A 57671-nucleotide genomic window follows, 5' to 3' on the forward strand; every position below is an offset into this window, starting at 1 on the left:
GGCCGATCGCGCTCGTCGCGGACGACATTGCCGAAGGACGGCTGGTGCAACCGTTTAGCGAACCGGCACTGCCGCCGTGGCGTTATTTCACCTACGTGGCGGCTGCGCGCGCGGATGACGAAGCGGTGCGGGCATTCAAGGACTGGCTGAAAACGACGGGGAACGCGGCGGCGAACGCGCGGCACTGACTATGCCGGCTGCGGGTGGTCAAGCCGCTGCGGCGGCCCGGATATGAACATGCTGGAAGTCGCGCTCGGATATCGACTCGCTCAACCAAGATGCAGAGGATACCGAATCAATTGATACGGATATGCTACCCGCTTGGTAGCCACGACGCGCCGCGTATTTGCGCGGCACAAACAAGAAACCCCGGCTCGAGCCGGGGTCTTTTCCGCGAAGCGCGCTTATTGGCTGGCGGCAGCGGCTTCGCCTGCCTTCTTCTCGGCCTTCTGCAGGTTCTGCGGATAGTTCGGATCGTTGGCCGCCGGCTTGTAACCGGCGTCTTCGAGTTTCTTCAGTTCTGCGGTGTTCTTCGCGCGCGCAGCCTTGTGTTCGGCTTTGCGTTGTGCCCGTGCTGCCTTGCGCGCCTCACGCTTCGCGGCCTTCGCATCCGAGGCCGAGGCGGCCGGTGCGCTGCTGGCGTCGGTCTGCGCGAACACCGGAGCGGCGGAGCCGAAGAGGAAGGCTGCTGCCGTAGCAGCCAGCGTGAATTTTCTGATCTGGATTCGCATCGCTGAGCTCTCTATTCTGATTGATCACGGAGTGAAAATGCATCGAGATACCGCCCCTGCCCCCGGTCGGTTTTCATGCTGCGACCAGGGCCTTTGCATCATAACCGCGTTGCAAAAAATGTGGCGCCATCGTGTGCACAATGTTGGGGATACACGTATGGGAGAGATTGTGTCGCTGGGACCGCAGCGCTGCATCGGGCGCGAGGATCACGCGACGACCATGACCGCGGCAACCATGTGACGAACCGGATTATTCCGTCGATACGATGCAGGTAGCCGATGCGGACGGGATCCGTTTCCGCATGTCGTGCACTCGTATGAGGCTGACTGTTTCACCTGCGGAATTTGCCGATCGCGCAACGTGAGCGTCGCTTCATGAACGGGATCACCTATCGACTTGCAAGTCTGTGTGTGGCTGTGATTCGCGGGCGCGCGAACGGCGGTTCATCCCATAAACGGGCACGCTTCGTTCGGTGCTGAGTTCGATGTGATCCCCGGCATGTCCACACGATGCCAAGCGAGCGATCGGGTAACCGCCTGTTGCATGCATGGCTACCTGTTCGGGGCGTTTCGTTACCAGTTGTGGGAGTGACGTTGGCGAACTAGAGACGTCGTCGCCGCATAGGGTGAATGCTTGGATTGACCTTCGTTCACGGTTGCGCGAAGAGCTTGCATCGTGCGTTTGCATGTGCGAATGCGAAGGCTTCGTCACGGCCCGGCGTCGCAACGAGTCTGGAGTCTGTGGGACGAGGATGCCGGCACGTGCTGCGCTGCGCGTCTGCGTCACAGCGTTTCCATTGGGCGGGCGCATCTGGCGCGGTGGCGTCGCGCACCCGATTTGCCCATCCGAGGAACACCTTGTCGGTGAGCTTTTACAGGACGTGGCATTTTCCGACGGTGAGGATATTCGGGATTCGAGCGCGGATCCGATGGAGGTGAACTTGGTTGATGCCGGCCGCCTCACGTTCGGACATCCAGCTGCCTGCGGTTGCTGTCTCCCCGATCACGAAGCCGTACCGGTTCCGGTTCCGTCCAAAGGTAGAAAACTATGAGGCCGGGTGCCCGCGGAGACGCCGACCCATTTCGTCAGTACACAGGCCAGCGATTGGAAAAGTGCCGATTGGCCAGGCTGGCGATAGCCGAAGACTTATCCACGGAAGCCCCAGCCCAGACGACAAAAAATTCACTTGCGCGTCGATTTCGGCGATTTCTCACTGCCGGGAGAGAAACCGAGGGCGCTCCCCTGTGGAGCGCAGGCTTCAGTTACTGCGGGTAATCCCGGATGCGAGATAGAGCGGGACGGCCATTCTTGGGTCCCATACGCGGGTACCTATGTCCCGCAAACGGCGATTTCCTCCCATAAGTTTCTACGTTTGAGTGCTTGTGAGTGGGTACTCACCTCCTTGGAAAGCCTTGTTGGGCCTGGGAGCCTTGCAGAGTGAGGCCAGATATCGAGGGTTGCACAGGCCGAAGAGCCGGTTTCCTGTGCGTGCGGAGCGCTGCAGACTGGCTTTGGTAGCGGTTTATGGGGGTTGTGTTTCTGCAGAGGTACACGTGTGTTTACATCTTTTGTAAACAACGTTTACTTCTTTAACTACTTTTAGGCGGCTCAGAGCCTTGTCTGGCAAGGGTTTGACAGGTGTTCGGTACCCATTTATGGGGGCACAGGCGGAAGAGTATGGGGCTTCAGGTCTGTGGATTTGGGGAATGGGGTACCGAGTTGTGGGAAATGGGGGTTGTGGATATGGGGTAAGCGTAGCCTGTTATGGGATTTCGGCCCGGAAATGCTTCAGGTAGCCCTCTATGGGGGAATCCGTTGGTAGCCATTTATGGTGCCTTTTTCCCGATCCGTCGGCGGCCTGCGGCACAGCATTTTATGTGAGGTTGCCGGTTATGGGATGGACTTTAGGTAGCCGGTTATGGGCGCCTGCACGGACCGAGTGATCTCGTTTTGCTCGGCCCTCGGGATGTAGAGTCCCATAGACAGGATCAGGGAAACGGAAAGGTTACCTTCTATGGGGAATTCGAAAGGTAGTCATCCATGGGAGTTATTTTCGTCCGCTGGACACGATTGAAGGCAAAACGGCCAACCGGTGGTTCTCGTCAGGTACCCATTCATGGGAAGCATTAAAGGTAGTCTGTTATGGGAGCGCGCGGAGCGTGTTGCAGGGCACCACGAATCCGGTTTGCAAATCCCGTTCCGGTGAATTGTTTCCCATGAATGGGTACCTTCCATTGGGCAAGTCTCGTGCCGGGTCCTGATGGCGAACTGCACAGGTAGCAGGATTTGGGAGCTATTTTTGGCGGAAAGGTATATGGATATGGGGCTTCGCGCAGATCTAAAAACGGCAAATTTCCCTTTAATGACAATAAGTTAGGAAGGGTATTGAAAGTGATACTGGAGAAAGAGACGTTGCTCGCCGGCTGGAAAAGGTATAAAGTCCGCCATCAACACGGTCACCTTCTCCGGACATCACGATGCCGCGTAAGCCCGCAATCAAAGGCTCCGACAAGCAGGTTTCGCTATTTCAGACGCCCGAGCCTCCCGATCTGCTGCGCAAGGCGGTCCAGGCCATTCATATCGCTCCGAAGTCCGGAAAGATTGGTCTCCAGCAGCGCAAGATGTTCAGCTCGCTGATCAAGAACGCCCTTCGTCAGGAAGCGTTCGAGCCCGGCCGGACGAGCTTCTCGATCTCGATCGCTGCGCTCTCGCACGAGAGCGGGTTGAACAGCAACAACACGAAGTACGTGAAGGACACGGTCAACTCGCTGATCAGTACCGTCGTCAACTGGGACTACCTTGCCGCGGACCGCTCGACGGTGTGGAAGGCGTCGGGCCTGCTCGCCGGCGCCGAGCTCGAGCAATCGGTGCTGAAGTACAGCTTCTCCGACCAGATTCGCAGCGAGTTGCTCAATCCGGAGATCTACGCGCTCATCGATATGCGGATCGCGCGCGAGTTTCGGCGCTCGCACTCGCTCGCGCTGTGGGAGAACACGGTGCGCTACGAAGGGATCGGCATCACGGCGAAGATTCCGCTGCCGAAATTCCGCGATCTCATTCTCGGTCAGGACAAGGCATCGCAGTCCTACAAGGAGTACAAGCTCTTCAAGAGCAAGGTCCTGGTGCCGTGCATTCAGGAGGTGAACGAAGTTTCCGACCATACGCTCGAGCTGATCGAACACAAGTCAGGTCGCAGCGTGGAGGCCGTGCAGTTCAAGGTGACGCGCAAGCAGAGCGCGGATACGGTCGAGGAAGGCGATGTCAAGAACGAGGCGCTCGTCGACGAGGTCGCCAAGTTCGGCATCCCGCGTTCGGAAGCGCGCCGGTTGGTCACGCAGTACGGCGTGCAGCGCATCAAGGCGGCAATCGCCTATACGCTCAATCGGACTACGAAGAAGAACGCGGCGCCCATCGACAACGTGGCCGCGTATTTCCGCAAGGCGCTGACGCACGGCTATACGCTGGCTGACGGGCAGGGGACCGAAACGGCCGCGCCGGCGAAGGAATCCGCGCAGAGCAAGCAGGAACAGATTCGCGACAAATACCTGGCCGCGAAGGTCGACGAAGCCGGTGCGTATTTCCGCGAGCTGGAGATCGACGACCAGACCAAGCTGATAGAGCGCTACAACGAGACGGTGGCCGGTTCGAAGGATCTCACGCTATCGCCGAAGAAGAAGGCGAGCAAGCTCGCGCAAACCAGTTTCTTCCGGTGGCTGGCGCTCGATACCTGGGGCGAACCGACCTCGGACGACTTGCTGGAATTCCTGCTGAAAAGCAGCCTCGCGACCAACTGATCGTTCGACGCCTCGCGCCTGGCATGCATCGCGCGCCGGACTGCGTCCGGCTACGCGGAGCCGTGCAGGTGCGAGGCCCTTGCCTGCGGCGCTTACTTTTGCGCCGCTACCGCCAGTTCGGCGACATATGCGTCGATCACGGTCTTGAGCCGGTCGGCGAGCGATTCCTGGTGGGACGCATCGACGCCCTTCAGTTGCAGATCCAGGCGTCCGTCCGGATAAGTCTTCAGTTGACCGATCGCGCGCGATTCGAGCGCGAAATCGTGGCGAACGCTGTAGCGCGTGCGCCCCGTCTTCTTGTTGCCGTCGCTCTGCGCGCGCAGGAAATTCTCGAGGTCGCGTACCGACTTTTTCCGGTCGATCACCGCCGTGAGCAGACGGTCGGCAGCCGGTTCGCCCAGGCGCTCGAAGATCAGCTTGAGGAAGTACGCCGCCTGCAGGCCGACCACGTCGTTCGCGCTGGCCATCCGTTCGAGCAGCGTGTTCGGTAGCGCGTTCAGCGACAGCGTCTTGCTGATCGATGCCTTGTCCTTGCCGATCTTCTCCGCGAGCGTGTTCTGGTCGGGGAAGACCTTTTCGTCGAGAAGCCGCTTCCACGCGACCGCGTCGTCGAAGATCGTCTGGCGTTCGTGGTCGTGGTTGGCGCGATACGCGATCGTATAGAGCTGCTCGGGCGTATGGTCCGTACGGAACGTCGCGTTGATCGTCTCGTCGCCGTTGATGCTCGTCGCACGCAAACGGCGTTGCCCGTCGATCACGACGAGCTTGCCGGGAAATTCCGGGAGCCGCGTGACCTTGATCGGCTCGATCTGCCCTTCCCGCTTCAGCGTCAGCGCGAGCTCGTGCAGGCTCGACTCCGAATAGAACACACGCGGGTTAAACGGGTTCGGGATGCAGTCCTTGACCGCGACTCTCTGCGGCGCGCCGAGATCGTGCGCGTCGGCGGGCGTGGCCGCAGTCGGGGCCGCGGGAGTTGCGGCTTCCGCGGCGGGATTGGATGCCGGCGGCGGCTCGGGCAGGCGCGTTTCCAGCGCCGCGTTTTCCTGCGCGAGCCCGCGCAGCAGGCCGGCAGCGAGATGCAGGTTGCCGGTCGGCTTCTTGTCTTTCGATGTTTCCTTAGCCATGTGCGGTTCCCGTAGCGCGCGTCGACGCGATGTATTGGGCCATTTCGGTGACCAGTCTCTCGATTTCCGCGCGGGCTTCCTTCAGCCCCTTCAGGTATCGGTTGTGATGATGGATCGTGGTGCCGAGGGCGAACGTCTGACGGTAAACCTCGCGCTGCGCGATCTGGCTGTCCAACAGATGCTCCCCTATTTCTTCTGCCCTTAGAATTTTTAAAATTTCTTCACGCATTTTAGTTTTTCCATTGACGCTATTCAGCATCAGCGCGGAAGACAAATTTGGGTTCCGAACCGCACGCATCGACTCGATCATGCGAATCATCGCGACAGTGCTGTACAGGTCGGCTGGCGACGGCGACAGCGGCACGAGGCAGAAATCCGCCACTTCGAGCACGGATGCGATGCGCGGATCTTCGAGGTTGCCCGGGCAATCGACGACGATTACATCGAAATTCGCATCCTGCTTCTTGATCTCGCCGCCGATGCCGCGCCCGGCGGGGGCGAGCGACAGCACCGTCATCGGGAGCGTATTTTCACCGCTCGTCACCCATCTGACCGATGTGCCTTGAGGGTCGGCATCTATCAAGGCGACTTTGTTGCCGCCGGCCTCGAAGGCTGCCGCGATATTGACGGAGATGGTCGTCTTTCCAGTGCCACCTTTCTGATTGCTCACGGCGATCTTGAAAGCCATTAAATTCCTCCAAGGAGTTTTGCGTAATATATGCAGTTATTGAGGAAAAGTCCAGAAAAGTGGTAGATAAAAAGATGGGTTTTGCGGAGTGATGTGGTTGTTACGTGACAAGCCGGCCAAGTGGCTAGGAAATTCTTCGAGGAGTTGCGGACGAATCAAAAATAAAAACTGATGAAAAATTTCGTTCGAGATGGGACAGCACTAAGAGGCGCTAACGAAAATACTTGGGCTTCAGCGTCGAGGGGCGAGAAATCGGAATGGCTCGTAGGCGCCCGGTTTCATTCTTGTGCGGCAAGTGCTGATGCTGTTTTGCTAACGACTTGCGAGCCTAAACTGCGCTGGAATCCGCAGTTGTCACGTGACAAGTCGATTCAGCGGACCGGGTATTCAAATATGGACCACCGGGCGGCATGCGGATTCGACGTGCCGGAATGATTCCGGGAAATCCACTTTTCTCATTGATGCTATCTCTGCTCGCACGTGGCTGTTGGTGCTGGTGCTGGTGCTGGTGCTGGTGCTGGTGCTCGTGCTCGTGCTCGTGCTCGTGCTCGTGCTCGTGCTCGTGCTCGTGCTCGTGCTCGTGCTCGTGCGACCGCGACCGCGACCGCGACCGCGACCGCGACCGCGACCGCGACCGCGACCGCGACCGCGACGACGGGTGGGTTGTTACGTGACAACCTCGCCCTGACGATTGAGGACGGACGTCTTCTGCCCGAGCGCGCCCACGGTAGAGATCGCTACCGTGAAGGGATCTGGGAGAGACACGAAGCGATGTTGGCCAGTTGTGCCCAGTCGCGGGTCGGCGTTCGATGTAGGCGAGCAGTTGTCACGTGACAACCGGTGCGGTTCGATCCGGGAATGACCGGCGTGATAGCGGTGTGGCGCGCATGCGGTCTTGGAGGAAGCGCACTATGTGAGCCGGAGCGTACACGTCGTATTTGTTCCACTAGCCGGGTGGCTGGCGCCTTCTGGTGGCATCCTTCACCGGCGTGGGCTCTTGCGAGTGCATGCCGGCCTAGATTCTAGTGTTGATATGGCCCCAATAAATTCGCCAGTTCAGCGTCCACGAAGCAAACAACCCCGGGGCAGGGGAGGGGCAGATATTCCCGAGCTTGTTGTATCAGCGAGTGATCTGATGGAGGCCCGACATCGGCATCCTGTCACGTAGCCTCGCGTGACGATTCCTCTTTTGAAGGTAAATTCATATGTCCGGTGACACGAGGCGACGTGGATCCGCAGGGTCGTGAAACATTTCTGAAAAACAGGGTGTCTTCGTAAACCCTTGTCTGGCAATGGGTTGCGCCACTTTCTTCATGTTGTTTCACGCAAAATGCGCATCATCTGCCGGCAAAATGGGGGCGCATGAATTCCGCACGAGAGATTGGCTGCGAGCAAGGATCGTCGGTGCGAAATCGTATCGTACGATACGTGTTTCGTAGTGAAAAACACGCATCGCGGACAAATGCAAGCCGATCGACATACCGGCGACCCGATGCAGCGCGCCGAACAGTCCGGGAAGAATTCAGTCGATGTAGTTTCCTATCGATCGCCAGTTGTCACGTGACAACGAGGGTGCAGGATCGCGAACTGACGGGATGTCGGGAGAAGCCGAAGCTCGGGGCTGGCTATGTTGACTCTACAGTGCGCCCCAAGGAGGGTCGAGCGATATGTGATTCTGTAGACAACCTGAGATGATCGGCGTGTCTATCGTGGCGCGGTGGGCGAATCCGGAATCTAGAGAGTCTGCATCAGGGAGGCGAAGCGCGTCGGCATCGTCGGCCGACCGAATAGCTCTCGGCCGACGCCGAACGTCTGCTTTTCCGGCCGACCATCGTCACCGACACGCAATTGAAGAGTCCGCCGCCACGGCTCACGCCGTAACAAAAAACCCCAACGCAGCGCAACACTCCTAGCGAGAAGCGCCCCGGCCATCAAACCTACTTCGTCGTCTCCGATGCGCACAGCTGCCACCGGCGCGGCTTGGCTGCTTGCGCCTTTTCTGCGTCATCGACGGTTCGCCACCACCGTTCACCGCGATGCGGCTCGTTCAGATCGAGCCGCTCGCCCATCCTGGGCGTCGACAGTTCGACGCCACGCACCATTGCCAACGCCGTGACGCGCTCGAACGGCTCCTGCCAACGATGCATCGCCAGATCGAACGTGCCGTTGTGAATCGGTATCAGCGTGCGTCCGCGCAGGTCGATGTGCGCCTGCACGGTTTCTTCCGGCTGCATGTGCACATAGGGCCATTGCGGGTCGTATGCTCCGGTCTCGATCAGCGTCACATCAAAGGGCCCAAGACGTTCGCCGATTGTCCGGAAACCGTCGAAGTAGCCGGTGTCGCCGCTGAAGAACACGCGCAGATCGTCGGCGACGATGACCCAGGACGCCCACAGCGTGCTGTTGCCGTCAAACAGGCTGCGCCCGGAAAAGTGCTGCGCCGGTGTTGCGGTCAGCGTCACGCCGTCGATGTCGATGCTTTGCCACCAATCGAGCTGGCGCACCTTCTTCGCGTCGATACCCCACTCGATCAGGCGGTCGCCGACACCCAGCGTCGTGACGAACACGCCAGTCGTGGCCGCAAGCGCGAGCACCGTGTCACGGTCGAGGTGATCGTAGTGATCGTGCGACAGGATCACGCCGCGCAACGGCGGGAGATCCTCGAGCGCAATCGGCGGCGCATGGAAGCGCTTGGGGCCGACGCGCCGAAACGGCGATGCACGTTCGGCAAATACCGGATCGGTCAGCCAGAACTCACCGCGCAGCTTCAACAGCAGCGTCGAATGCCCGAGCCGATACAGGCTGCGGTCAGGGGCCGCGTCGAGTTGCTCGCGAGTCAGCGAATCGATCGGCAGGGCACCGGTCGGAACCGTGTTGCGTGGCTTGTTGACCAGCATGTTCCATGCAATGCCGAGCGTTTTGCCGAAGCCTTCGACCGGTCGCGGCGCGACGTTGCTGAAGCGTTCGCCATTGTGCTGCGGCGACTCGCCGGACAGCGTGCGACCACGCCTGGCGGCGGCGAAACCCAGTACGCGATGAAGAAAAACGAGGGGCGAAGCCATGTCGATCCGTCCGGAAATAAAAGTACACTGAGCAGTGTAGTTTATCCCTGGGAAAAGTAAACTCAGCGGTGTAAAATTTTTGCATGGATACGAGCACTTCCCCCCAGCGCATGACCGACCGAAAGCGCGCGGCGATTCTCGCGGCGGCGATCGAGGAATTTCGCGCGGCGGGCTACGACGCGACCAGTATGGATCGCATCGCCGCGCGCGCGGACGTGTCGAAGCGCACCGTCTACAACCACTTCCCCGGCAAGGAAGCATTGTTCGCAGCGATCCTGCACCAGCTGTGGGACGCGACGCTGACTGCCGGCGCGCCGGCCTATTGCGCCGACGTGCCGCTGCGTGATCAATTGCTCGCACTGCTGGAGCGCAAATTGCGGTTATTGAACGACGAAGCGTTTCTCGCGCTCGCTCGCGTCGCGATCGGCGCGGCCATCCATTCGCCGGAACGCGCGCGCGACATGGTCGAACGCATGGGCGAGCGCGAAGAGGACGTGACGGTATGGATTCGTGCGGCCGCGGCGGCTGGCCGGCTGGCGGCGACCGATCCCGTATTCGCCGCACATCAGCTGCACGGGATCGTGAAAGCGTTCGCATTCTGGCCGCAGGTGACGATGGGCCAGCCGCCGCTGGGCGCGCAGGAACAGCAGAAGGTCGCGGAAACGGCCGCCGACATGTTTCTTGCGTACTACGCGCGTCCGGATCACGGCGGTGAGTTAGGTGCAGGGCAGGGCTGAGGGTGCACCATGCGACGCGCGAAGCGCACCGGGCGCGTCGTTTTACTCGATGCGCGGTCCATCCGCCGCCTGGAAGAAATCGCCACGCAACGACGGGCGAGTGCAGGATCGGGCATACCCGTGGAGATTGCCCGCTTGAGCCGATTAAGCCTTTTGCGCCGTATGAGCCGCACCGACGCGTATGGCCGACGCATATGAACCCCAACCCGAGCGAACACCGATGAAGACGCTGTTGATCGTCTATCACACGATGACCGGCGGCACGCAGCAGATGGCCGAAGCGGCCGCGGGTGCAGCGCGCGAGCAGCCCGGTGTCGACGTGAGGTTGCAGCGTGCGGATGCGACGAGCGCGGACGACGTGCTCGCCGCCGACGCCTATCTGTTCGCGACGCCGGAAAATCTCGCCGCGATGTCCGGGCTGATGAAGGATTTCTTCGATCGCTGCTACTACGCGGCGCTCGATCGCGTGAACGGCCGCCCGTATGCGGCGATGATCTGCGCGGGCAGCGACGGCCAGAACGCGCTGCGCCAGATCGACCGGATCGCGACCGGGTGGCGGCTCAGGAATGTCGCGCCGGGCCTGATCGTTTGCACCCATGCGCAGACGCCGGAGCGGATCCTCGCGCCGAAGACGATCGGCGCCGAGGATCTCGCGCGCTGCGCGGAGATCGGCGCGGGTCTTGCTGCGGGGCTCGCGCTCGGCGTGTTCTGATCATCGGCGATCAACCGGGTCGAAGCGGTGCCGCAGCTGCACGTAAGGACCGCGGCGCGACGCCTGCCGTTATATCTCCAATCGCATCGAGTTCAAGCGAAGTGCACTGTTCGCGCGACGTGGCGGCTGCGACTCGCATCGCCGTTCGCCGCAGCGGCCCTGTCGAGTATCGATGCCCTAGTCACCCTGGGGCGACACGGTCGGCTGATGGTATTCGGGCCACAGGCGCTTCACGAGATCGCGCGAAGCGCCATACGCATAGCAGCTGTCGATCTTGAGCGGCTTTCCGTTGTCGTCCCGGTAATTCAGCGACGACGGCCGCACGCCGACCATCGTCTGATAGGCCGCAGTCGCAACCGGTCCGAGAATTTCCTTCAGATGCGTGCACGTGTCGCATGACGGCAGGCGTTTGCGGACCTCGCTGTTCCAGCCCGCGCCGATGCGCAATCCGACGAGCGCCTGCAACGTATCGCCGCCGCCCGGACACTGCGCATAAGGATGCGATCGGATGAACGTGGATACCGCGCGCACGATCATGTCGACGTCGAAGACCAGCGTCACGCCGAGGTCGTGAATCGGGGTCAGCGCCGCGACCGTGCGCGTGCCGCCGGGCGGGGTGAAATCGCGCGGCTTGCGGTCCGCGAGACAGGCCGTGACTTCGAACAGGCCGTCGCTGCGGCGATAGCCGCGCATGTCGATCTGCCTATGGTGAATCTCTTCGCGCGTAATGCCGTCGTGCGGGAGGTCGTGTCGGGGATTCATGTAACCGCTCCGTTTCGTACAACCGGTCTCTTTGCATTCGACAACGATGTCGTTGGCCGATCGGTGCGTAGCGAAACCACCACAGGCCGCAGATGATGTCGATCCGGTCATACTACGCATTTTCCGGTGCCGCCGTACGAGCGACGATCGATGCGTACGCAACTAATTGAATATCCGCAGCGAGCGATGCGAACGCCGTCACGCCGCGCGGGTCGTACGCGAAAGCCGGGTCTTCGAACCGCGTGAATCCGCTGGCGACGGCGTTATTTGGACGTCCGTGCCATCTTTCGGCATTCCGTAGTGTGGAATGGTCGACGCGATGCGTGAGCCGCGAACTAAAACCGAAAGTACCGAAAACGGCACTACGTAACGCGTGTCTCGCTACCGGTCGAAAACGCCGCGATAATGCGCAACGTAGCCACGGGGACGCATTCCGCACCCTTCGGATCCGTCAAATGCGAACCGGTGAGTCAGCCGACAGCCGCGCGTACCGGTATACTTCCACTCCTGCCTTTTGTCCGGCATCGTGGCCGGGTGCCTGAAAACAGTGGTTGGGGCGATGCGGCCCCGCAATGTTCCGCATCGGTGGCAGACAAGCCGCACGCAATGCGGCAAAACGCCGATGTGCGGAATGGCAGCACGAACCACACCTTATATTCCTGGTGGATTGAATTTATGGGTTTTGAACAACTTGCCGAATTGCGGGCGCAGCTCGCAGCCAAGGCCAAGCAGGAGCGCAATGCGAAGCGACCGGCTGCGCAACCGGATGCCGGCGCGAAGCCGAAGTCCGGCGACCGGCCTGCTCGTGGGGCCAAATCGGGTGCCGCGGCCAAAGCGCCGTCCGGTGCCAAGCCCGCTTCGGCGAAGCCGTCGACCCCGGTCGATCCGGTCATTGTCGCGATCGGCAAACTGCAGCGCCGCTTCCCGCGCGCGTTCCCGAAGAATCCGGCACCGAAAGTGCCGCTGAAGGTCGGCATCTGGGACGATCTCGCCCGCGAGGCGCAGGCCGTCGGCCTGACTGAAGCCGAACTGCGCGAGGCGATGTCCACCTGGTGCCGCGGCAATCGTTACTGGTCGTGCCTCGTCGAAGACGCGGTGCGGGTCGATCTGCAAGGTAACGAAGCCGGGCGCGTGACGCACGACGACGCGGCGCGTGCGCGCCGGCTGAAGTCGCGTCGTCCGGGCAACAAGGGCGGCGCGCAAGCGGCAAAGGGCGCACCGCAGCAGCCGAAGGCGGAAGCGCAGGCCGACGCCGCCGCGCCGCAGCCGGCGACAGGCGAAGCACCGGCAAACGCAGCACCGGCAAACGCAGCACCGGCAAACGCAGCACCGGCAAACGCAGCACCGGCAAACGCAGCACCGGCAAACGCAGCACCGGCAAATGCAGCACCGGCAAATGCAGCACCGGCAAATGCAGCACCGGCAAACGCAGCACCGCAGGCCGAGCAGCAAACGGCCGCGAGCGAGTAACGCGCCATGCGTCGCCGCGCTATCGCGCGGTGACGGCCCGCCTGCACCGCGCGTGCAGCGTGTCACCTGACAGACCGGCCTGTCCCTGCTCGGGGCAGGTCGGGACTGCCTCCGCTGGCGACACCGCCAGTCAGCTAGCCTCCAACCCATCAGCATCGAATAGCCAATCGAACCCGCGATGAAAGCGCGTCGGCGAACGCAGCTTGCGCAATGCATCACTCGTGTTGAACGAGCATGGCGACCGGATATCGAAACAAGGACGATGTGCATCGCGAATCCGCTTACGTCGTGCCGAAATAGTTCGTTTTCCTAAAGTAACGGCAGCGCAGATGAAGTGCCCGATTCGCACTCACGCCCGTATGTCTCGCGTCAGCAATTACCCGGCGCGAAATGCAATCGTAGTCGCGTGACCGACGCGCGATGTCCGGACGCGCGACCACTGAAGCGGCCGCCAGCCCATCCGTTGGCGCCCCGCGACACAAACGCCGATAATCTCAGCAACCGGGAACGCAGGGCCGATACACATTGCCGACCACACATGACGCACAAGTGCCTGAAAAGCTCACGCAACCGCCCCGCAATCCCCGAAATTGAACGGTACCGGCAAACCGTCCGCGCTGCGGCATCACATGAAGCCTGCCAACGCCCAACACCTTGCGCCCAACGCCTCACGCAAAGACCGCCTCATGAACCCGAGACATTCCGCGATTCTCGTCGCGCTCACCGCCGCAGCGCTGTTCGGCGCCGCGACGCCGCTCGCGAAGGCACTACTCGGCGCGATGTCGCCGTTCATGGTCGCGGGCCTGTTCTATCTCGGTAGCGGGATCGGTCTCGCCATCGGGATCCTGCTTCGCGGATTGCGCAGCCGCGGCGCGCCGGCCGGGAATGCCGCGCCGCTGCAACGCGCGGACCTGCCGTGGCTTGCCGGCGCGATCGCGGCCGGCGGCGTCGCGGGCCCGTCGCTGCTGATGCTCGGGCTATCGAGTACGCCGGCCGCGACGAGTGCGCTGTTGCTCAATCTCGAAGGCGTGCTGACGGCCGTCATCGCCTGGGTCGTGTTTCGCGAGAACGTGGATCTCCAGGTGTTTCTCGGCATGGTCGCAATCGTCGCCGGCGGCACGCTGCTGTCGTGGGTGCCGGGGCGCGCGGGCGTGCCGGTCGGTGCGCTGCTGATCGCCGCCGCCTGCCTGTGCTGGGCAATCGACAACAACCTGACCCGCAAGGTCGCCGCGAACGATGCAATGGTCATCGCATGCGTGAAAGGCCTGGTCGCCGGGCCCGTGAATATAGGCATCGCGCTCGCGGCCGGCGCGGCGCTGCCCACCATTCCGGCCACGGCCGCCGCGATGCTGACGGGCCTCGGCGGCTACGGGATCAGTCTCGTGTTGTTCGTCGTCGCGCTGCGTCATCTCGGCAGTGCACGCACGGGCGCGTATTTTTCCGTGGCGCCGCTGTTCGGCGTCGTGCTGTCGCTGCTGATCTGGCCGGCACTGCCGTCCGTCACGTTCTGGATCGCGGCCGCGTTGATGGCGCTCGGCATCTGGCTGCATGTGCGCGAACGGCACGAACACGAACATGCGCACGAGCGGCTCGCGCATACGCACCGGCATCGGCATGACGAACATCATCAGCACACGCACGACTTTCCGTACGAGGGCGAAGAACCGCACACGCATCCGCACGTGCATCTGCCGATCACGCACAGTCACGCGCATTTCCCGGACATTCACCATCGCCATCGACACTGACCGTGCGGCCCACGGACAAAGACACGCGACGCGCGCAACGTGTTTCGCAAGGTAACCGTTTATGGGGCGTCGTTTCTTGCCTGCCGCGCCCCTTCGACACCCGACGATTCAGTCGTCCGTCTGAATCAGCCGAATCAATGAACCGTCCAGGTCGATCAGCGCGCCGCGGGTACCGCCCCATGGCTCGCGTTTCGGCCGATGCGCACGCGGCCAGCCGGTCGTCTGCTCCGGAATGCCGGCCGCGAGCAGCTCATCGAAGAACGCGCCGACGTCGGCGAGCCGGAAACAGCAGCTGAACCAACTGGTGGCCGGATCGAGGTCGGGATGCGGAAAGAATTCCAGCAGCAGGTCGCCGCGCCTTAGGATCATCCAGCTGTCGTCGCGCCAGGTTTCGACGAAGCCGAGCTTCGCGTAGAACTGCGATGTGGCTTCGAAATCGCGCGACGGCAGATTGGGAGTGGCCAAGTCGGTCAAGGTTGTTCCTCCGGTGGGCGTTGAGATCGAACGAACGCGCTGTACAGCGCGCGGATGGCTGTCGTGCTTGATTGGTCAAGCGCTGCGTATCGGTAACCCATGCAGGGCACCATCGTGACGCAGGTGCGGCGAACGACGGGTCGTCATCGCAAGCGGTCAGACGATCAGCCGATCACTCGACTCCGACGATCACGCTCGACGCCTTGAAGATCGCCGACGCAGGCTTGCCGCTCGCGAGGCCGAGTCGATCGACGCTGTCGTTGGTGACGATCGCGACGATTTCCGCGCCACCCGCGGCCCGGATCACGACTTCCGAATTGACCGCACCCTTCGCGATCGACGACACGGTGCCCGCGATGCAGTTGCGGGCAGACACCTTGCTGCTGTCGACGTCGACCATCACGATCACCGACGATGCCTTGACGAGCGCGAACGCTTTCGTGCCGGCCGCGAGGCCGAGCGACGCGACGCTGCCGTGCGTGATCACGGCGACGATGTCGAGGCCGTCCGAGGTACGCAGCGTGATTTCGTCGTTGACGGCACCGGGCTTGACGGCGCTGATCTGGCCGGCGAACTGATTACGGGCACTGCTTCGCATGATGACTCTCCGGAACATGGGCCGCGCGGCGGGCGGCGAGCGAATGATGGAAACCGCGGACGAGTTTACCGGCAATGCCGGTGACGCGCGCCGTCGGCATCGACATACCGGACATGCGAGACCACGCAGGGTGATGCGCGACGGCGCGTGTCACGCACGCCGTCCCGCACAGTGCGCGATTACCTGGCCGGGGCCGACGCAGCAGCCGGCGCACTGGCCGCCGACGTCTGCTGCGACACAGCGGGCACCGCGTCGCCTTCCCATCCGCCGCCGAGCGCGAGAAACAGCTTCACCTGGTCGGCGGCGACTTGCCCTTCGGCCGCGGCGACCTGCGCGCGCACGCTCGTCAACGTGCGCGTCGCATCGAGATCGGAGATGAACGATTCGCGGCCGGCCACGAAGAGTCGGTGCGTTTCGTCAGCGGAGTTGCGCGCCGATTCGTAGGCCGTGCGCAACGCATCGGTGCGCTGCACGTCGGCCGCGTAGGTCGCGAGACTCGACTGCGTTTCGCGCAGCGCGTTCAGCACGACGCCGTCGAAGTGCGCGAGTGCGCCGCCGGTCGCGGCTTCGGCTTCGCGCACGCGCGCGCGCTGGCCGTTGACCGGGAACGACCAGCTGATCAGTGGTCCGAACGACCAGCGATTCGTGGTGGACGAGAACAGGTCGGCGGCGACGCCGACCGATCCGGCCGACGCGCCGATGCTGATCGACGGATACAGCGCGGCGGTCGCGACGCCGATCCGTGCGGTTGCGGCGGCGAGCTGGCGCTCGGCTTCGCGAACGTCGGGGCGGCGGCGCAGCAGCGCGGCGCCGTCGCCGATCGGAATCGGCTGGCGCAGCTTCGGCAGGCGCTCGCATTCGGCGACCGCCTTCGGCAGGTCGGCCGGCGAGCGCGCGAGCAGCGCGGCGAGCTGGTATTGCGCGATCTTGCGGCGACCTTCGAAACGCGGGATGTCAGCGGACAGCGTGCGCACCTGCGTGACGCCGCGCGTCACATCGGTCTGGTTGCCGCGCCCCGCATCGCGCAGCCGCTGCGACAGCTTCACGCGCTGCTGCTGCAGCGCGAGCGACTGCTTCGCGATCGCGAGCTCGTCGCCGGCGGAGCACGATTCGACGTACGCACGCACGACGTCCGCGACGACCGTGATGCGCGCGAGGTCGGCGGCCGCCTGCACGGCTTCGCTGTCCGCGCGCGCGGCCTCGACGCCGCGCCGCAACTTGCCGAACAGATCGAGTTCATACGACACGCTGATGCCGACCGTGCCTTCGTTGACGACCGGCAGCTTGTTCTCGAGCAGATACTGCTCGGCCGATTCCTGCGCGCGCTGCACGGCTGCTTCCGCGCTACCGGAGAAGCCGCCCTGTTCGTGCGCGACTTCCAGCGCTGCGCGCGAACGCGCGAGGTTGGCCGCGGCGACGCGCAGGTCGGTGTTCGATTTCAGCGCGCTACGCACGAGCGCGTCGAGCACGGGATCGTCGTACAACTGCCACCAGTTGCCGGGCACGGCGTCGCGCGAGACGAGCGCGCCGTTCGCGTCGTCGAGCGCATGGTTCGCGAGCGGCGCATTCACGTACGCCTGCTGCGGCAGCGTGTAATCGGGGCCGACGGACTTGCACGCGCCGAGTGCGAGCGCGAGCGGCGCGAGTGCCGCCGCGAGGCGCAGGTCGTGCCGCTTCATTGCGATGCTCCCGTCGCGCTGACGGCCGCCAGCGCGGATGCCGCGGGCGCCGAAGCGGATGGCACGGCTGCCGTGGAAGCGCCGGCAGCCGGCTTCGTCTTGTCGTCGCGGCGCGTGTCGGTGCGCACCGCGACGGTCGCGGTGCGGCCGGCGATCATCCGGAAGTCGTCGGGCACCTCGTCGAGCACGACCCGCACCGGCACGCGCTGCGCGAGCCGCACCCAGCTGAATGCCGGGTTCACGTTCGGCAGCAGGTTCGCGCCCTGCGTGCGGTCGCGATCCTCGATCGCGGCGACGATGCTCTGCACGTGGCCGCGCAGCGGATGCGGCTCGCCCATCACGACGATGTCGACCGGCTGGCCGATGTGGATGCCGCGCAGCTTGGTTTCCTCGAAGTAGCCGTCGACGCGGAACGAATTGCGGTCGACGACCGACAGCACCGCGCGGCCGGCCGGCACGTATTCGCCGACGCGCGGCGCACGGTCGTTCAGGTAGCCGTCGACGGGGCTCACGATCGTCGTGCGCTGCAGGTTCAGCTTCGCGGTATCGAGCGACACCTGCGCATCGGCGACGGCGGCTTCGCCCTGCTCGACGCGCGTGCGGCTTTCCTCGACCTGTTCGCTGGCGACCAGATTGCCGAGCTGCAGGTTGCGCGCGTATTCGCGCTTCGCCTGGGCGAGCGTCGCACGGCGCTGCGCGAGCGTCGCTTCGGCGAGCCGTTCCGCGAGCGTGTAGCGCGCCTGGTCGATCACGAACAGCACCTGGCCGCGCTTGACCTCCTGGTTGTCGGCGACCTGCACGGCGGTGATGAGCCCCGCCACGTCGGGCGCGACCTGGATCACGTCGGCGCGCACGTGCCCGTCGCGTGTCCACGGCGAGAACATGTAGTAGTTGATGATCCGCCACAGCACGAGGCCGGCCACGACGACGACGATCAGGGTGAGCAGGATCTGCCCTGCCGAGAGCCAGGTTTTTTTCACGGTTAGCTAGCCACGAGATGGTGAGACACGATGACGACGGCGGCAAACACGAACACGTAGATGCCGAGGTCGAAGATCGAACGGTGCCAGACGAGGCGGTAAAAGCCGACGCGCTCGAGCAGCGCGCGCACGACGATGTTGATCAGATAGGCAATCAGCATCAGCACGAGCGGAGCCGGCACGAATACGCCGAAGATGTCGATTTCGCCGATCATGGTCGCGGTCGGAAAGACAGGTTGGAAAGCGGGATCATGCGCGTGCTCCGTCCGGTGCCGATTGCGGCGGCTGAGCGGACGCGGCCGGGTACAGCGACAGCCGCAGGCCGACGAGCGCATGCAGCGTATCGCGCAGCCGGCGGTGCGTCGCGGGCGTGGCGGGGGCCGCTGGCGCCGCGGGCGTCGTGCCGTCGTCCGCCGGGGCCGCCGCCGCGCCCGGCAGGTTGCGACCGGCCACGCGCTGCAACGCATCGTCGATCGACGCGAGCAGCGCCGGTGGCGCCGGCTGGCGCGCGTTCGCGGCCGCGCAGCGCGTGTAGTGATCGGTGACGCCGGCCAGCACGCGGTCGATCGCGTCCGGCACGTCGCCCGACAGCTTGCGACGCGAGCGGCGCAGGTCGAGCGCGTTCAGCGCGATGCGCAGGTCGCGGAAGCTCTCGATCGACGGATGGCGATGGTCGTCGGACGCGCCGAGGCGCGGCAGCAGTTGCGTGACGCGATCGAGCATGCGCGACGCATGGTTGCGCTGGTCGTCGAGCGGCTGCGTCGACGCGGAGCGCGCGACGTCCTCCCAGCCCGAGCGCAGCAGTCGCCGCACCGCGAGTTCCGCGCCGAACGGCCGCGTCGCCCGCGTCCATACGTACGCGAACAGCAGCCCGGCGACGCCCGCGAGGTTGCTGTTCAGGAACACGAAGAAATCGGCCTCGTACGCGCTCTGGATGCTGATGAAGGTCGCGGTGTTCACCGCGACGAGCATCGTCACCATGTTGAACTGCGGGCGCGGCAGCAGCGTGCCGATCAGGATGAAGGGGCCGGCGAACATCAGCACGAGCATCGCGAAGTCGTGCACGTGCGGCAGCACGGCGAACAGGTACAGGCCCGCGAACACGACGCTCGCGGTGGTGGCCAGGAAGAACTTGAACACCAGCGGCGCGGGCTCGTCGAGCGCCGCGAAGAAGCTGCACGCGACGGCGACCAGCGTGACGGCGCCGGCGCCGTCGTGCCAGCCCGACTGGATCCACAGCCAGCACGCGAACACGATCGCGCCAGCCACTGTCAGCGTCGAGAACAGCATCATCCCGCGATCGAAGAAGCGCTCGGTGCCGCCGAGCCGCCAGTGCCGGTAACGCGGCTGCCAGACGCCCGACTCGTTCGCGATCAGCGCGCGCAGCGAGCGGCAGTCCTGCCAGATGTCGATGACCTGGCGCAGCCGCCACAGCGCGTTCGACAGCAGCGCGCCGTCCCAGCTCGTCAGCGCGCTGTCGGGCGGCTGCAGCGCCGCGACGCGCGCGCGCAGGTCGTCCGCGACCGGGTCGTCGGCCATCGCGCCGTCGGTGCCGTCCCTCAAGGCCGGCAGCGGCGCGTCGAACCACTTCGCGGCGTCGGCGAGCAGCGCGTCGAGCGCGGGAGGGCGCACATGCAGGTCGCGCATCAGCGCGATCAGCGGATCGGCGAGCGACGACATCAGCGGCAGGAACAGCTGCATCCGGCCCGCGAGCGCCTGCGTGCGGGCGAGCACGTGCGGGTGCGCGTGGTCGTAGCTCAGCTGGCTCAGCAGGAATTCGAGGCCGGTGATGGTCGCGGCAAGGCGCTGGCGGCACGCGGACAGCGCCTTGCCGGCGAGGTGCCCGGACAGCGTCTCGCGGCCGTAGAACGCGGCGTCCTTGAACCACGCGTCGGTGCGCTCGATCAACGTCGGCGCGAGCCGGTTCGGGAACACGGCGCTGCCGACCACGCTCGCGCATACGATGCCGAGCACGATTTCCTCGGTGCGCGCGATCGCGACGTCGAAGACCGTCGACGGATCGGTCACGGTGGGCAGCGCGACCAGCGGCATCGTGTAGCCGGCGAGCATGAACACGTAGCTGCGCGCGGTGCGGTCGGAGATCGCGAGGTAGAGCAGCGTGCCGCACCACGTCGCGACGATGATGCTGAACAGGAGCGGCGTCTCGACGAACGGCGGCACGAACAGGATCGCGGCGGCCGCGCCGAGCGCGGTGCCGAGCGCGCGATACAGCGCCTTCGAGCGCGTCGCGCCGACGAACGGGTTCGACACGATGTAGACGCTCGCCATCGCCCAGTACGGACGCGGCAACTGGAAATACAGGCCGAGATACAGCGCCAGCATCGACGCGGCGAACGTCTTGCCCGAGAACAGCCAGTCGCGAAGGCTCGGATAAGTCATGACGCGGAATCGGCGGGATGGGACGGACGTGACGCCGGGTGCTGCGCATCGGCCGCGCCGAATGCGTTGAGGACGCGCAGCGTCGCTTCGAGATCGGCGCGCGTGACGCCCTTGAGCACCTGCGCGCGCAGCACGCGAAGGTCTTCTTCCATCTTCGCGGTGACCGCACGGCCGGCGGCCGTCAGCGAAATCGTCTTCGCGCGGCGGTCGTGCGGATCCTCGTCGCGGCGTGCGAGGCCGGCCGCGCACAGCTGGTCGAGCAGGCGCACGAGCGACGGCCCCTCGATGCCGACGTGCTCGGCGAGCGTGCCCTGGCGTACGCCTTCACCGAGGCGGCCGGCGATCAGCAGCGGCGTCGCGCAGGCTTCGGACACGTTGTACGCGGTCAGCACGGCGTCGCTCGTGCGGCGCCACTTGCGCGCGGTGAGCACCAGCAGGCTGCTGACGGCGAGGCGAAGATCGTGCAGATTGGTCATGCGCGAGATGATAGAGGCAAAAACATTCGATAGCAAACTATCGGTTTTGTCACCGGAGTGTCATTGCCGAACGCGCGCGGCGCCAGCGCGCAGCGAGTAATTTAGGCAGCGGAGCCGAGGCTGGTCGCGCTGTAAACCTGTGAATTCGCGGTGGATCGAATCAGACCATGCCGGGCGGACTGCGGCGGTCGAGATCGCCGCGCTGGGGGGCGCACGATTCGTGCGCCGTGTCGGCGCGTTATAAGCACGACGCGCGGACGCGCACCCTGGACAGCCCCACACCGGTCCCGCCGAATGAATGTAGCGCATCATGCGTTCCTGACCGTCCTGCTTGCACACGCGATTGCACTAGGACAATAATTTTCGGGTGTCTTTCTGAGCGACTATGCGAAAGCAACGACGGAGACATCGAGATGGGACGGACCGAGGTATCGGCGCGCTGGCACGACGCGATCGGCGCGGTGCACGGCATCGAGTCGAAATACAAGCGGCTCGTGAAGGCGATCGCCACCGACATCGAAAGCGGCGCGCTCGCACCAGGCGCGCGGCTCGCGCCGCAGCGCGACGTGGCGTCGAGCCTCGGCGTCAGCGTGCAGACCGTCACCAATGCCTACAAGGAACTCGAAAGGCAGGGCCTGATCCGCTGCGAAGTCGGGCGCGGCAGCTTCGTGGCCGCCCGCGTGACCGAATCGATGTCGAACTACATCCTCGATACGGCCGAGCGCGAGCTGGTCGACTTCTCGATCGCGCGCATCGTGCATACGCCGGAGCACGATGCCGCGTGGCGGGGCGTCTGCGCGGCGATGGCCGACACCGACGACCAGCCTTGGATCCGCTCGTTCCGGCCGATCGCGGGCCTCGACGCGCATCGCGAGGCCGGCGCCGCGTGGCTCGGGTCGCTGAACCTGCCGGTCCATCCCGAATCGCTGCTGATCACGAACGGCGCGGCGCACGGCATCTTTCTCGCGCTCGCGTCGATCGTCGGGCCGGGCGACACCGTGCTGTGCGAGAGCCTGACCGACCACGGCGTGATCGGCTCGGCGAACGTGCTCGGGTTTACGCTGAAAGGCCTCGAGATGGACGAACATGGGATCCGTCCCGAACATTTCGAGGAAATGTGCGACGGCGAGCGGATCAGTGCGCTGGTCTGCACGCCGACCCTCAATAACCCGACGGTGTCGATGATGTCCGATTCGCGCCGCAAGTCGATCGCGCGCATCGCGTCGCGCTACGGCGTGTACGTGATCGAGGACGACGTGTACGGCCCGCTCCCCGCGAAGACGGCGACGCCGATCGCGAGCCTGATCCCGGACCTCGGCTTCTACTGCACGAGCATGACGAAATCCGTGCTCACCGGGCTGCGCACCGGTTATCTCGCGATGCCGCGGCGGCTCGCGTTGCGCGTCGAGAGCGTGCTGCGCGTGAGCAGCTGGATGGCGACGTCGCCGATCGCGGAGATCGCGACACGCTGGATCGTCGACGGCACCGCGCGCAGGCTCGTTGAACTGCAGCGCCAGCGGCTCGCGGCGCGTCAGGAGATGGTGAAGGCCGCGCTTGGGTCGTATGTGCTGGGTGCGCATCCGAATGCATTGTCAGCGTGGCTGCGCGTGCCCGATTACTGGCAGGCCGACCGGCTCGTGCGCGAATTGCGCACCCGCAAGATCGCGGTGACGTCGCCCGATCCGTTCCTCGTCGGCGGCACGGAGCGGCCGAACGCGGTGCGCGTGTGCATCGGCGCGGAGACGACGGATGCCGCATGCAACGCCGCGCTCCAGACCATCGCGGGCGTGTTCGAGCAGTATCCGCACGTGCACGATTTTCACTGAAGCGCGGCAGGCGTCGTGCCAGCGACGCACAATGTACCAGGACATTCGAAAGCGCAATTTGGAACATTAGACTGGATCGCACCACATCAATGAGGCGCGCGATCCATGTCCTTCCTGTCGCTGTCCGACGTCTACCGTGCGCGCCGACGCATCGCCGGGCATGCGTGCGTCACGCCGCTCGTCACGTCCGCCGCGCTGTCCGCGCTGTCCGGCGCCCCCGTCCATCTGAAACTCGAAACGTTGCAGCCGACCGGCAGCTTCAAGCTGCGCGGCGCGGCCAACGCGCTCGCTGAACTCGCGTCGCAGGGTGTGACGCGCGTCGTCACCGCATCGACCGGCAATCACGGCCGTGCGGTTGCGCATGCGGCGCGCGTGTTCGGCATCGAGGCCGCGGTCTGCATGTCATCGCTCGTGCCGGCCAACAAGGTGGACGCGGTCGCCTCGCTCGGCGCACGGGTCGTGATCGCGGGCGACAGCCAGGACGACGCGCAGGCCGACGCGCGGCGTCTCGTGCGCGACGAAGGCTATGCGTACGTGCCGCCGTTCGACGATCCTCGAATCATCGCCGGGCAGGCGACGATCGGCGTCGAGATTCTCGAAGCGTTGCCCGATGCGGCAACGCTCGTCGTGCCGCTGTCCGGCGGCGGGCTGTTCAGCGGCGTCGCGTTCGCCGCGAAGGCGATCCGGCCGGCGATCGAGGTGATCGGCGTGTCGATGACGCGCGGCGCCGCGATGCACGCGAGCCTCGCGGCCGGGCGCCCGGTCGACGTCGATGAACAGCCGACGCTCGCCGATTCGCTCGGCGGCGGCATCGGCCTCGACAACCGCTACACGTTCGACATGACGCGCGCGCTGGCCGACGGCGTCGTGCTGCTCGACGAGCCGGCGATCGCGCGCGGCATCGCGCATGCGTATCGCGAAGAGCGTCTCGTCGTGGAAGGCGCGGGCGCGGTCGGCATCGCCGCGTTGCTGGACGAACGGATCGCGCGCCGCGAGCGCGGCGGTCCGATCGTCGCGGTCGTCAGCGGCGCGAACATCGACATGGCCGTGCATCGCCGGCTCGTTTCGGAGAACTGACATGACCCATCCCGTCACGCTGCTCGGGCAGGCGCAATTGCGCGCGCTGGTTCCGCTCGATCTGGCCGCGATCGACCAGGTCGAGGCCGCGTTCGCGTCGCTCGCCACCGATGCGGTCGCGATGCCGCCGATCCTCAATCTCGCGCTGCCGGCGCGGCACGGCGAAGTCGACGTGAAGACCGCCTACCTGCCGCGCTTCGACAGCTTCGCGATCAAGGTCAGCCCCGGCTTCTTCGACAACCCGTCGCTCGGGCTGCCGAGCCTGAACGGGTTGATGCTGGTGCTGTCCGCGCGCACCGGCCTGACCGAGGCCGTGCTGCTCGACAACGGCTACCTGACGGCCGTGCGCACCGCGGCGGCCGGCGCGGTGGCCGCACGCCGGCTCGCGCGTACCGATGCGCGCCGCGCGGCGATCGTCGGCGCGGGCGAACAGGCGCGGCTGCAACTCGACGCGCTGATGCTCGTGCGCGACATCACGCACGTGACGGTCTGGGCGCGCGACGCCGGGCGTGCCGCACGGTTCGCGGCCGACGTGCGCGCCGCGCACGGGATCGATGCGATCGTCGCGCGATCGGTGCATGCGGCGCTCGCCGACGCGGACATCGCGGTGACGACGACGCCGAGTCGCGAGCCGCTCGTGCACGCGGAGGATCTGCATCCGGGGCTGCACGTGACAGCGATGGGCTCCGACGCCGACTACAAGACCGAGCTCGCGCCGTCGGTGTTCGGCGCGGCGCGCTACTTCTGCGACCGGCTGCAGCAGACCCGCGTGGCCGGCGAACTCGCGCACGCGATCGCCGCCGGCGCGGTCGCGGCCGACGCCGTGTTTCCCGAACTCGGCGAAGTGATCGCCGGGCAGCGCGACGGCCGCACGCATCGCGACGACATCACGATCTGCGACCTGACCGGAACCGGCGCGCAGGACACCGCCATTGCCGTGCTCGCGCTGCAGCGCGCCCGCGCGGCGGAGGTGGGCACGATTTTCCACAACGACCTCACGACCTGAGAGGAGACAGATGTCCGCAGTCATCGAAACCAACCAAGCCGTGCCGCGCCTCGCGTTCGAGCGCAGCGAATACGCTGCGCGCATCGCGAAGACGCGCACGGCGATGCAGCGGGCCGGCATCGACCTGTTGATCGTCACCGACCCGACCAACATGGGCTGGCTCACCGGCTATGACGGCTGGTCGTTCTACGTACACCAGTGCGTGTTGCTGCCGATGGACGGCGAGCCCGTCTGGTACGGCCGCGGCCAGGACGCGAACGGCGCGAAGCGCACCGTGTTCATGGCGCACGAGAACATCGTCGGCTACCCGGATCACTATGTGCAGTCGACGGCCCGTCATCCGATGGACTACCTGTCGACCGACGTGATTGCCGCACGCGGCTGGAGCACGCTGCGCATCGGCGTCGAGCTCGACAACTATTACTTCAGCGCGGCCGCGTATGCGTCGCTGCAGAAGCATCTGCCGGCCGCGCGCTGGGTCGACGCGACCGCGCTCGTGAACTGGCAACGCGCGGTGAAGTCGCCGCGCGAGATCGAGTACATGCGCGTTGCCGCACGGATCGTCGAGCGCATGCATGCGCACATCGTCGACGCGATCGAGCCCGGCATGAAGAAGAGCGATCTCGTCGCGCAGATCTATGCGACCGGGATCGGCGGCGCGGACGGCTTCGGCGGCGACTATCCGGCGATCGTCCCGCTGCTGCCGACCGGCGCCGATGCGGCCGCGCCGCACCTGACGTGGGACGACACGACGTTCGCGCGCGGCGCGGGCACGTTCTTCGAGATCGCGGGCTGCTACCGCCGCTATCACTGCCCGCTGTCGCGCACCGTCTATCTCGGCAAGCCGCCCGCGCACTTCATCGAAGGCGAGCGCGCGGTGGTCGAAGGGATCGAGGCGGGGCTCGCGGCCGCGAAGCCCGGCAACGTGTGCGAGGACATCGCGAACGCATTCTTCGCGGTGCTGCGCCGCGCGGGCATCGAGAAGGACAGCCGCTGCGGCTATCCGATCGGCGCGAGCTATCCGCCGGACTGGGGCGAGCGCACGATGAGCCTGCGCCCGGGCGACCGCACGGTGCTCGAGCCCGGCATGACGTTCCATTTCATGCCGGGGCTGTGGCTCGACGACTGGGGTCTGGAGATCACCGAAAGCATCCTGATCACCGAAACCGGCGTCGAGACGTTCTGCAACACGCCGCGCAAGCTGTTCGTGAAGGAGTAGGGCGATGCGGGCTTCTCCGATCACGCCGACCGTCGACTTCGACGCGGACGGCGAACAACATGGCTTTCTGAAGCTGCCTTACTCGCGCGACGATTCCGCGTGGGGGGCGATCATGATTCCGGTGACCGTCGTGAAGCGCGGCGACGGGCCGACGGTGTTGCTGACCGGCGGCAATCACGGCGACGAATACGAAGGGCCGGTCGCGCTGTCGAAGCTCGCCGGTTCGCTGAAGGCGGCCGACGTGACCGGCCGCGTGATCGTCGTGCCGTTCATGAACTACCCGGCATTCCGCGCCGGTTGCCGTACGTCGCCGATCGATTCGGGCAACCTGAACCGTAGCTTTCCGGGGCGGCCGGACGGCACCGTCACCGAGAAGATCGCCGATTACTTCCAGCGTCATCTGCTGCCGCTCGCGACGCACGTGCTCGACATCCATGCGGGCGGCCGCACGCTCGACTTCGTGCCGTTCGCGGCGATCCACGTGCTGGACGATCGCGATCAGCAGGCACGCTGCGATCGCGCGATGCGCGCATTCGGCGCGCCGTACTCGATGCGCATGCTGGAGCTCGACAGCGTGGGACTCTTCGACAGCGCGGCCGAGGCGGCCGGCAAGGTGTTCGTGTCGACCGAGCTGGGCGGCGGCGGGTCGTCGACGGCCGCGAGCGTCGCGATCGCCGAGCGCGGCGTGCGCGGGTTTCTCGCGCATGCGGGCGTGATCGAGAAGGGCGACGGCGCACGCGCCGCACCGCGCACGACCACGCTGCTCGACATGCCGGACGGCTCGTGCTTCACGACGAGCGAGCATCGCGGGCTGCTGGAGATGTGCCGCGACCTCGGCAGCGACGTCGATGCGGGCGACGTGCTCGCACGCGTGCACGACATCGACCGCACGGGCGTCGCGCCGGTCGAATACGTCGCGCGCCGGCGCGGCCTGCTCGCCGCCCGGCACTTCCCGGGCATCGTGCAGGCCGGCGACACGATCGCGGTGGTCGCCGACATCGTCGAGCGCAACATTCCGGTGGCCGCATAGGGGTGTGCACGACGTGATCAAGCTCGACCGATACGACCTGGCGATCCTGCGCATCCTCGAACGCGACGGACGCATCACGAAGTCGAAGCTCGCGGAGGCCGTGAACCTGTCGATCTCGCCGGCGTGGGAGCGCGTGCGCAAGCTCGAGGAAAGCGGCGTGATCCGAGGCTATCGCGCGGACGTCGACTGGATCGGTGTGTTCTCGGGCAGTCGCATCGTCGTCGAGGTGACGCTGTCGCGTCATACCGCGCCCGACATGCGGCGTTTCGAGGATCGCGTGAGCGCGGCGCCCGAGGTCGCGCAGTGTTTCGCGACAGGTGGCGGCGTCGACTACGTGCTGCATGTGTTCGCGCGGGACATCGACCACTACCAGCGCTTCATCGATGCGTTGCTGATGGACGACCTCGGCATCGAACGCTACTTCACGTACATCGTGACGAAGGTCGTGAAGTGCGAATCCGGCGGCGCGCCGGACTGGCACTGAAACTTCGCGCGAACGCGCGGCAATACGGAAAAAACCGCAGGAAACGGGCGCCGAAACCGAAATTTCCGCACCCGGCGGCACGCCAGAATGAAGCTCGTGCCCACCCAAACGAGGAGACGCAGCATGCTGCCCGGACACCCCGTTCTGTTCAAGTCGACGTGCTATGTCGACGGTCGCTGGATCCACAGCGACAGTGCCGCGACGGTCGCCGTCGTGAACCCCGCCGACCAGGCCGTGATCGGCCATGTGCCGATGCTCGAGCGCGTGCAGATCGTCGCCGCCGTCGACGCCGCGCAGCGTGCGTTCGACACGTGGCGCTGGACGCCGCAAGCGGTGCGCAGCGCGGCGCTGCTGCGCTGGCATGCGCTGATCCTGCGGCATCTCGACGATCTCGCCGCGCTGCTGTCGCTCGAACAGGGCAAGCCGCTCGCCGAGTCGCGCGGCGAGATCCGCTATGCGGCGAGCTTCGTCGAATGGTTCGCGAACGAGGCGAAACGCGTCGCGGGCCGCACGATACCGACGCATATCGACGGCGCGCATCTCGGCACGGTGATGGAGCCGGTCGGTGTCGCGGCGCTGATCACGCCGTGGAATTTTCCGGCCGCGATGATCACGCGCAAGGCCGCCGCCGCGATCGCGGTCGGCTGCGCGGTGGTGGTGAAGCCCGCGCACGAGACGCCGTTTTCGGCGCTCGCGCTCGCGCAGCTCGCCGACGAGGCCGGTTTCCCGGCCGGCGTGTTCAACGTCGTGCTCGGCGAACCGCAGATGGCGATGGAAACGCTCGTTGGCGATGCGCGCGTGCGCGCGGTGAGCTTCACCGGATCGACGCGCGTCGGGCGGCTCGTGACCGAAACCGCCGCGAAGGCCGGCATTCGCAAGATCGCGCTCGAACTGGGCGGCAACGCACCGTTCATCGTGACCGAGGATGCGGACCTCGACCAGGCGGTGCGGATCGCCATCGGCGCGAAGTTCCAGACCTCCGGGCAGGACTGCTGTGCGGCGAACCGGATCTTCGTCGCGCGCCCGCTGTACGAAGCATTCGTCAGCCGCTACGCGAACGCGGTGCGGGAACTGAAGACCGGCCCCGCGTTCGAGCCGGGCGTCGACGTCGGCCCGCTGATCCACCAGGCCGCGTTCGATGCGACGGCGGCGCGCGTCGACGACGCACGTGCGCGCGGGGCGCGCATCGTCGCGGGCGGCCGGCCGCATGCGCTCGGCGGCTGGTTCTACGAACCGACCGTGATCGCGGATGCCGCACCGGGCATGCGCGTGGTCGACGAGGAAAACTTCGCGCCGATTTCGGCGGTGTGTGCATTCGACACGCTCGACGAGGTGATCGAAAAGGCCAACGACACCGAGTACGGCCTCGCCGCCTACGTGTGCGCGACGCGCATCGACACGATCTTCCAGCTCGTGCGGCGGCTCGATTTCGCGATGGTGTCGGTCAACGGCGTGAAATTCACCGGGGCGCCGATCCCGTTCGGCGGGATGAAGGCGTCGGGCCTCGGGCGCGAAGGCGGCGCCGAAGGCTTCGAACCGTTCACCGAAACCAAGTACTTCTGCCTCGGCAATCTCGGCCTGCCTGTTACGGCGACGGCCTGACTCATTCAAAGGAACCCATCATGAAACAATCGATCGACGCACTGCTGCGCGAGGACCGCGCCCACTTCATGCACCCGTCGACGCACGCGTACGACCACGAGACCGGCGCGCTGCCCGGCAAGATCGTGCGCGGCGCCGAAGGCATCCATATCGAGGACCACCAGGGCAAGCGCTATATCGACGCGTTCGCAGGCCTCTACTGCGTGAACATCGGCTACGGCCGCACCGAGGTCGCCGAGGCGATGTACGCGCAGGCGAAGCAGCTCGCGTATTACCACACGTATGTCGGCCATTCGTCGGACGCGATCATCGAGTTGTCGTCGCGCATCATCGACTGGGCGCCGGCCGGGATGAAGAAGGTCTACTACGGGATGTCGGGATCCGACGCGAACGAGACGCAGGTCAAGATCGTCTGGTACTACAACAACGTGCTCGGGCGTCCGAACAAGAAGAAGATCATCTCGCGCGAGCGCGGCTATCACGGCTCGGGCATCGTGACGGGCAGCCTCACGGGCCTGCCGAGCTTCCACCAGCACTTCGACCTGCCGATCGATCGCGTGAAGCATACGGTGTGTCCGCACTGGTATCGCAAGGCGCCCGTCGGCATGAGCGAAGCGCAGTTCGTCGCGTACTGCGTCGACGAGCTCGAGAAGCTGATCGCGCGCGAAGGCGCCGACACGATCGCGGCGTTCATCGCCGAACCGGTGATGGGCACCGGCGGCATCATCGAGCCGCCGCGCGGCTACTGGCCGGCGATTCAGGCCGTGCTGCGCAAGCACGACATCCTGCTGATCTCGGATGAAGTCGTCTGCGGGTTCGGGCGCCTGGGTTCGAAGATGGGCGCGCAGCACTTCGAGATCGAGCCCGACCTGATCACGGTCGCGAAGGGGCTGACGAGCGCGTATGCGCCACTGTCGGGCGTGATTGTCGGCGAGAAGGTGTGGGACGTGATCGCGCGCGGCTCGCAGGAGCACGGGCCGATGGGGCACGGCTGGACGTACTCGGGGCACCCGGTATGCGCGGCCGCGGCACTCGCGAACCTCGCGATTCTCGAACGCGAGAACCTGGTCGGCAACGCTGCCGAGGTGGGTGCGTATTTCGGCGCGAAGCTGCGTGACGTGTTCGGCGCGCATCCGCTCGTCGGCGAGGTGCGCAGCGTCGGGATGCTGGCCGCGCTCGAATTCATGGCCGACAAGGATGCGCGCACGCCGTTCGATCCGGCGCTGAAGATCGGCGCGCAGGTGTCGGCCGCGGCGCTGCAGCGCGGCGTGATCGCGCGCGCGATGCCGCATGGGGACATTCTCGGGTTTGCGCCGCCGCTCGTGATGACGCGCGAGGAGGCGGACGAGATCGTCGGCATCGTGAAGGACGCCGTGGACGAGGTCGCGGAGCGGAATATTTCGACCGTCGCGTGAGGGTCATGCGGCGCTGATGTGCGCGTGGGTGCGCGAGAAGACGCCGTCGCACGGAAGTGCGGCGGCGTCTTTCTATTGACCGGTGCCGATTCGGGAAACGTCGTCCGTCGTCAGCCCCGCATCGATCAGTAGTCCCACGTTACAGGAACGAAGCGGAAACCGTCGCCATTCTTTGCGACATGCCCGATCGACGGAAACGCCACATGCGCCGCGGCCAGCATCGCGCCGGTTTCGGCGGCTTCGTTGAACAGCGCGATACGCACGTCGACCGCCCCTTCGGGATCGTGTTCGAAGCCGTTTTGCCAGTCGGGATTGTCGAAGTTGACTTCGAAGACGGCATCGCCGACGAACGTCAGCTTTTCACCCTTCGACGCGATGTCCACCACGCAGTGTCCCGGCGTGTGCCCGCCCGTCACGCGCGCCGACACGCCCGGCGCGACTTCCACGGTCCGGTCGAACTGCACGATGTTTTCGCCGTAGAGCTCGACGAACTTGGCCGCCGCCTTGCGCAGCGCGGGCGGAACGGTTTCCGGCATCACCGTCTTGCTGAAATCCGGATTCTTCCAGAACGCGACTTCCGCGGCCGAAACGTGAATGCGCACGTCCGGGCTCAGCCGGGCCTTGACGCCGTCGGTGTTCAGGCCGCCGACGTGATCCATGTGCATGTGCGTGATCACGATATCGGTGATTGCAGCGAGATCGATGCCGGCCGATTCCAGACGCATGACCGATCGCCCGGCGCGCGTGAAGTATTCGAAGCCGTCGCCCACGCCCGAGTCGATCAGGATCAGGCGCTCGCCGCTGCGCACGAGCGCGATATTCAGCGCCCAGTCGAACATGTCGCGTTGCAGGAAGCGGCCGTCGAACCATTCGTTACGGTCCGCTTCGCTCACGTTGGTCGACATGGTGGAGGTCGGCAGCGGCAGAACGCCGTCGCTGATCAGCACGACATCGACGTCGCCGATGCGCACCGCATAGCGGGAAGAGACGAGTTCGCCCGCCTCTTCGTTGCCGAGGGGGGCGGTAACCGGCTGTACATTGCGGATGGATTTGTTCATGGTCGATCGTCCTGTTGATCATGTGGGGTAAGCCGCACTGCGCAGCGCGGTTCGCGAGCACGACCGTGCAGGTCGCGTCCTTCGCTTCGCTCGCATGTCGATCGAGCGTGTGAGCGATTGTAGGAAAGGGCGGCGGATGCCAGTAGCACCGCGTGTGCGCACATGATGTTGTCCGGGCGACAACAATCCGGCGCCCGTCAGGGCGCCGAGGGGACCGACAGCGCTATCCCGCCAATCTCGTGATCGCGGCCTGGCTGCCCGCTTGCTCCCGAAGGCGGAACTTCTGGATCTTGCCCGTGGCGGTCTTGGGCAATTCGCCGAAAATCACACGGCGCGGGCATTTGAAATGCGCCAGTCGCTCGCGGCAGAACAGGATCACGTCCTGCTCGGTGATGGGGGAGGCATCCGGTTTCAGTTCGATGAACGCACAAGGCGTCTCGCCCCATTTGTCATCCGGCTGAGCGACCACGGCCGCGTTGAGCACGCCTGCCATGCGATAAATGACCTCTTCCACTTCCACGGACGAAATGTTTTCTCCACCCGAGATGATGACGTCCTTCGAGCGGTCGGTGATCTGGATATAGCCGTCGGGATGCACGACCGCAAGATCGCCGGTGTGGAACCAGCCGCCGGCGAACGCTTTTGCCGTTGCGTCGGCGTTCTTGAAGTAACCCATCATGACCGTATTCCCGCGGACCAGAACTTCGCCGCAAGACGTGCTATCGGCGGGGACGGGTTCGAGCGTCGCGAGATCGGTGACCGACATGTTCTCGAACGCCGCCGCGCGTACACCTTGTCGCGCTTTCATTCTCCCTTGCTGCTCCGGCGGCAACGTATCCCACTCGTCGTGCCATGCACAGCTGATCGGTGTGCCGGCGATTTCGGTAATGCCATAGACGTGGTCGACGTCGAAACCCATCGCGCCGACGGCCTCCAGCACCGCTGCCGGCGCCGGCGAGCCGGCGGTCAGAACTCGCACACGACGAGGCAACGGCTGCAGTTCCGACGGGGGCACGCTCGCGATGCCTGCGAGAACAATCGGCGCCGCACAAAAATGATCGACGCCGTGCTTGGCGATGGCAGAGAGAATATTCGCGGCATTCACCTTGCGCAAACAGACATGCGTGCCCGCCGCTGCCGTAATCGCCCATGTGAAGCACCAGCCGTTCGCGTGGAACATGGGAAGCGTCCACAGGTAGATCGGCGCACGCGGGAGCGGCCAGTTCGTCATTTGCAACAGGCTCATCACATAGGTGCCACGATGGCTCGGCACGACGCCTTTCGGATCCCCGGTGGTGCCCGACGTGTAGTTCAACGCGATCGGCGTCCACTCGTCGGCCGGGCGGCGGCCGGCAAATTCCGGATCGCCGCTCGCCAGCAGCGACTCATAATCGGTTTCGCCGATGGCCGGGCCGTCGGGTGCTTCGTGGTCGTTGATGTCGATCACACGCGGCGGGTTGGGAACCGACTGCAACGCTTTCTCGACTAGCGGAGCCAGTTCGCGATCCACGAGCAGCAGCTTGCATTCGCCGTGGCGCAGAATGAATGCGATGCCGTCGGCATCGAGGCGGCAATTGATCGCATTAAGAACGGCGCCCGACAGCGGGACGCCGAAGTGGGCCTCGAGCATGGCCGGGGTGTTCGGCGCGATGATCGACACCGTGTCGCCCGGCTCGATCCCCAATCGGACGAGCGCCGACGCGAAGCGATAGCAACGCTCGCGCGTTTTCGCCCACGTCTGCCGGAAGTCGCCATGAATGATCGCGGTGCGATTCGGATAGACGTCGGCGGTTCGATCGAGAAAGGTCAGGGGCGTCAATGGAACGTGGTTTGCCGCGTTCTTCTCAAGACCTCGAGAATAGGCCGTTGCACTCATGACGTTGTCTCCATTCATTCATTATAAAAAGTGGTGAAATCGCGTACCGGACTGCGCTCCGTTACCAGCGTGTTCTCGATGCAGCCGTGATCCGCATAACCGAGGCTCATGCCGCACACCAACATCTGGTTGTCGGGAATGGACAGTTCGTTGGCGATGACGCGGTGGAACTTGTTGAAAGCCGCCTGCGGGCAGGTGTCGAGGCCGCGCGCCCGGGCGGCGATCATCACGCTTTGCAGGAACATCCCCGTGTCGAGCAGACTGCCTTCACGCATGACCCGGTCAACCGTGAAGAACAGGCCCACGGGTGCGTCGAAGAAGTCGTAGTTGCGACCGTGCTGGACGTGCATGCGCTCCTTGTCACCCTTCTCGATGCCCAGCAAGCCATACAGGTTCCAGCCAACCGCGCGCCGGCGATCCACATACGGTGCGATCCATTCGCGCGGGTAGTAGTCGTAGGGCTCGTCCAGGTCGGAGCTGCGGTCAGGATCGTCATTGATCTCGTTGATGGCGGCAGACAGGCGGGACTTCGTCGCGCCCGTCACGACATGCACATGCCACGGCTGGATGTTGACGCCGGTTGCGCTGAAGCGAGCCACGTCGAGGATGGCCTCGATGTGCTCGCGAGGAACCGGCGTCGGAAGGAAAGCGCGGACGCTGCGCCGCGTGACGAGCGCCCAATCGACGGCGCGGGTCACGTCGGCGAACGAGTTCAACGGAGGAGGAGAGAGACGGTCCATTTCGATACCGGCATTGAAAGGTGCGTTGCACTTAGCCATACGGTGTTTGCTGAGGTAGAGCTCATACGAGCCGTGTTGTTCGCAAGGATGTCGGCGATCGAGTTGCGATGGCAGAAGCGTCAGTGGCCCGCGCTACCCTGAACCGCGACAACAGGCGCACTGTTCGAGCGATGCGAGTCGGCACGTGTCTGGTTGATCAGCGTCACCGCCGCCGCGCCGATGAGGCCAGCCAGGCCGATGGCCATGAAATTCTGTTCGAGCGGCAGCTTCAAGGACACGAGCCAACCAATGAGCACCGGAGCCACGATCGCGCCGATCCGGCCCACGCCGGAAGCAAAGCCGACACCCGTAGACCGGATCGCATGGGGATAGAAGTCACCGGCATAAGCGTAGGCAAGCAATTGCGTACCGAGCGTCGATGCGCCGACCACAAATACGACGACAAACAACGATGCGGTCGACTTCGTGTAGCCCATCAGCGACAGCGCCACCGCCCCGACGACGTAAAACGCAATCAGCACCCGCTTGATGTTCACCTTGTCGCTGAGCCAGCCGCCGAAGATCGCACCGACGATGGCGCCGACGTTGAACACGATCACGAAGTTCAACGCCGAGCCCAGGCTATATCCGGCCATCGCCATCAGCTTGGTCAACCACGAACTGAGCGCGTAGACCATGAAGAGGCCCGTCACGAACGCGACCCAGATCATCGAGGTACTGAAGCCCCGCCCGTCCTGGAAGAGGCGTCGCACCGAGGCGTCCTGGGCTTTGTCTGACGAACCTCCCGCAAACTGCTCTTGACCGCTCGACGGATAGTCAGGCACCAACCGCTTCAGCACCGCGCGCAGTTTGTCGTGCCGGCCGCGTTTGATCAGGAAGACCATCGAATGGGGCATCGTCTTGATGATGAACGGGATCAGCAGGACGGGCAGGCCCGCGGCGAAAAAGACCGATTGCCAGCCGTAGCTGCCGATAAGCTGCTTCGCGGTGAGCGCCACCAGAATTCCGCCAATCGAATAGCCCGCGAACACCAGCGTGACCAATCGGGTACGCAACGCATTGGGCGAAAACTCCGCCATCTGCGCGGTGACGATCGGCAACACGCCGCCAATGCCCAGGCCGGCGACGAAGCGCGTGACGCTGAAACTGACGGGATCGCTCGTCAACCCGGCGGCCGCGGTGAACAGACTGAACAGCGCCACGCACACGCACATCATCGTTGGTCGCCCGAAACGGTCAGCAAGCGTGCCGAGGAAAATGGCGCCGAGCATGACGCCAAACAGCGTCGAGCCGGCCATGATGCCGGCGCTGGTCGCGTCGATGTGCATGTCCTTCATGATCGACGGCAGCGCCGCGCCGACGACGGCAAGATCGTAGCCGTCGAGTATCAACATCAGGACACACCAGAACAGCACAAGGGCATGAAAGCCATTGAATCTGGCCCGACCGGCGAGTGAGTACACGTCTATCTGGTTCATGTCGTCTCCTTGGATTTAATGTCGTGCTGGGAATGCGCGCGAGTTGCGACCAGTGTCGGACGGGCGCGATTGGCAGTCCATGTCCGTGAACTTCAACCTGAATGAGGTCGCCGGACCCCGATGTTTGCGGCGTTATGGCACTGGCGGCAGCCAGTTGGAGAAATCGCTTCTCTTGACGATGGATTGCCACAGTCCCGTGGACAAACCGTGCCCCGTGCGACGGTCCGCATCGCACGGGCTATTCGTTTATTCGTTTGAGTACGGGCGTAGCGCGGGTAGTGATTTGCATCGGGCTGAAACATGCGAACCCGGTTGCGTCAGCGCGGACAATTCCGGGCGGAAGCCAACCGCCCGGTACAGCCGATTGCCGCGCACTGCGAACCGGACTAATTCGAGCACGAGAAGCTCGCCGCCAGATTCTGGTCGCCCCCGATGTATTTGGGCCACTGCGGGTATTCGCACAGCGGTCGGGTGCGTCCGGCTGTTGCCGGAGTCAGGTCGGTGATGGTCAGATCTTTGGGCGCGATTCCTTTCGTCACCCAGTTGTCCAATGCCGTCAGACCGTCATATGAACCATTGAATTGTCCGCCGAAGCTGTGGGCTGCACCCGGTACCAGGTAGAACTTCAGAAATTGACCCAGTGGCCCCTGCCCGAATCGGGACACCAGCCTGTTGTAGTAATCGATCGACAATTGCGCGGGGATGAACTGGTCTGACTGTCCGTGCTGGAGAATGATCTTGCCGCCGCGGCTCTGGAATTGACTCAAGTCGGTGCTGGTACTGTCCATGAGCGCACTCACCGCCTGGACGCGCGAGGTCAATGAGCCCGGGTCCGCAGGATTGAAATTCAGAATGCTGGCGGCAGGGTCGCGAGCGGCAGCGAACCGGAGCATGTCATTGGGAAACGCGTAAAAAAATGCGGTCTTGCCGACGACCCCGGGCTCGACCGTCGCATCGGCGGCGGAACTACCCCAGGCCAGCGGAGTTGACCAAAAGTCCGCTCCGGAGAACGCGTTGTATCCGGGAAAGGTGCGAATTCCGTTTGCCAGATCGAAGCTGAAGTCGAGCGGTGTGCCGGCGGTGTTCAGCGTATTGATTTGCGCGTCTGACAAGCAACTGTCGCCGGTGTCGCCCCCGCCCGAGCAGCGAATCGCTGCTGGATCGAACACGCACGCAGCAGGGTTGCTGATAATGCCGTCAGCCACACCGTCCAGCGCGTCGCATTGCTTGATGACCGCTGCGAGCACGGCCTTGCCTTTGGCGGGCGTGATGTATCCGCCGGGCGCCAGCAGAGATCGCGAGATCCTGCCCATCTGCAACCACAGCCCAGTGATTCCCGACGCGGGATAGGTCGAAATAATGCCGTCGTAGTCGTGCGGGAATCGTTGCGCCGCGATCAAGCCTTGTCGTCCGCCGCTCGAGCCGCCGATGAAATAGCTGTGCACGAAGTCCGACCCATATCGTGCCTTTGCGAGGTAGGCTGCGAAATCATGCGTCTTCTTGATGTGGTCGTCTGCGTAGTTGGCGAGTGCCTCGTCGTTTGCCGCAAACGAGCCGTCCAGCGCGTTTCCCTCATGCCCGCTGTCGCTCCCCATCGTTACATAGCCCCTGCGCAACGGCGTACTGACACCCGCGGGCTCTGCCCCCGCCAGGAACCCGTCGGCGGGCGAACCCTCGGTATCGGCAATGGTGCCGTCAAATCCGCCACCGCCAAAGTGGACCGCTTTTCCGTTGAAGTTGGTCGGAAGATCGACCTCCGCCCGAATATCGGGCGCATCGAAATCGACCGGGTGAATGGTGCCGAGCACTTTGCAGTACTCACCATTGCGGTTACCCGAAGCGGTATCGGCGACGAGCGTCGCGGACACGACAGTCGCACCGGTGGTCGGCAACCCGATCGAGCTGGCAGGAACGGTCGTGCCAGCCAACGCACTGCACTTCGCGGCTGCCGTCACGACCGCGGCGTTTGCCGGTGCGGCGTCATCGTCGCCGCAGCCCGATACGGTAACGGCTGATGCTGCGAATAGCGCACTCAAAATAGCCGAGCTTCGGCGGGTGCTGAACCGGGTTCTCATTCTCGTCTCCATATATTTTTGCTACCGCAATGCGCTGCTCGTCGAGGGCAATTCTTCTCTTCTCGCCGCTGATTTGGCAGCGGTTGAAAGGAAGGCTGCGGCCCGAGTAAGCGAGTGCCTGTCTTGCGGTGTTTATCAAGTGCGGGGCTTTCGCGGAGCCAACTCCGGTTACGCCGCGCAACCGGGCGCGAGGCTTGTTCTGGTTTGCCGAACGCGGTTGCAGTGTCAGCCTGGGCGGCACACCAATCCATGCCCGCCGACCTCAGTTTGCGTGAGGTCTGTGGACACGCCGGGTTTTCACTGTGCTTCGTGCGTCGGCTGCCCAGGGAACATGAGCGGAATGCGGCATCGGCGCTACCCGTCCGCGCGCGATTCATCGGTTGCACGGCGTGGCCCTGCGTTGCGTCGGCAGCCATGCTCTTGCGCAAAGTTCGTTTGGAAACGAGGCTCGGGCCTTTCGGCCGCTCGGACCTACGATCAAGCGTTCGTCTTGCCGTGGCGGTACATTCCCGGGCTGGCGCCCGTCCACTTCCTGAAGGCCCTGTGAAAAGCGCTGGCTTCCTGGAATCCGGTCCGTGCCGCAACTTCGGCGACCGTCAGAGAGGTGCTGGAAAACAACTCGATCGCGATGTCACGACGCAATTCGTCTTTCAATTGCCGGTAGTTCGTGCCTTCTGCCAGCAGGCGGCGTTGCAGCGTGGCCGCGGATAGATTCAGCAGCCGCGAGAGCGCGTCGAGGTCCGGCCAGTCGTCGGGCGCCTGGTTTCTGAGTCGGCGCCTGACCTGGGCCGTCGTGCTCGATTCATTGCGATACTTCACCAGGATATTGGCCGGTGCATTCTCGAGGAATGCACGCAGGCTCGCTTCCGTGCCGGACAGTTTGAGATCGAGGAAACTGCGATCGAACCGGATCAGGGTCTCGTCAGCGGAGAACGTCACGTCCTCGCAGAAGCGCATGCGGTAGTCGCTGTCATCGCTTGGTGCGGACGCGCGAAACCTCATCTCGATCAGCGGAATCCGTCTGCGCGCGAGCCAGCATGCAAAACCGTGCACGAGGATGAACCACGTGCCGTAGGCAAAGAGCCGGCGTGTGCGCCCATCGTCATGCAGGACGATCACCGCATGCTCGCCTTCGCAGCGCAGCTCGCCGTGAATGTCGTCGAGCACGGCGCGCAGGAATTTAAGCATGCGGCGCAGCGCGTGTTCCAGATTGTCCGAATGCAGCACCGCGTGGCACATCAGCGCGTAACTGCCCCGGCGCAGTGGGTGGCTGTCGAGACCAAAGAACTCGTCGTCCATCAAGTCGGCCAGCGCCGCCCACAGGCGCGAAAAGGCCAGCGCCGGCACGCGGGCTCTCGGCGCATTCAACAATTCCGCTGCGATTCCGGCGTGCTGCAGAACGGCCGACACGTCGAGATTCCGCTGTGTCGCCACGAGAATGGCCTCACGCACCAGGCTGATGGAGGTTGTGCCCTTGTCTTGAGCATCGTTCATGGTCGGGCTCATCCACGGAAAGTGCAGTGATGTTAATCGCTGCCGGGCGCAAGCGAAACCTGCTCCCCGTGGTGGCCGTGCGCGTGGTGCTGATAGAGGGCATCGGCGTGCTGTCCGGTGTGGGACTCGAGTGGCCGTATCCGTGGCTCACGCGAAACGACCTCACGCCGGGCGGCAAGTGGATGTACTGCTGAAATGCGCATCGCCCGCCGTCCGTTGCCGGAAGGCGGGCGATGCGAAGGATGCCGTTTATGGGAAGCCGATCAGTCGCGTATCAGCCCGGTCGCCCCGGCACCGTGTCCCCGCGCAGCGAGCACCCGCGCGTCTCGATCACGCCCGCCAGCGCAACCAGCCCGACCGCACAGGCCGCCATCATGTAGTACGCGGGAATCATCGTATTGCCGGTCTTGCCGATCAGCCAGTCGTTGACGATCGGTGCGGTGCCGCCGAACAGCGACGTCGACACGTTGTATGCGATCGCCATGCCCGCATACCGCACGTGGGTCGGGAACATCGCCGGGAACATTGCGGAAATGGTCGCGAGCTGCGGTACGTACAGCAGGCCGAGCACCGCGAAGCCGATGAATGCGCCGAGCACGCCGTGCGTCATCAGCGTGAACATCGGCACGGCCGCGACGAACAGCCCGACGAGCGAGATCCACCACATCGTCTTGCGGCCGACGCGATCCGACAGCCAGCCGGCGAACGGCAGCAGCACCATCATCGCGAGCATGCCGATCAGCGGAATCAGCAGCGACATGTTCTCGCTGACGCCGAGTTCCTTGTGCATGTAGGTCGGCATGTACGCGAGCAGCACGTAGTTGACGACGTTCAGCGCGACGACGAGCCCGCCGAGCAGCAACAGCGGCCGCGCATAGCGGACCAGCAACTGACCGACCGGCAGCGCGGTGGCGGCGGTGCTCTGCTCGCGCCGCTGCGCCTGCTCCTCGAGTTCGCGGAACACCGGCGTTTCCTCGAGGCGCGAACGCAGGTAGAAGCCGATCAGCCCGAGCGGGGCCGCGACGAGGAACGGCAGGCGCCAGCCCCATGCGTGCATCGACGAGTCGCCGAGCAGCAGCGCGAAGCCGAGCATCAGCAGCGCGCCGAGCGAGAACCCGGCAATCGTCGCGAATTCGAGGAAGCTGCCGCACAGGCCGCGTCGCGAATCCGGTGCGTATTCGGCGATGAAGGTCGCCGCGCCGCCGTATTCGCCGCCGGTCGAGAAGCCCTGCACCATGCGCAGCACAATGAGTGCCGCCGGCGCGAGCCAGCCGGCCGTCGCGTAGGTCGGCAGCATGCCGACCAGCAGGGTTGCACCCGACATCGTGAGCACGGTCAGCGCGAGCACCCGCTTGCGGCCGAGGCGGTCGCCGAGCGGGCCCCAGAACAGGCCGCCGAGCGGGCGGATCAGGAACGAGATGGCGAAGGTGCCGAGCGCGAACAACGTCGCACTGGCCGTGTTGCCGGGAAACAGCGCGGCGGAGATGTAGGCGAGCCCGTACGCGTAAATGCCGTAATCGAACCATTCGGTCGCGTTGCCGAGGGCGGCGGCCGCGATCGCGACCCGCGGCAGGCAGTGCGGCTCGTCGCCGCGGGAAGCCGTCTCGTCCGGGACGGACGCGGCGGGGGAAACGGAAGTCCACGATGGCACGTATCGCATGAGGGATCCTCGTTATCAGCATGCGCCCGGGCGGGCGCCGACGAGGATCAAAGTAATCCCGCCAATTAGCGAGGCCGGATGTCATAGGACGATATTGGGGATCGGGGTTTTCCCCGTGCCGTGGACGGGGATGCGGCGATGCGGCGGCGCGGCGGGCCCGGCAGTTCCGGCGGCCTGGCAGGCCGGCTCGCGAGGCCGGCGCATCGCCCGAAGCGGTGCCTAGCGAATATGCGGCAGCAACGCGCGCAACCAGCACGCGACCGCCACCGCGCCGCCATCCGGCGTGCCGATCGCGCGTTCGCCGAGATAGCTCGCCCGCCCGGCGCGCGGCGTCATGCCGGCCGTTTGCCGCGCACCGTGTTCCGCAGCTTCCACCGCGGCCGCCCACGCGCTCGCCGGGTCGCGATCATGGTCGAGCGCGCGGTCGAACGCAGCGGCGGCCGGCACCAGCGCGTCGAGCATCGTCCGGTCGCCGGCGTGTGCGCCGCCCAACTCGCCGATCGCATCCACCGCGCTACGGAACGCCGCGGCCCAGTCGCGCGCCGACGGCTCGGCGGTCGCGTCGGCATTGTCGGTGGCGGCGAGGCGTCGCGACGCGCGCACCAGCGCGGTCGCATAAAACGGTCCCGAACTGCCGGCGATCGCACGGCGCAACGCGGCGCCCAGCGCCGCGAGCGTACCGGCCGGCGTGGCGTACGCGGCTTCCGGCAACGCGAGGATCGCCTGCGCGGCGCGATACATGCTTGCGCCGAGATCGCCGTCGCCCGCGGCCGTGTCGAGTTCCGTCAGTGTCGCTTCGTTGTCGATCAACGCCTGCGCGACCGCATGCAGCGCCGGCTGCAGCCGCGCGGCCCACGCGCGACCGGCCGCGTCGAGCGGCGGCAGCGGCTCGTCGTGCGCGGCCGCCGCGGCCACATGAATCTGCGCATTGACCGCGCCGCCGCCGGGCCACGCGCGCGCCTGCGTCGGCGCGTCGAGCAGCGCGGCGCGTTCGTCGTTCAAGCGCAGCAGCGAGATCGAGCAGCCGGGCATGTTGAGCGCGGACAGGAACGTGCCGGCCCATGCGCGCGCGACCGTGATGCCGCGCCGGCTCAGGTTGTCGTACGCGGCGCGCAGCACGATCGCCAGCTCCATGTCCGGCGTCGCGCCGAGACCGTTGACGAACAGCGCGACGCGTTCGCCGCGATCGAGGACGAGATCGGCGACGATGCTGGACAGCAACGTGTCGACGAGCGCGTCGGCCGGCAGCGGCGCGGTGCGTTCGACGCCTTTCTCGCCGTGGATGCCGAGGCCGAGCTCGATCTCGTGATCGGCGAGACTGAACCCCGATTTCTCGGCGCCGGGGATCGTGCAGCCGTCGAGCGCGACGCCCATCGTGCCGAGTTCGGCCGCCGCGTCGCGCGCGATTGCCGCGACGCGGGCAAGCGGCAGCCCGCGCGCGGCGGCCGCGCCGGCCAGCTTGTGGATCAGCACGGTGCCCGCGATTCCGCGCCGCTGCCCGCGCTCGACGCGGCCGCGCAGCGACACGTCGTCGGCGACGATCACCGTCTCGACCGGAATTCCTTCCGCGCGGGCGAGCTCGGCGGCCAGCCCGAAATTGAGGCGGTCGCCGGTGTAGTTCTTCACGACGAGCAGCGCGCCGTTCGGGCCGGCGCTCGCGCGGATCGCGGCGAGCACGGCGTCGGTCGACGGAGACGTGAACACTTCACCGCAGACGGCCGCGCTCAGCATCCCTTCGCCGACATAGCCGCCGTGTGCGGGCTCGTGGCCGCTGCCGCCGCCGGACAGGATCGCGACGGGGCGCTGCGACGGCTCGGGCAGCGGCTGGCGTACGAGCACGTGCTCGTCGCCGAGGATCGCAAGATGCGGCGACTGCCGCGCGATGCCTTCGAGCATTTCGCGCACGACATCGGACGGGTGGTTCACGAGTTTTTTCATGGCGACGGTTTCCTGACGATGGGACGGAGGCCGGCCGGGCGGCGTGCTGTAAACGACAGGCGACGCGCACAGCAGAGTCGGGCGTTACGGGTGATGCATTCGTAGCACGAATGTAACGATAACAGCGTCGCGCCGATTCCCGGGCTCGTCATGAGCCTGGTCGGCGGCGCTTCGGTCACGGCCGTGCGGAACGGGGCGGCAAATGGCGGGTCGAGCGGTTCGGGCGGGGTGGGGCTGCAACGCGGCTTGTTGTCGGGACTTGGCCTGATGCCGCTCGGTTCGCTGACCGTCGCTCGCCGCGGCGGCGTCGCGTGTGCCGCCTCACTCGCGTCGGTCGACGACGCAGCAGGGATCGTGGCAGGCTCGGCGCGAGCGTTATCCGCATCGCGAAAGCGCGGCACTGCGGGTCGCCGCGCGCTTCCTCTTACTTGACCGCCGCGATCACCTTCGCGCGAATCAGCCGCGCGCGCAGCACATTGCGGCTGATGCCGAGCAGTCGCGCGGCCTGGATCTGGTTGCGGTGGCTGAAGTCGAACGCCACCCGCATCACGGTGTCCTCGATACGCTCGAACAGGTTCTGGTGCGCGTCGTCGAACAGCGCGCACAGCGCCAGTTCGAGCGCTTCCTGAGCGGGCGCACGACTCGCCGCTTCCCGCGCGCCCGTGGCCGGTGCGCATGCCGACGACAGGTTCAGGTCGGTGTCCTGCAACGCATCGTGGCGGCTCACGAGCAGCGCGTGATGTATCACGTTCTCCAGTTCGCGGATGTTGCCGGGCCACGGATGCGCTTCGAGCCGGCGCGTCGCGCGCGGATCGATGCTGCGCGGCCCGTGGCCGAGGCGGCCGCGGTATGTGTCGAGGAAGTGGCGCGCGAGCGGCAGGATGTCGCCGGGACGTTCGCGCAACGTCGGCACGTCGAGCCGCACGACATTGAGCCGATAGAACAGGTCGCCGCGAAACCGTCCGGCCGCCACCGCCTGCTCCAGGTCGACGTTGGTCGCGGCCACTACGCGCACGTCGATCGGGATGCTCGCGCGCGAGCCGAGCCGCACGACCTCGCGCTCCTGCAGCACGCGCAGCAGCTTGACCTGCATCGACAGCGGCAGGTCGCCGATCTCGTCGAGAAACAGCGTGCCGCCGTTCGCGGCTTCGAACCAGCCGGGCTTCGCGCCGACCGCGCCCGTGAATGCGCCTTTCTCGTGACCGAACAGTTCGCTGTCGACGAGCGTGTCGGATAGCGCGCCGCAGTTCACGGCGACGAACGGCCCGTCGCCGCGATGGCTGACGTCGTGCACGCGGCGCGCGATCAATTCCTTGCCGGTGCCGGTCTCGCCGGCGATCAGCACGTTCGCGGCGCTCGGCGCGACGCGCCGCACGCGTTCGAGCAGCGCGAGCGAACGCGGATCGACGAACACGTGTGCACGGGTGCGCTCCGTCGCATGATGTGCCGGGTCGGTGAGAACGGGCGTGCCGGAGCGCGTGCGTGATTCGTCCGGCTGAGCGGTGACGATACGAAGATTGATCGGACGCGGCGGTGCAAACAGGGAGGTCATGGCGATGAAGGCGTGAATCGTTCGAACGTGCGGACCCGCGCCGGCGGGCGCCGTGGTCCGGTTGCTGCCTGGTCAGCAGAGTGTTCCGTGTTTTGCGTCGCGCGGGAAGCATCGATTTCTGATAACGAAAGCGCCATTGCTGCGCAGGATGCAGAGACGCGCGAGCGCGCTGCGGCGACAGCGGATTCGACGTCATCGTGTTCGATGCGACGGTGCCTGACCGCTGCGATCGGACGCGCGCGGCGCGCCAAACTGCTGATTGAGCAGCAGCGCATCAGCAACGCTGTTTCCGCCGGTTCATCTCGCTGTGGAATATCGATGTGTGGCGTTTCCTGGAACGCTTGCCACGGCTTGCCAATTGACCCAGGAACCCATACCCGGCGGGCGATCGAGGAAAACTTCGTGATGCAGATGATCGGACGATCGCGCAACCGTCGACAATGGCACGCTCCTTGCAACCCTGGCACCGTATCGGCGCGACAGCGCGCCGCTCGACCACGGGAACGCATGGCATGAGCAACACCCTCAACGTAGTCGCCCTGTCGGGCGGGCTGCAACGACCGTCACGCACACTGGCGCTGACGAACGCGATCGTTGCCGCGCTCGGCGACACGTTACCGATCGACACGCGGCTGATCGAACTCGGCGAGATCGGCAACCGGCTGGCCGGCGCGCTGAAGCGTGCGCAGGTACCACCCGATCTCGAAGCGCTGATCCGCGCGATCGAGACGGCCGATGCGCTCATCGTCGCGAGCCCCGTGTATCGCGCGTCGTACACCGGCCTCTTCAAGCACCTGTTCGACCTCGTGCATCACGAGTCGCTCGTCGATGTGCCGGTGCTGCTCGCGGCCACCGGTGGCAGCGAGCGCCACGCGCTCGTGATCGATCACCAACTGCGGCCGCTGTTCAGCTTCTTCCAGGCGCGCACGCTGCCGATCGGCGTGTACGCGGCCGAAAGCGATTTCGACGGCTACGAGATCGCGAACCCCGCGCTGCGCGCCCGCATCGCGCTCGCGGTGGACCGTGCGGTGCCGCAACTGCGGCCGCGCGCACTGGCCGCCGTGGCTGCGTAACCCGTTTTTCCCCCCTTCGATCAGGACCTTTCATGAGCATTCACGAACCTTCCGCCGACGGCGTCAAATTCGCGTACTGGGTGCCGAACGTCAGCGGCGGCCTCGTCGTCAGCACGATCGAGCAGCGTACCGACTGGAGTCTCGAATACAACCAGAAGCTCGCGCGCACGGCCGAGGCGGCCGGCTTCGACTACGCGCTGAGCCAGATCCGCTTCACGGCCGGCTACGGCGCCGAATACCAGCACGAATCGGTCTCGTTCAGCCAGGCGCTGCTGCACGCGACGACGAAGCTCAAGGTGCTCGCCGCGATCCTGCCGGGGCCGTGGCATCCGGCCGTGGTCGCGAAGCAGCTCGCGACGATCGACCATATTTCGAACGGACGCATCGCGATCAACGTCGTCAGCGGCTGGTTCAAGGGCGAATTCACCGCGATCGGCGAGCCGTGGCTCGAGCATGACGAACGCTATCGGCGCTCGAAGGAGTTCATCCAGGCGCTGAAGGGTATCTGGACGCAGGACAACTTCACGTTCAAGGGCGACTTTTACCGCTTCAACGACTACACGCTGAGCCCGAAACCCGTGCAGAAGCCGCATCCGGAGATTTTCCAGGGCGGCAGCTCGCGCGCGGCGCGCGACAACGCGGCGAGCGTGTCGGACTGGTACTTCACGAACGGCAACACGCCGGAGAACCTGAAGGCGCAGATCGACGACATCCGCGCAAAGGCCGCGGCGAACAACCATCGCGTGCGGATCGGCGTCAATGCGTTCGTGATCGCGCGCGACACCGAGGAAGAGGCGCGGGCCGTGCTCGACGACATCATCCGGCACGCGCACGTCGAGGCCGTGCATGCGTTCGGCGATGCAGTGAAACAGGCCGGCAGCGCATCGCCGGAAGGCGAGGGCAACTGGGCGAAGTCGACGTTCGAGGATCTCGTGCAGTACAACGACGGCTTCCGCACGAACCTGATCGGCACGCCGCAGCAGATCGCCGAGCGGATCGTCGCGCTGAAGGCGATTGGCGTCGATCTCGTGCTCACCGGGTTCCTGCATTTCATCGAGGAAGTCGAGTACTTCGGCCAGCGCGTGCTGCCGCTCGTGCGCGAGCTCGAAGCGCGGCGGCAGGCGGTTGCCGCGTGATGCGCGCGGGTGTGCGGCAGCCGGTTATGACCACCCGCGACTGCCCGAGCGTGTGAATGCGATGCCCGGCGATACGTGTCGCCGGCCATCGACGAGCGCTGCCGCACGACGGGCGGCGCGTGCGGGCCGGCGCTTCAGCCGATCCGCGACCCACCGAGCGCGTTACGCGAAATCCGCCATTCTCGACGCCTCGACGAGCATCTGCACGCCGAGGCTGCCGAGCACCGCTCCCATCGCCCAGCGCTGCGCGAGCAGCAGCGCCGGACGTCCGCGCAGGAATGTCGCGATGCTGCTCGAGCAGATCGCGACCAGCCCGTTTGCGGAAGCGAACACCGCGATCAACAACGAACCGAGAAACAGCGACTGGCCGAACACGCTGCCTTGCCGGTAATCGATGAACTGCGGCAGCAGCGACACGAACAGCATCGCGAGTTTCGGATTCAGCACGCTGGTGGTCGCGCCCATCGCGAGCAGCCGCAGCGGCTGCTCGTTCGGCAGCGTCCGCACCTCGAACGGCGAACGGCCGCCGGGCCGCACGGCCTGCCATGCGAGGTAGAGCAGATAGGCGGCGCCCACGACGCCGAGCACGGTGCCCGCATAGGGCACGCTCATGAACAGCGTCGTGATGCCGAACGCCGCGCCGAACATGTAGAACAGGTAGCCGATCATCACGCCGGCGAGCGAAATGAGCCCGGCCGCACGCCCCTGCGCGATCGAGCGCGACATCACGTAGACCATGTTCGGCCCCGGCGTGACCGCGAGCATGCCGCCAATGACGAGAAACCCGTAGAGCGATCCGGACGTATGCATGTTGTTCGCTTCCTGCATCGAATGAGTGCTGACGGGATTGATTGTCCGATCATGGAGGAAGACAGTAAAACGGGATAAACTGAATCGATTGATCAGTTTTTCTGAATCGACATGAAAAAGCTCGACCTCGATGTACTCGCGATGGTGGTGGCCGTCGCGGAATCCGGATCGTTCGCGCAGGGCGCGCAGGCCGTACACCGGTCGCCGTCGGCGGTGAGCATGCAGATCAAGGCGCTGGAAGATGCGCTCGGCAAGCCGCTGTTCATCCGCGACACGCGCAACGTCACGGCCACCGACGACGGCCGCACGCTCGCCGACTACGGCCGCCGGATGCTGGCGATGCGCGACGAGGCGTGGGCATCGGTCGTGCGGCCGGAGATCCGCGGTCGCGTGACGATCGGCGTGCCGGACGACTACATCTCGTCGCTGCTGCCGCAAGTGCTCGGCAAGTTCGCGGCGATGCATCCGCGCGTCGAAGTGCGCGTGATCGGCCAGCCGAGCAGCGCGCTCGTGCCGATGCTGAAGGACAACACGGTCGACCTCGCGTGCCTCACGCGCATCAAGGGCGTGACCGGCGAGCTGATCCGGATGGAGCCGCTCGTCTGGGTCGGCTCACCGAAGCGGAACGTGTGGGAGGAGCGGCCGCTGCCGGTCGCGTTCTTCACGCACGGCGGCAGCATGGCGCGCGATCACGCGGTCAAGGCGCTGAACCGGCAGAAGATCCCGTACAGGATGTCGTACGAAAGCCCGAGCCACCTCGGGCTGTTGAGCATGGTGGAGGCCGGGCTCGCGGTCGCGCCGCTCGCGCGCTGCTGCATTCCCGATCATCTCGTGCAGCTGTCGGAAAGCCACGGGCTGCCGCCGCTCGGCGAACTCGAGGTCGTGCTGGCGCGCAGCGCGAAGTCCGCGCGCCCGCCGTGCGACTACCTGGCCGAGCAGATTCTCGATGAATGGCGCACGTGATCGCGTCAGCACGACTTCAGCAGCCACTCCCGAAACGCCACCAGCGACGGCAGCGTGTCGTTTTCCGGCGGGTACACGAGGTAGTAACTGCGCTGGCTGGTGATCGCGTCGCCGATCGACACGAGCTCGTTGCGGCTCAGTTCGTCTTCCACCAGCACCTTCGGCACGAGGCCGATCCCCATCCCGGCCCGCACGGCCTGGATCAGGTGCGACGTCAGCTCGAAGCTCGGGCCGATCCGCATCTCGCGATGATCGAGGCCGAAGTGCGAGAACCATTCCGCCCATGCGTGCTGATTGCTCGTCACGCCCAGCAGCGTCTGCCCGACCGCCCATGCCGGCGCGCGCGGGCCGGCCTTGCGGCGCCCGGCCGCATCGGGGCTCGCGATCGCGATCAGGAACTCGTTGTACAGCCGGTGCGCGTGCAGGCCGGGCCAGTCGCCCGCACCGACGGTGATGGCCGCGTCGAGATCGTCGGTATGGAAGTCGATGCCACCGATCCGCGAATGCAGGTGCACGGTCACGCCCGGATGCGCGGCATAGAAGTCGTGCAGGTGCGGCAGCAGCCATTTCGAGCCGAAGGTCGGCAAGGTCGCGAGCCGCAGCGTGCCGGCGCCGGCCTGGTGCGACATCGCCTGCAGCGTCGCGCCGCGGATGCGCCCGAGCGCGCCGCTCAGCTCGACGAAGTAGCGCCGCCCGACTTCCGTCAGCTTCACGGAGCGGCCCTCACGCCGGAACAGCGGCACGCCGAGCTGATCCTCGAGCGTTTGCACCTGCCGGCTGATCGCACTCTGGCTGAGCGACAGCTCGTCGGCCGCGCGCGTGTAGCTTTCGTGGCGCGCGGCGGCCTCGAACACCAGCAACAGCGACATGGACGGGGTTAGGCGACGGTAATTCATGAGTTTTATGCAAGTTTTGCCGGGCGAGAATTCGTTTGTTTCTCGCGTTGATTCGCAAGATACTGGATTTCCGCGTGGCGTGGAATCTTGCTCAAAACTCATGTTTCTGATCGAGACCGCGCGCCGGCCTCATCCATCTCGCGCATTCATCCCATGTCGATCGCTCCGTTGCCCCGTCCCGTCAGCCCGCCCGAGGGCCGTTACCGCGACTTTCTCGCCGCCCTCCAGGCCGCCGGATTCGCCGGCGAAATCCGCGCGGACCATGCGAACCGGACCGTGCAGGCGACCGACAACTCGATCTACCAGCGTCTGCCGCAGGCGGTGATCTATCCCGCGCATGCGGAGGACGTGCGGCTCGTCGCGCGCCTGCTGGCCGACCCGGCGCACCGCGACGTCGCGGTGGCCGCGCGCGGCGGCGGCACGGGCACCAACGGGCAGTCGCTGACCGACGGTGTGGTCGTGGACCTGTCGCGCAACATGAACCGGATCCTCGAAATCAACGCCGACGAGCGCTGGGTGCGCGTGCAGGCAGGCGTCGTCAAGGACCAGCTCAATGCGGCGCTGAAGCCGCATGGTCTTTTTTTTGCGCCGGAGCTGTCGACGTCGAACCGCGCGACGGTCGGCGGGATGATCAACACCGATGCGAGCGGGCAAGGCAGCTGCACGTACGGCAAGACGCGCGACCACGTGCTCGCGCTCGACTTCGTGCTGATGGGCGGGGAGCAGCTGCACAGCGACGCGCTCGCGGACGACGAGCTGGAACGCCGCTGCGCGCGCCAGGACCGGGTCGGCAAGGTCTATCGCACCGCGCGCCGCATCAGTGACGACAAAGCCGCGCTGATCGACGCGAAGTTTCCGAAGCTCAATCGCTGCCTGACCGGCTACGATCTCGCGCACCTGCGCGAACCGGACGGTCGCTTCAACCTGAACAGCGTGCTGTGCGGCGCCGAAGGCTCGCTCGGCTTCGTCGTCGAGGCGAAGCTGAACGTGCTGCCGATCCCGAAGGTGTCGGTGCTGGTCAACGTGCGCTACGCCGGCTTCATGGACGCGCTGCGCGATGCGCGCGCGCTGCTCGCGCTCGAGCCGCTGTCGATCGAGACGGTCGACTCGAAGGTGCTGATGCTCGCGATGAAGGATTTCGTGTGGAGCAGCGTGGCCGAGTATTTCCCGCAGGACGAAGCGCGTCCGACGCTCGGCATCAACCTGATCGAATTCAGCGGCGATGATGCTGAGGAGGTCGATGCGCGCGTGCGTGCGTTCGTCGAGCATCTGCGCACCGATACGAGCGTCGAGCGCCTGGGCCATACGCTCGCGACCGGTGACGAGGCGGTCAAGCGCGTGTACGCGATGCGCAAGCGCGCGGTCGGCTTGCTCGGCAACGTGCAGGGCGAGGCGCGCCCGCAGCCGTTCGTCGAGGACACCGCGGTGCCGCCCGAGAACCTGGCCGCGTACATCGCCGAATTCCGCGCGCTGCTCGACGGCCACGGGCTGCAGTACGGGATGTTCGGCCACGTCGACGCGGGTGTGCTGCACGTGCGCCCGGCGCTCGACATGAAGGACCCGAAGCAGGCCGCATTGGTGCGGCCGGTGTCGGACGCGGTGGCCGAACTCACGCAGCGGCATGGTGGCCTGTTATGGGGAGAGCATGGCAAGGGCGTGCGCTCCGAATATGCGCCGGCGTTCTTCGGCGAACTGTATCCGTCGCTGCAGCAACTGAAGGCGGCGTTCGATCCGCACAACCAGTTCAACCCGGGCAAAATCGCGACGCCGCCGGACCACACGCTGCGGCTGCTGAAGATCGACGAGGTGCCCACGCGCGGCGACCACGACCGGCAGATCGACGAGCGCGTATGGCAGAGCTACGGCACGGCGATGCACTGCAACGGCAACGGCGCGTGCTACAACTTCGATCCGGACGACGCGATGTGCCCGTCGTGGAAGGCGACGCGCGAACGGGTGCAGTCGCCGAAGGGGCGCGCGTCGCTGATGCGCGAATGGTTGCGCCTGCAAGGACAGGCCGGCATCGACGTCGTCGCGGCGGCGCGTGCGCGGCAGCCGTTCCTGCGCGGTCTCGCGGCCCGCTGGCGCAACAGCCGCGCCGCGCGCAACGGGGAAGCCGACTTCTCGCACGAGGTGTATGACGCGATGGCCGGCTGCCTCGCGTGCAAATCGTGCGCGGGGCAGTGCCCGGTCAAGGTCAACGTGCCCGAGTTCCGCTCGCGCTTTCTCGAGCTGTATCACCAGCGCTACCTGCGGCCGGTGCGCGACTACCTGATCGGCTCGCTCGAATTCACGATGCCGTGGATGGCGCGCGTGCCGGCGCTGTACAACGGGCTGATGCGTGCCGGCTGGGTGCGCACGCTGCTCGAGCGGCACGTCGGCATGGTCGACAGCCCGCTCCTGAGCCGCTTCGATCTCGCGGCCGTGATCCGGCGGTGGAACGTTCGGCCGGCCGATCCGCACGCGCTCGCCGCGCTGAGCGACGCGCAGCGCATGCGCAGCGTCGTCATCGTGCAGGACACGTTCACGCGCTATTTCGACACCGAGCAGCTGGCGACGCTGATCGAGCTGGCCGCACGCATCGGCTTCCAGGTTTGGCTCGCGCCGCTCGCGCCGAACGGCAAGGCGCTGCATGTGCAGGGCTTTCTCCGCGCGTTCGAGAAGGCGGCGATTCGCAACGCGACGCAACTGGCGGCGCTCGCGCGCTCGGGTGTCGCGCTCGTCGGCCTCGATCCGGCGATGACGCTCACCTATCGGCAGGAATACCTGAAGGTGACGGGGCTGGCCGACGTGCCGAAGGTCGCGCTGCCGCAGGAGTGGCTGCTGCACGCGCTGCCGGAAGCCGGCGCGGACGCGGGCGCTGCCGATCTTTCGGCAGCGTACCGGCTGCTGCCGCATTGCACGGAGAAGACCAATGCGCCGGACAGCGGCAAGCAGTGGGCGCAGGTGTTCGCGCGCCGCGGGTTGCGGCTGGCGGTTCAGGCGACCGGATGCTGCGGGATGTCGGGGACCTACGGGCACGAGGCGCGCAACCTGCACACATCGAAGACGATCTATGCGCAATCGTGGGCTGCGCATGTCGATGCGCCGCAAGCGCAGGGCGAAGCGCTGGCGACCGGCTATTCGTGTCGGAGCCAGGTGAAGCGCATGTCCGCGCGGCAGGTGCGTCATCCGCTGCAGGCGCTGCTCGATCACGTGCGTAATGGACTGTGACGGCCGGTCGAATCGTCGATGCGGGGCGCGCCGACGGTAGTGTGCGGAGCACGGCGCGCAAGCGTTCGGCATGGCCGGTGCCGGCATGGTGCCGGACACCGGAGCGGCGGACGGGTTCCGCATGCGGCTGGGCTCGCAGCTTGCAAGCACGCGCTTCACGCACGTATGCCGTTGTGCCGGCAACCGGCACGGGAGGCCGAATCGCGCCGCCTGTAATTAGTAGATGATGCCGAGCAACACGGCCTTGACGATCGCTTGCGTCTTGTTGACCGAGTTGAGTTTCTCCATGATGTTCTGCATGTGGAAGGTGATGGTTCGCTCCGAGATGGAAAGAATGGAGGCGATTTCCAGCGCGGTCTTCCCGTCAGCGGCCCATTTCAGCACTTCCTTTTCGCGCGTGGTGAACGGGCCCATTTGCATCGCGGCCGCCGGCGCGTCGACCAGGCGCGAATTCACCGCGTGAGCGGCGTGCGCCAGATAGATCAGCCGGCTTTCCGTGGCGGCAAGTTCGAGATCCGAAATCGGGTCCGCGCTTCGCGCGACGCTCCACATCGCGATGCGCCCGTGCTTGTCGCGGATGGGCTGCGACCAGCCGTGCGCAACACCATGCGCCTTCGCTTCCTCCCAGAACGATTCATCGGCGCACGCGTCGACAGGCCATACAAGCGGTGACGTATAGATTAGCCCGTAACGAACGACGGGGTCGCGTGCGAAATAGTTTCCCTCGATATAGCGCTGTTGCCAGGATTCCGGATAGGTATTGCGTGTACGGAACGTGGGCCGCGTCACGGGTAGCGGGTCGCGTGCGCCGTAGGCGCACATTTCAAAATCGAGCGCGCGTGCCTGTGCGGCAACGATTTCGAATACATCGTCGAAGCTCAGCGCGCGCGACAACGTCGTCATGACGTCTTCTCTCCATGCATCCACAACAATCTCCAAATAGCGTGTAGTGTCAAACGCACGCGGTCGATGACCAGGCCGCGTGCGCGGACGACATGTTCGCTGCGCATGGAGCCGGGAAGCTCGAGCCCGCGCGCAACACAGTGATTCAGGAGGTTTCCGCGGCGTGTCGATATCGACTGGCTGAATCAGTCGGGGAAGAAGCGTGAAACTCTTCGAGTGCCACCGACGTGATGCACCCGGTTCCGGCCGGATGCTGTTGTGTGTGTTGTTCTGGAAAGCGCGCTGACCCCGGCGCCTGAAGTGCTGCACGAATGCTTTCGCCGGGTGCATGCACGGATGCTTCGCACGTGCGTGATGCAGAGCCGGTTGCGTCGTCGTTGCATGGCGACGACCCGCCGACGTCCGGCCGGCAGACGAGCCGTCAAGCGTCGAGTCGAATCTGAATCTTCAGCGAAGCGCTCGATCGTGGTGTAGTCGAGCGTTGTCGACGGCGTGGTACGGCGAACCGCCGTTTGTTCTTGTCGGCTACGCGCATCTCGTGTGCTGCGCGCACGTTGCCTCTTTCATGCGGTACGGCATGCCCGCACGATCAGTCGAGCCAGATCGGCACGATCGACAGCGCGAGCAGGAGCCCCAGCGTAACGTTTGCGATGCGCCAATGACGGTCGGTCCGCAGCGTGCGGCCGAGCAGCACGCCGGCCGTACACCACAGCACGAGGGAAAAGATCGCCGCGATGCCGAATGCGATCCCGAGTATCACGGCGAGGTGCATCGGGTCGGGCGTCAGCGCCGCGAACGACGCGGCCGCGCCGAGCGCCATCGTCCATCCTTTCGGATTGAGCCACAGCAGCAGCGCGCCACCGAGGAAGCTGGTCGGCGTTTGCGATGCATTCACGTGACTCTTGGGCGCGCCGCTCGACGCGATTTTCCACGCGAGCCACAGAAGGTAGGCGGAGCCCAGCACTTTCATGATCAGTTGCAGCGCCGGCACCGCGTGCAGCAGCCCGGCCAGCCCGGCCGCCGAGATTGCCGCGAGCGATGCGAGGCCGAGCGCGATGCCGCCGAGCAGCGGCACGCTGCGCCTGAACCCGAACTGCGTGCCCGACGCCGTCGCGAGCGTGGTCGCGCCGCCCGGCGTGATGGTGGCGACGATGACGAACACGATCAGTGAGAACAGCGTCTGGGACATGGTTGGACAACCTCGTATGAAGAGCGGGCGGCTTTGGAATCCGTCTTGGCGCGAACGGGATCGGGTGCCTGACAAACTCTAAAAGTCTTTCGCAAGCTAGGGTATGGAATGTTTATAATGGGCCTATTAGCGTTGCTAATACTCTATTTCTCCCCATGCCCCGCAATCTCGATACGAGTCTGTTGCGCACCTTTGTCACCGTTTCGCGTCGCTCGACCATGACGGCGGCCGCGCACGCGCTGCATCTGACCCAGGGCGCGATCAGCCAGCAGATCAAGCGGCTCGAGGAGTGCTTTGGGCAGCGGCTGTTCGATCGCTCGCAGGGGCGCCTGAAACTCACTGCCGCGGGTGAACGTCTGCTCGAGCGGGCGGAGCAGCTCGTGCGGCTCAACGACCGCATCTGGGACGACATGAGCGAGCCGGTATTTGCCGGCGTGCTGCGTGTCGGCGCGCCGTCCGATCTGGTCGGTACTTATCTCGCCGGCGTTTTCAAGGCGTTTGCGCACCACTATCCGCACGTCGAGATCGCGCTCGTCAATCTTGCGTCGGTCGAACTGTCGGCCGCGTTGCTCGATGGAAGAGTCGATATCGCGGTGATCGAGCAGCCGGCGAGCGAGCCGGGCGGGGAGTGCCTGCGCATCGAGCCGCTCGCGTGGGTCGGCGCGGTCGGCGGCAACGCGCACTTGAAGCGGCCGCTGGCGGTGTCGATCGTCAGCGACGCGTGCGTGTTTCGCCCGGCATTGTTCGACGCATTGACGCAGCACGAGATCGCGTGGCGGACGGTGTTCGAAAACGGCGACATCGAGGCGACGAAGGCGACCGTCCGGATGGACATGGCAGTGACCGCATGGCTCGCGTCGACGGTCCCCGCCGATCTGCAGACGCTGCGACCGGCGCAGGGTTTGCCCACGTTGCCGGATTTCGCCGTGACCTTGCATCTGCCGCCATCCGGAACCACGCCGCTGGTCGAGGAAATGGCGAACTTCATTCGCAACGGTTTTCTCCACGCACCGTCCGTTGGCGATGGCAGGTTGTTGTCCGGTGCGGCCGATCGCGCGGCTTGAGCGCGTGCTTCACATCCGGCCGTCGCCGGACGCCGCCCGCCTGTAGGTCCTTCCAGTATCGCCACGCGTAGCCGCGCTATAGGATCGATGCCGAGATTCGGTTGACGGCATCGCGAAGTGTGCGTACGTACTGCACGCGTTGCGATGCACGTTCGACCACACTTCGGCTTTGCGCCGCTTCCCCGTTTCCGCCAGTCGATTTTTCCCGAGGCATTCCATGACTATCTGGTTGCTGCAACTCATGCTCGTGATCGCGTGCTGCAACGTCTGCGGCCGTGTTGCCGAGCGGCTCGGCCAATGTGCGGTCGTCGGCGAAATCGCGGCCGGGCTCCTGCTCGGCCCTTCGCTGTTCGGCGCGATCGCACCGGATTTCTACGATGTGCTGTTCGGCCCGCGCGCGCCGTCCGCGATGGCGCAGGTCGGTGAGATCGGGCTGGTGTTGCTGATGTTCCAACTCGGGCTGCACATGGAATTCGGCGTCACGTTGCGCGGTGGCCGGTGGCGCGTGCCCGTCGCCGTCGCGATCGGCGGCTTGTGCATACCGGCCGCGATCGGCATGGTCATCGCGGTCGTGTCGAAGGACACGCTTGCGATCGACGCACCGTGGCTGCCGTACGTGCTCTTCTGCGGTGTCGCGCTCGCGGTGTCGGCCGTGCCGGTCATGGCGCGCATCGTCGACGATCTGCGGCTCGGCGCGATGAGCGGCGCGCGGCATGCGATGTCCGCGGCGATGCTGACGGATGCGCTCGGCTGGATGTTGCTGGCGACGATCGCGTCGCTGTCGAACGGGCCCGGCTGGGCCTTCGCGCGCATGCTCGCCAGCTTGCTCGTGTTTCTGGCGGTGAGTGCGTTGCTGGCGCGCTTCGTCGTTCGCCCGCTGCTCATGCGGTTGGCGCAGACGGCGCACGCGACGCGCGACCGGCTGGCGGTGTTGTTCTGCTTCGTGCTGGCGTCGGCGGTCGCAACGTCGCTGATCGGTTTCCATAGCGCGTTCGGGGCGCTGTCGGCGGCGCTGTTCGTGCGTCGCGTGCCGGGGCTGGACGTCGAGTGGCGCGAGAATGTCGAGGGCTTCGTGAAGCTCGTGCTGATGCCGGTGTTCTTCGCGTACGCCGGGTTGCACGCGTCGATCGGGATGATCGACGATGCGTCTTCATGGATGTGGTTCGGCGTGTTTCTCGCCGGCGGGTTCGCGGGCAAGTTCGGCGGCAGCTACGTCGGTGCGCGCGTGACGGGGCTTGCGCCGCGCGATGCGATGCTGGTCGGCTCGTTGATGAATACGCGCGGCTTGATGGAGCTGATCGTGCTGTCGATCGGGCTGCAGATGCAGATTCTTCCGACCCGCGTCTATACGATCCTCGTCATATTCGCGCTGGTGACGACGGCGCTGACCGCGCCGCTCGTGCGGCTCACGCTGCGCGCGCATTCGCGCACGGCCCCGGCGATGCAGATCGTCGGCGA

47 protein-coding genes (2 of these 47 running past the window's edge) are annotated in these 57671 nt (G+C 65.4%); 22 read left to right on the top strand and 25 right to left on the bottom strand.

Annotation, left to right across the window (positions count from 1 at the left end):
• On the top strand, positions 1-188 hold the end of the coding sequence (gene gcvA, locus ACP26O_RS31345; RefSeq protein ID WP_011660884.1) for a transcriptional regulator GcvA. 715 nt of this gene lie to the left of the window's left edge; 188 of the gene's 903 nt are visible here — the last part of the coding sequence; its start codon lies beyond the left edge, outside the window; its stop codon occupies positions 186-188.
• Between the two features lie 216 nt (positions 189-404).
• On the opposite strand, the gene ACP26O_RS31350 is transcribed toward gcvA, so the two are convergent.
• On the bottom strand, positions 405-731 hold the full coding sequence (locus tag ACP26O_RS31350) for a hypothetical protein (RefSeq protein WP_011660885.1): 327 nt from the start codon (positions 729-731) through the stop codon (positions 405-407).
• Between the two features lie 2478 nt (positions 732-3209).
• Here ACP26O_RS31350 and ACP26O_RS31355 point away from each other — a divergent pair.
• Positions 3210-4526 (top strand): replication initiation protein, encoded by a 1317-nt coding sequence (locus tag ACP26O_RS31355; RefSeq protein ID WP_175666396.1) that lies wholly within the window; start codon positions 3210-3212, stop codon positions 4524-4526.
• A 92-nt stretch (positions 4527-4618) separates the two neighbouring features.
• On the opposite strand, the gene ACP26O_RS31360 is transcribed toward ACP26O_RS31355, so the two are convergent.
• The 3 genes from ACP26O_RS31360 to ACP26O_RS31370 form a co-directional block, all read right to left on the bottom strand.
• A complete protein-coding gene (locus tag ACP26O_RS31360) occupies positions 4619-5650 on the bottom strand; it encodes a ParB/RepB/Spo0J family partition protein (protein WP_105830277.1) in 1032 nt (343 codons plus the stop codon).
• Positions 5643-6338: a ParA family protein gene (locus ACP26O_RS31365; RefSeq protein ID WP_038455299.1), complete on the bottom strand. Its 696-nt coding sequence runs from the start codon at positions 6336-6338 to the stop codon at positions 5643-5645. The genes ACP26O_RS31360 and ACP26O_RS31365 overlap by 8 nt, the downstream gene beginning before the upstream one ends.
• A 1937-nt stretch (positions 6339-8275) precedes the next feature.
• Positions 8276-9400, bottom strand: coding sequence for an MBL fold metallo-hydrolase (locus tag ACP26O_RS31370; protein ID WP_175666395.1), 1125 nt, complete (start codon positions 9398-9400; stop codon positions 8276-8278).
• A gap of 83 nt (positions 9401-9483) precedes the next feature.
• Here ACP26O_RS31370 and ACP26O_RS31375 point away from each other — a divergent pair, with 83 nt between their 5' ends.
• Both ACP26O_RS31375 and ACP26O_RS31380 read left to right on the top strand, forming a co-directional pair.
• Positions 9484-10137, top strand: a complete 654-nt coding sequence (locus ACP26O_RS31375) for a TetR/AcrR family transcriptional regulator (RefSeq protein ID WP_105830274.1) — start codon at positions 9484-9486, stop codon at positions 10135-10137.
• A 220-nt stretch (positions 10138-10357) separates the two neighbouring features.
• The gene (locus ACP26O_RS31380) at positions 10358-10849 is read left to right on the top strand and encodes a flavodoxin family protein (RefSeq protein ID WP_011660890.1); all 492 of its coding nucleotides are present in this window, start codon (positions 10358-10360) and stop codon (positions 10847-10849) included.
• A 177-nt stretch (positions 10850-11026) separates the two neighbouring features.
• Here the strand turns inward: ACP26O_RS31380 and ACP26O_RS31385 are convergent, their stop codons facing one another.
• On the bottom strand, positions 11027-11611 hold the full coding sequence (locus ACP26O_RS31385) for a DUF2889 domain-containing protein (RefSeq protein WP_126224088.1): 585 nt from the start codon (positions 11609-11611) through the stop codon (positions 11027-11029).
• 675 nt (positions 11612-12286) lie between these two features.
• Here ACP26O_RS31385 and ACP26O_RS31390 point away from each other — a divergent pair.
• Both ACP26O_RS31390 and ACP26O_RS31395 read left to right on the top strand, forming a co-directional pair.
• Positions 12287-13081 (top strand): ProQ/FinO family protein, encoded by a 795-nt coding sequence (locus tag ACP26O_RS31390; RefSeq protein ID WP_176308020.1) that lies wholly within the window; start codon positions 12287-12289, stop codon positions 13079-13081.
• 686 nt (positions 13082-13767) lie between these two features.
• Positions 13768-14829, top strand: coding sequence for a DMT family transporter (locus ACP26O_RS31395; RefSeq protein WP_175666394.1), 1062 nt, complete (start codon positions 13768-13770; stop codon positions 14827-14829).
• Positions 14830-14937: 108 nt separating this feature from the next.
• On the opposite strand, the gene ACP26O_RS31400 is transcribed toward ACP26O_RS31395, so the two are convergent.
• The 7 genes from ACP26O_RS31400 to ACP26O_RS31430 form a co-directional block, all read right to left on the bottom strand.
• Positions 14938-15303 carry a bleomycin resistance protein gene (locus tag ACP26O_RS31400; RefSeq protein WP_175666393.1) on the bottom strand — a complete coding sequence of 122 codons (366 nt, stop codon included), beginning with the start codon at positions 15301-15303 and terminating at the stop codon, positions 14938-14940.
• Between the two features lie 172 nt (positions 15304-15475).
• The gene (locus ACP26O_RS31405) at positions 15476-15901 is read right to left on the bottom strand and encodes a TOBE domain-containing protein (protein WP_175666392.1); all 426 of its coding nucleotides are present in this window, start codon (positions 15899-15901) and stop codon (positions 15476-15478) included.
• A 179-nt stretch (positions 15902-16080) separates the two neighbouring features.
• The gene (locus ACP26O_RS31410; RefSeq protein WP_175666391.1) at positions 16081-17580 is read right to left on the bottom strand and encodes an efflux transporter outer membrane subunit; all 1500 of its coding nucleotides are present in this window, start codon (positions 17578-17580) and stop codon (positions 16081-16083) included.
• Positions 17577-18560, bottom strand: a complete 984-nt coding sequence (locus ACP26O_RS31415) for an efflux RND transporter periplasmic adaptor subunit (RefSeq protein WP_175666390.1) — start codon at positions 18558-18560, stop codon at positions 17577-17579. The genes ACP26O_RS31410 and ACP26O_RS31415 overlap by 4 nt, the downstream gene beginning before the upstream one ends.
• A 2-nt stretch (positions 18561-18562) precedes the next feature.
• The gene (locus ACP26O_RS31420) at positions 18563-18775 is read right to left on the bottom strand and encodes a DUF1656 domain-containing protein (RefSeq protein ID WP_006755496.1); all 213 of its coding nucleotides are present in this window, start codon (positions 18773-18775) and stop codon (positions 18563-18565) included.
• A gap of 34 nt (positions 18776-18809) precedes the next feature.
• Positions 18810-20960, bottom strand: coding sequence for an FUSC family protein (locus ACP26O_RS31425; RefSeq protein WP_175666389.1), 2151 nt, complete (start codon positions 20958-20960; stop codon positions 18810-18812).
• Positions 20957-21436 carry a MarR family winged helix-turn-helix transcriptional regulator gene (locus tag ACP26O_RS31430; RefSeq protein WP_006755464.1) on the bottom strand — a complete coding sequence of 160 codons (480 nt, stop codon included), beginning with the start codon at positions 21434-21436 and terminating at the stop codon, positions 20957-20959. Before ACP26O_RS31430 ends, ACP26O_RS31425 begins: the two co-directional genes overlap by 4 nt.
• Positions 21437-21849: 413 nt before the next feature.
• Between ACP26O_RS31430 and ACP26O_RS31435 the strand changes: the two genes are divergently transcribed.
• The 8 genes from ACP26O_RS31435 to ACP26O_RS31470 all read left to right on the top strand — a co-directional run bounded on the left by ACP26O_RS31435 (position 21850) and on the right by ACP26O_RS31470 (position 31095).
• On the top strand, positions 21850-23262 hold the full coding sequence (locus ACP26O_RS31435; RefSeq protein ID WP_175666388.1) for a PLP-dependent aminotransferase family protein: 1413 nt from the start codon (positions 21850-21852) through the stop codon (positions 23260-23262).
• A gap of 105 nt (positions 23263-23367) precedes the next feature.
• The gene (gene eutB / locus ACP26O_RS31440; RefSeq protein ID WP_175666387.1) at positions 23368-24339 is read left to right on the top strand and encodes a hydroxyectoine utilization dehydratase EutB; all 972 of its coding nucleotides are present in this window, start codon (positions 23368-23370) and stop codon (positions 24337-24339) included.
• A 1-nt stretch (position 24340) separates the two neighbouring features.
• Entirely contained in the window at positions 24341-25345 is a 1005-nt protein-coding gene (locus tag ACP26O_RS31445; RefSeq protein ID WP_175666386.1) for a cyclodeaminase, read from the top strand.
• 10 nt (positions 25346-25355) lie between these two features.
• Positions 25356-26564 carry an ectoine hydrolase DoeA gene (gene doeA, locus ACP26O_RS31450; RefSeq protein ID WP_175666385.1) on the top strand — a complete coding sequence of 403 codons (1209 nt, stop codon included), beginning with the start codon at positions 25356-25358 and terminating at the stop codon, positions 26562-26564.
• A gap of 4 nt (positions 26565-26568) precedes the next feature.
• A complete protein-coding gene (gene doeB / locus ACP26O_RS31455; RefSeq protein WP_175666384.1) occupies positions 26569-27594 on the top strand; it encodes a N(2)-acetyl-L-2,4-diaminobutanoate deacetylase DoeB in 1026 nt (341 codons plus the stop codon).
• 13 nt (positions 27595-27607) lie between these two features.
• Positions 27608-28078 (top strand): Lrp/AsnC family transcriptional regulator, encoded by a 471-nt coding sequence (locus tag ACP26O_RS31460; RefSeq protein ID WP_175662269.1) that lies wholly within the window; start codon positions 27608-27610, stop codon positions 28076-28078.
• Positions 28079-28201: 123 nt separating this feature from the next.
• A complete protein-coding gene (locus ACP26O_RS31465) occupies positions 28202-29680 on the top strand; it encodes an NAD-dependent succinate-semialdehyde dehydrogenase (RefSeq protein ID WP_175666383.1) in 1479 nt (492 codons plus the stop codon).
• Between the two features lie 20 nt (positions 29681-29700).
• Positions 29701-31095: an aspartate aminotransferase family protein gene (locus ACP26O_RS31470; RefSeq protein WP_175666382.1), complete on the top strand. Its 1395-nt coding sequence runs from the start codon at positions 29701-29703 to the stop codon at positions 31093-31095.
• 125 nt (positions 31096-31220) lie between these two features.
• Here the strand turns inward: ACP26O_RS31470 and ACP26O_RS31475 are convergent, their stop codons facing one another.
• The 6 genes from ACP26O_RS31475 to ACP26O_RS31500 form a co-directional block, all read right to left on the bottom strand.
• Positions 31221-32153 (bottom strand): MBL fold metallo-hydrolase, encoded by a 933-nt coding sequence (locus tag ACP26O_RS31475; protein WP_175666381.1) that lies wholly within the window; start codon positions 32151-32153, stop codon positions 31221-31223.
• 223 nt (positions 32154-32376) lie between these two features.
• Positions 32377-34029, bottom strand: coding sequence for an AMP-binding protein (locus ACP26O_RS31480; RefSeq protein WP_175666380.1), 1653 nt, complete (start codon positions 34027-34029; stop codon positions 32377-32379).
• Positions 34030-34043: 14 nt separating this feature from the next.
• The gene (locus tag ACP26O_RS31485; protein WP_175666379.1) at positions 34044-34808 is read right to left on the bottom strand and encodes a nitroreductase; all 765 of its coding nucleotides are present in this window, start codon (positions 34806-34808) and stop codon (positions 34044-34046) included.
• 80 nt (positions 34809-34888) lie between these two features.
• Positions 34889-36247 (bottom strand): MFS transporter, encoded by a 1359-nt coding sequence (locus ACP26O_RS31490; protein ID WP_175666378.1) that lies wholly within the window; start codon positions 36245-36247, stop codon positions 34889-34891.
• Between the two features lie 386 nt (positions 36248-36633).
• Positions 36634-38322 carry a tannase/feruloyl esterase family alpha/beta hydrolase gene (locus tag ACP26O_RS31495; protein WP_175666377.1) on the bottom strand — a complete coding sequence of 563 codons (1689 nt, stop codon included), beginning with the start codon at positions 38320-38322 and terminating at the stop codon, positions 36634-36636.
• 477 nt (positions 38323-38799) lie between these two features.
• Positions 38800-39816 carry an AraC family transcriptional regulator gene (locus ACP26O_RS31500; RefSeq protein ID WP_175666376.1) on the bottom strand — a complete coding sequence of 339 codons (1017 nt, stop codon included), beginning with the start codon at positions 39814-39816 and terminating at the stop codon, positions 38800-38802.
• A 29-nt stretch (positions 39817-39845) separates the two neighbouring features.
• Here ACP26O_RS31500 and ACP26O_RS31505 point away from each other — a divergent pair, with 29 nt between their 5' ends.
• Complete coding sequence (locus ACP26O_RS31505; RefSeq protein ID WP_175666375.1) at positions 39846-40010, top strand: hypothetical protein; 165 nt, start codon at positions 39846-39848, stop codon at positions 40008-40010.
• Between the two features lie 80 nt (positions 40011-40090).
• On the opposite strand, the gene ACP26O_RS31510 is transcribed toward ACP26O_RS31505, so the two are convergent.
• The 3 genes from ACP26O_RS31510 to ACP26O_RS31520 all read right to left on the bottom strand — a co-directional run bounded on the left by ACP26O_RS31510 (position 40091) and on the right by ACP26O_RS31520 (position 44966).
• The gene (locus tag ACP26O_RS31510) at positions 40091-41476 is read right to left on the bottom strand and encodes an MFS transporter (protein WP_175662217.1); all 1386 of its coding nucleotides are present in this window, start codon (positions 41474-41476) and stop codon (positions 40091-40093) included.
• Positions 41477-41695: 219 nt separating this feature from the next.
• Complete coding sequence (locus ACP26O_RS31515) at positions 41696-43414, bottom strand: dihydroxyacetone kinase family protein (RefSeq protein ID WP_175666374.1); 1719 nt, start codon at positions 43412-43414, stop codon at positions 41696-41698.
• A 424-nt stretch (positions 43415-43838) separates the two neighbouring features.
• Complete coding sequence (locus ACP26O_RS31520) at positions 43839-44966, bottom strand: sigma-54 interaction domain-containing protein (RefSeq protein ID WP_175666373.1); 1128 nt, start codon at positions 44964-44966, stop codon at positions 43839-43841.
• A gap of 12 nt (positions 44967-44978) precedes the next feature.
• Here ACP26O_RS31520 and ACP26O_RS31525 point away from each other — a divergent pair, with 12 nt between their 5' ends.
• From ACP26O_RS31525 to sfnG, 3 genes are read left to right on the top strand one after another with little or no spacing between them, the layout of a single operon-like run.
• Entirely contained in the window at positions 44979-45482 is a 504-nt protein-coding gene (locus ACP26O_RS31525) for a hypothetical protein (protein WP_175666372.1), read from the top strand.
• The gene (gene msuE, locus ACP26O_RS31530) at positions 45479-46039 is read left to right on the top strand and encodes an FMN reductase (protein ID WP_175666371.1); all 561 of its coding nucleotides are present in this window, start codon (positions 45479-45481) and stop codon (positions 46037-46039) included. The genes ACP26O_RS31525 and msuE overlap by 4 nt, the downstream gene beginning before the upstream one ends.
• 32 nt (positions 46040-46071) lie before the next feature.
• A complete protein-coding gene (gene sfnG, locus ACP26O_RS31535) occupies positions 46072-47175 on the top strand; it encodes a dimethylsulfone monooxygenase SfnG (protein WP_175662212.1) in 1104 nt (367 codons plus the stop codon).
• 162 nt (positions 47176-47337) lie between these two features.
• On the opposite strand, the gene ACP26O_RS31540 is transcribed toward sfnG, so the two are convergent.
• On the bottom strand, positions 47338-47985 hold the full coding sequence (locus ACP26O_RS31540; RefSeq protein ID WP_175666370.1) for a LysE family translocator: 648 nt from the start codon (positions 47983-47985) through the stop codon (positions 47338-47340).
• A gap of 111 nt (positions 47986-48096) precedes the next feature.
• Here ACP26O_RS31540 and ACP26O_RS31545 point away from each other — a divergent pair, with 111 nt between their 5' ends.
• Positions 48097-48948, top strand: coding sequence for a LysR substrate-binding domain-containing protein (locus ACP26O_RS31545; RefSeq protein WP_126224139.1), 852 nt, complete (start codon positions 48097-48099; stop codon positions 48946-48948).
• 5 nt (positions 48949-48953) lie between these two features.
• Here the strand turns inward: ACP26O_RS31545 and ACP26O_RS31550 are convergent, their stop codons facing one another.
• Positions 48954-49844, bottom strand: coding sequence for a LysR substrate-binding domain-containing protein (locus ACP26O_RS31550; protein WP_105830246.1), 891 nt, complete (start codon positions 49842-49844; stop codon positions 48954-48956).
• Positions 49845-49997: 153 nt separating this feature from the next.
• Between ACP26O_RS31550 and ydiJ the strand changes: the two genes are divergently transcribed.
• Complete coding sequence (ydiJ, locus tag ACP26O_RS31555; RefSeq protein WP_175666369.1) at positions 49998-53057, top strand: D-2-hydroxyglutarate dehydrogenase YdiJ; 3060 nt, start codon at positions 49998-50000, stop codon at positions 53055-53057.
• A gap of 216 nt (positions 53058-53273) precedes the next feature.
• Here ydiJ and ACP26O_RS31560 read toward each other — a convergent pair whose 3' ends face one another.
• Together ACP26O_RS31560 and ACP26O_RS31565 are read right to left on the bottom strand one after the other, a co-directional pair.
• The gene (locus ACP26O_RS31560) at positions 53274-53960 is read right to left on the bottom strand and encodes an autoinducer binding domain-containing protein (RefSeq protein WP_011660922.1); all 687 of its coding nucleotides are present in this window, start codon (positions 53958-53960) and stop codon (positions 53274-53276) included.
• A gap of 589 nt (positions 53961-54549) precedes the next feature.
• Positions 54550-55149 carry a LysE family translocator gene (locus ACP26O_RS31565; RefSeq protein ID WP_011660923.1) on the bottom strand — a complete coding sequence of 200 codons (600 nt, stop codon included), beginning with the start codon at positions 55147-55149 and terminating at the stop codon, positions 54550-54552.
• A gap of 218 nt (positions 55150-55367) precedes the next feature.
• Here ACP26O_RS31565 and ACP26O_RS31570 point away from each other — a divergent pair, with 218 nt between their 5' ends.
• Complete coding sequence (locus tag ACP26O_RS31570; RefSeq protein WP_244099090.1) at positions 55368-56213, top strand: LysR family transcriptional regulator; 846 nt, start codon at positions 55368-55370, stop codon at positions 56211-56213.
• 217 nt (positions 56214-56430) lie between these two features.
• Positions 56431-57671, top strand: partial view of a cation:proton antiporter gene (locus ACP26O_RS31575; protein WP_175666367.1) — the 5' portion only. The gene runs 4 nt beyond the window's last position; the window shows 1241 of its 1245 coding nt (coding positions 1-1241); the start codon lies at positions 56431-56433; the stop codon falls past the right edge of the window.

The sequence above is a fragment of the Burkholderia sp. R-40 genome (genome assembly GCF_049942845.1).
Lineage (GTDB): Bacteria > Pseudomonadota > Gammaproteobacteria > Burkholderiales > Burkholderiaceae > Burkholderia > Burkholderia ambifaria.

Coding starts and splice junctions, on each gene's coding strand:
- ACP26O_RS31420 (WP_006755496.1), bottom strand. CDS start 18,775: ATGATCGGCGAAATCGACATCTTCGGCGTATTCGTGCCGGCTCCGCTC.
- ACP26O_RS31540 (WP_175666370.1), bottom strand. CDS start 47,985: ATGCATACGTCCGGATCGCTCTACGGGTTTCTCGTCATTGGCGGCATG.
- ACP26O_RS31370 (WP_175666395.1), bottom strand. CDS start 9,400: ATGGCTTCGCCCCTCGTTTTTCTTCATCGCGTACTGGGTTTCGCCGCC.
- ACP26O_RS31430 (WP_006755464.1), bottom strand. CDS start 21,436: ATGACCAATCTGCACGATCTTCGCCTCGCCGTCAGCAGCCTGCTGGTG.
- sfnG (WP_175662212.1), top strand. CDS start 46,072: ATGAGCATTCACGAACCTTCCGCCGACGGCGTCAAATTCGCGTACTGG.
- ACP26O_RS31350 (WP_011660885.1), bottom strand. CDS start 731: ATGCGAATCCAGATCAGAAAATTCACGCTGGCTGCTACGGCAGCAGCC.
- ACP26O_RS31550 (WP_105830246.1), bottom strand. CDS start 49,844: ATGAATTACCGTCGCCTAACCCCGTCCATGTCGCTGTTGCTGGTGTTC.
- ACP26O_RS31545 (WP_126224139.1), top strand. CDS start 48,097: ATGAAAAAGCTCGACCTCGATGTACTCGCGATGGTGGTGGCCGTCGCG.
- ydiJ (WP_175666369.1), top strand. CDS start 49,998: ATGTCGATCGCTCCGTTGCCCCGTCCCGTCAGCCCGCCCGAGGGCCGT.
- ACP26O_RS31565 (WP_011660923.1), bottom strand. CDS start 55,149: ATGTCCCAGACGCTGTTCTCACTGATCGTGTTCGTCATCGTCGCCACC.
- doeB (WP_175666384.1), top strand. CDS start 26,569: ATGCGGGCTTCTCCGATCACGCCGACCGTCGACTTCGACGCGGACGGC.
- ACP26O_RS31390 (WP_176308020.1), top strand. CDS start 12,287: ATGGGTTTTGAACAACTTGCCGAATTGCGGGCGCAGCTCGCAGCCAAG.
- ACP26O_RS31510 (WP_175662217.1), bottom strand. CDS start 41,476: ATGCGATACGTGCCATCGTGGACTTCCGTTTCCCCCGCCGCGTCCGTC.
- ACP26O_RS31375 (WP_105830274.1), top strand. CDS start 9,484: ATGGATACGAGCACTTCCCCCCAGCGCATGACCGACCGAAAGCGCGCG.
- ACP26O_RS31560 (WP_011660922.1), bottom strand. CDS start 53,960: ATGACGACGTTGTCGCGCGCGCTGAGCTTCGACGATGTATTCGAAATC.
- ACP26O_RS31380 (WP_011660890.1), top strand. CDS start 10,358: ATGAAGACGCTGTTGATCGTCTATCACACGATGACCGGCGGCACGCAG.
- ACP26O_RS31405 (WP_175666392.1), bottom strand. CDS start 15,901: ATGCGAAGCAGTGCCCGTAATCAGTTCGCCGGCCAGATCAGCGCCGTC.
- ACP26O_RS31365 (WP_038455299.1), bottom strand. CDS start 6,338: ATGGCTTTCAAGATCGCCGTGAGCAATCAGAAAGGTGGCACTGGAAAG.
- ACP26O_RS31475 (WP_175666381.1), bottom strand. CDS start 32,153: ATGAACAAATCCATCCGCAATGTACAGCCGGTTACCGCCCCCCTCGGC.
- ACP26O_RS31485 (WP_175666379.1), bottom strand. CDS start 34,808: ATGGCTAAGTGCAACGCACCTTTCAATGCCGGTATCGAAATGGACCGT.
- ACP26O_RS31395 (WP_175666394.1), top strand. CDS start 13,768: ATGAACCCGAGACATTCCGCGATTCTCGTCGCGCTCACCGCCGCAGCG.
- ACP26O_RS31495 (WP_175666377.1), bottom strand. CDS start 38,322: ATGAGAACCCGGTTCAGCACCCGCCGAAGCTCGGCTATTTTGAGTGCG.
- ACP26O_RS31445 (WP_175666386.1), top strand. CDS start 24,341: ATGACCCATCCCGTCACGCTGCTCGGGCAGGCGCAATTGCGCGCGCTG.
- ACP26O_RS31520 (WP_175666373.1), bottom strand. CDS start 44,966: ATGACCTCCCTGTTTGCACCGCCGCGTCCGATCAATCTTCGTATCGTC.
- ACP26O_RS31385 (WP_126224088.1), bottom strand. CDS start 11,611: ATGAATCCCCGACACGACCTCCCGCACGACGGCATTACGCGCGAAGAG.
- ACP26O_RS31470 (WP_175666382.1), top strand. CDS start 29,701: ATGAAACAATCGATCGACGCACTGCTGCGCGAGGACCGCGCCCACTTC.
- ACP26O_RS31425 (WP_175666389.1), bottom strand. CDS start 20,960: ATGACTTATCCGAGCCTTCGCGACTGGCTGTTCTCGGGCAAGACGTTC.
- ACP26O_RS31435 (WP_175666388.1), top strand. CDS start 21,850: ATGGGACGGACCGAGGTATCGGCGCGCTGGCACGACGCGATCGGCGCG.
- ACP26O_RS31570 (WP_244099090.1), top strand. CDS start 55,368: ATGACGGCGGCCGCGCACGCGCTGCATCTGACCCAGGGCGCGATCAGC.
- doeA (WP_175666385.1), top strand. CDS start 25,356: ATGTCCGCAGTCATCGAAACCAACCAAGCCGTGCCGCGCCTCGCGTTC.
- ACP26O_RS31410 (WP_175666391.1), bottom strand. CDS start 17,580: ATGAAGCGGCACGACCTGCGCCTCGCGGCGGCACTCGCGCCGCTCGCG.
- ACP26O_RS31490 (WP_175666378.1), bottom strand. CDS start 36,247: ATGAACCAGATAGACGTGTACTCACTCGCCGGTCGGGCCAGATTCAAT.
- ACP26O_RS31480 (WP_175666380.1), bottom strand. CDS start 34,029: ATGAGTGCAACGGCCTATTCTCGAGGTCTTGAGAAGAACGCGGCAAAC.
- ACP26O_RS31505 (WP_175666375.1), top strand. CDS start 39,846: ATGTTAATCGCTGCCGGGCGCAAGCGAAACCTGCTCCCCGTGGTGGCC.
- ACP26O_RS31500 (WP_175666376.1), bottom strand. CDS start 39,816: ATGAACGATGCTCAAGACAAGGGCACAACCTCCATCAGCCTGGTGCGT.
- ACP26O_RS31360 (WP_105830277.1), bottom strand. CDS start 5,650: ATGGCTAAGGAAACATCGAAAGACAAGAAGCCGACCGGCAACCTGCAT.
- ACP26O_RS31465 (WP_175666383.1), top strand. CDS start 28,202: ATGCTGCCCGGACACCCCGTTCTGTTCAAGTCGACGTGCTATGTCGAC.
- ACP26O_RS31355 (WP_175666396.1), top strand. CDS start 3,210: ATGCCGCGTAAGCCCGCAATCAAAGGCTCCGACAAGCAGGTTTCGCTA.
- msuE (WP_175666371.1), top strand. CDS start 45,479: ATGAGCAACACCCTCAACGTAGTCGCCCTGTCGGGCGGGCTGCAACGA.
- ACP26O_RS31515 (WP_175666374.1), bottom strand. CDS start 43,414: ATGAAAAAACTCGTGAACCACCCGTCCGATGTCGTGCGCGAAATGCTC.
- eutB (WP_175666387.1), top strand. CDS start 23,368: ATGTCCTTCCTGTCGCTGTCCGACGTCTACCGTGCGCGCCGACGCATC.